The sequence below is a fragment of the Tenacibaculum sp. Ill genome (assembly GCF_051938915.1).
GTDB lineage: Bacteria > Bacteroidota > Bacteroidia > Flavobacteriales > Flavobacteriaceae > Polaribacter > Polaribacter larymnensis.
The window spans coordinates 120,343-178,013 of record NZ_JBPSCW010000002.1 but is presented as its reverse complement, the minus strand read 5'-3'; the positions used below and the strand labels follow the sequence as shown (position 1 = coordinate 178,013).

Sequence of the window (57,671 nt, the reverse complement as noted above, 5' to 3'; positions counted from 1 at the left end):
ATATTTTATATATATTTGTATCTCAAACTTTTTTGAAAAATGTCTAAATCAGAAAGAACAAAGGCTTTTATAATAGAAACAGTAGCTCCTATTTTTAATAAGAATGGTTATGCAGCCATGAGTTTATCTAAAATTACTGAGGCTACAGGTTTGACTAAAGGAGCCATTTACGGACATTTTGAAAACAAAGAAGAGTTAGCCATAGAATCGTTTAAGTTTTCAGTAAGAAAAGTACTAAAAGATCTTAATGAAACTGTTAATAAGGGTGAGACACCTATAGAAATGTTATTTAATGTGGCACTTTTTTATGAAGGTTATTATGAATATAATAAGCAATTTGGCGGTTGCCCTATTTTAAACATCGGTGTAGATGCTAATAATCAAAATAAGGTAATTGCTCAACTGGTTCAATCGTATAATCACAGAATTTTAGAACAGTTTTCTATACTCATTGAAAAAGCAAAAGAAGCCAATGAGATTAAAAACTCAATAGATAGTATGTTATATGCTAAACGCTTTTTTTACATGATTGAAGGAGCGGTATATATGACACATATAATGAAAGATGACAGTTACTTAAAGGATGTATCTACAGTATTACAACAAATTATAAAACAAGAATTACAGAAATAACTATTTTTTTAATCAAAAATATACCGTTTGGTATATTTTAAACTTAATACCATGGAAATACCAAAAATTTTAGAAAGTAAAACAAAAATCAGATTTCAAGATTGTGACCCTTTTAATCATTTAAATAATGCATCCTATTTCAATTATCTTATCAATGCTAGAGAAGATCAATTAATAGCTAATTATAATTTGGATATCTACCAACACGGAAAAGAGCGAGGAAAGAGCTGGGTGGTAGGTTCACATCAAATAGCTTATTTAAAACCAGCAACCTTAATGGAAACAGTAACGATAGATTCTCAGTTAATTCATTATGGAGAAAGAAATTTGTTAGTTGAAATACGCATGTGGAATGAAGATAAGACAGAATTGAAAGCAATACTTTGGAGCTCTTTTGTGTATTTTGATTTGATAAAATTATCAACAGCAAAACACTCAGAAGATTTATTAGAGTTGTTTGAAAATGCTGTTCTACCAATAGAACAAACTAGTTTTGAAGAAAGAACAAAAAGTTTTCGATATCAAAAAGTGTCATAATAAAAAAGACCTGCAAAATGCAGGTCTTTTTTTATTTATTGCAAAAGCTAAAATTATTTAGCTTCAGCATATCTTCTTTCTACCTCGTTCCAGTTGATTACTTTAAAGAAAGCTTCAATGTAATCAGGACGACGGTTTTGGTAGTTTAAGTAATAAGCGTGTTCCCAAACGTCTAATCCTAAAATAGGAGTTCCGCCACAAGTAACACCTGGCATTAATGGGTTGTCTTGGTTAGGAGTAGAGCAAACTTCTACTTTTCCTCCTTTGTGTACACATAACCAAGCCCATCCTGAACCAAATTGTGTAGCAGCTGCTTTAGAAAAAGCATCGATAAACGCTTCTTTTGAACCAAATTCAGCTTCGATAGCATCTTTTAATTCTCCAGATAAATAACCTCTATCTTCTGGGTTCATTACTGTCCAGAATAAAGAGTGATTGTAAAAACCACCACCATTGTTACGAACACCAGCGTTGTTCATGTCTAAGTTAGTTAAAATATCTTCGATAGATTTTCCTTCTAAATCAGTACCTTCAATAGCAGCATTTAATTTAGTAGTATATCCGTTGTGGTGCTTGCTATGGTGAATTTCCATAGTTCTAGCATCTATATGTGGTTCTAAAGCGTCGTAAGCGTATCCTAATTCTGGTAAGTTAAAAGCCATAATTATTTGTTTTTTAATAGATTAATTTTTTCGTTTTTCCGAATGTAAATTTAACCCAAAAAAATAAGGCAAACAACTGTTTGCCTTATGGATAATTTATTTGAGTATAAATAATAACTATTCTTTAGTATACTGGTTTATCATCAGATGAAAATTCAGTCATAAACTCTTCTGCTTTTTCAACCATTTGTATACTTCCACAATAAAAAGGTACACGTTGGTGTAACTCTGTTGGTTTAATATCTAAAATACGAGTAAACCCATCAGAAGCTTTACCACCTGCTTGCTCACAAATAAACGCCATAGGATTACATTCGTATAATAAACGTAACTTTCCTTTTGGTGTTATAGCAGTAGCAGGATAAATATATACACCACCTTTTATCATATTTCTATGAAAATCTGAAACTAACGAGCCAATATAACGTGCTGTATACGGACGGTTATCTGCTTCGTTTAATTCTTTACAGTGAATTAAGAAACGTTTCATTCCTTCTTGGAAATGTGTAAAATACCCTTCACTTACTGAGTAAATTCTGCCAATTTCAGGGTAACTCATGTTTGGGTGCGATAAGTAAAAAGTACCAATAGCAGGATTTAACGTAAATCCATTCACTCCATTACCAGTAGTAAAAACTAACATAGTTGAGGTACCATAAGCTACATAACCTGCAGCTACTTGCTCGCTACCCTTTTGTAAAAAGTCTTCTTTAGTTACAGGGGTTCCAACAGGAGAAATTCTTCTGTAAATAGAAAAAATAGTTCCTACAGAAACATTTACATCAATGTTAGATGATCCGTCTAAAGGATCCATTAACAACACATATTTATTTTCGTTGGCTTTGTTTTGACCTTCAACCACAACAAAGTCGTCTTCTTCTTCACTAGCAATACCACAAACAATTTCACGATTAATCAATGTTTGCTTAAATAAATCGTTCGCTAAAACATCTAGTTTTTGTTGTGCTTCACCTTGTACATTAATGTCACCAGCAGCTCCAGTAATATCAACCAATCCAGCTTTTCTAATTTCGTGGTTTACTACTTTAGCAGCTAAACGGATAGAATTTATTAAGCGAGATAATTCACCAGAAGAATATTTAAAGTCTTTTTGTTTGCTGATGATAAACTCACCCAGCGTCATATGCTTGTTACTCATGTCAAATTTTTGTGTTGTGCGTACAAAGATGCCAACTTTTATTTAGTATTTTAAAATTTTCAACAAAAAAATATGATGTGTTTTAATTTTTCATTTGTTTTATCAGAAAGTTTTAAGAGAAGTATCTTTACCAAAAAAAGTAAGAAATGAGTTTTATTATCAGACCAGGAGAGCAAAAAGATGCTCAAGCTATATTAGATTTAATCGTCGAATTAGCTGTTTTTGAGAAGGAACCCAACGCGGTTAAAATTACGGTAGAAGACATTGTTAAAGATGGTTTTTCTGAAAAACCGAAGTTTAAAACCTTTGTAGCTGAAGAAGATAATAAGATTATAGGTATGGCGTTGTTTTATGAACGTTATTCTACATGGAAAGGAAAAGCAATTCACTTAGAAGATTTAATGGTAACGCAATCTAAAAGAGGTATTGGGGCAGGAAAAGCATTGTATAGTGCTGTTATGAATTATGCACATAAAAACAATTGTAAAAGAGTGGCGTGGGAAGTATTAGATTGGAATACAGGGGCTGTTGATTTTTACAAAAGTACAGGCGCAACGGTATATGATGAGTGGAGAGTATGTCATATGAATGAACAAAGCTTAGAACAATTTTGTAATGAGAATATTTAAGTTTGGAGGAGCATCGGTAAAAGATGCGAATGGAGTAAAAAATGTTGCAAAAGTATTGCAACATGAAGGTACAGAAAATACGTTGGTTGTAATTTCTGCCATGGGAAAAATGACCAACGCTTTTGAGCAGGTGGTTAATGATTATTTCTATAAAAAAGAAAGTCTTAAAGATTCTTTGAGTTTTGTAGAAGGCTTTCATCAAAATATGTTGAACAATTTGTTCAGCACAAACCATGAAGTATATAATAAAGTAAATCATTTATTTGGTGAATTGAGTGGTTTCATGGCTCGAAACACTTCTAAAGATTATAATTATGTGTATGATCAAATGGTTGGTTTTGGAGAGTTTTTATCTACTACTATTGTAAGTGCTTATTTGTCTGAAATAGGAGTAGAGAACCAATGGTTAGATGTAAGAGAGTACATAAAAACCGATGGTACTTATCGAGACGCTAAAATAGATTGGGAGCAAACTGAGCAACAAATCAAAGAAAAAGTTGATGTATCTAAGCTAAATATTACACAAGGATTTTTAGGAGGATTTGGTACAGAAATAACAACGTTAGGAAGAGAAGGTTCCGATTATACCGCAGGTATTTTTGCTTATTGTTTGGATGCTGATAGTGTTACTATTTGGAAAGATGTTCAAGGAGTATTAAATGCTGATCCTAGAGTATTTTCAGAAACAGCTTTGTTACAAGAAATTTCGTATACCGAAGCTATTGAAATGGCATTTTACGGAGCCTCAGTAATTCACCCAAAAACAATTCAGCCATTAGAACAAAAAAACATTCCGTTATATGTGCGTTCGTTTGAAGATGTTACAAAATTAGGAACATGTGTTGGGAGAGGGAAAAAAATAACACCAGAAGTTCCTTGTTTTATCGTAAAGAAAAATCAAATTTTAGTAGCAATTTCAGCAAAAGATTTCTCTTTTATGGTAGAAGATAATATTAGTGATGTTTTTAAGAAGTTACACGACTATAATTTAAAAGTAAACTTAATTCAAAATTCAGCGATTAGTTTTTCTGTTTGTATAGAGGATAAGTACAATAATTTTGAGAATTTTTACAATGATTTAAAAGGCGCTTATAAAATTAGAGCTTATAAGGATACTACTTTATACACAATTCGTCATTTTAATGATGAAGCGATAAAAACAATAAGAAAGCGAGGAAAATCAATCATTCGTCAAATAAATACTGAAACTGCACAGTTAGTGATTCAAGAAAACATGTAAAGCTTGCAAAAAATCGATTATATTTGCAGTTATGTCAATTGATAACTATGTATGGGATTAGTAACACCTAAAGAAGTTGCAAAAGCAATAGGAGCCGACAAGTTCGGCGTTTTCGGAACGTTTTCAGGTTGGTTGCTGATGAAAGTTTTGCGAATTTCTACCGCCAATGAAATTTATAACAAGCACAAGCACAAAAAAGATTTACCTTTTTTAAATGGTTTGCTTGATGAGTTTCAAATAGAGTTTGAAATTCCTGAAGAAGATTTAAAACGTATTCCTAAAGAAGGACCTTTTATAACAATTTCTAACCATCCGCTTGGAGGGATAGATGGTATTTTATTATTAAAACTCTTATTAGAGCATAGAACTGATTACAAGATTATAGCAAACTTTTTATTGCATAGAATAGAGCCTTTAAAGCCTTATGTAATGCCAGTAAATCCTTTTGAGAATCATAAGGATGCTAAATCGAGTGTAGCAGGAATTAAAAATGCCTTATTACATTTAAGAGAAGGAAAGCCGTTAGGGCTTTTTCCAGCAGGTGAAGTATCTACGTATCGCGATGGAAAGTTAATGGTAGATAAAGAATGGGAGCAAGGAGCTGTACGCTTGATAAAAAAAGCGAAAGTACCTGTTATTCCTATTTACTTTCACGCTAAAAATAGTCAGCTGTTTTACACATTGTCTAAGATTAGTGATACGCTAAGAACAGCAAAGCTTCCGTCAGAATTATTATCTCAGAAAAACAGAGTTATTAAAGTAAGAATTGGTAAGCCTATATCAGTTAAAGATCAAGATTCATTTACTGAAATACCTGATTTTTACCAGTTTTTACGTAGAAAAACTTACATGTTGGCGAATCCGTATGAGAAAGCATCTCCGAAAATATTGTCAACACACAATTTAAAAATTCCGAAGAAAGCCAAAAAAATCACTTCTCAAAAATCACCAGATTTATTTGTAAAAGAAGTTGACGCTTTACGAGAAAAAGGAAGTAGATTATTACAAAGTAAGAACTATGAGGTGTTTTTTGCTAGTGCAAAAGAAATACCAAATATTTTACATGAAATAGGTCGTTTACGCGAAATTACCTTTAGAGAAGTAGGAGAAGGGACAAATAAACCTATTGATTTAGATAGGTTTGATAAATATTATCACCACTTATTTTTATGGGATGACCAACAAAACAGATTGGTTGGAGCCTATAGAATGGGCTTAGGAAAAGATATTTTTAAGAAACACGGAATAAATGGTTTTTATATTCAAACATTATTTAGAATAGAGCCAGAATTATACCCTATGATGGAAAAAACCATTGAAATGGGACGTGCCTTTATTATTAAAGAATATCAACAAAAACCAATGCCATTATTTTTATTGTGGAAAGGGATTGTACATGTTACATTACGTTACCCAGAACATAAATATTTAATGGGAGGAGTAAGCATAAGTAATCAGTTTTCTGAATTCTCAAAATCGTTAATGATTGAGTTTATGAAATCTCATTATTACGATCCGTATGTGGCACAATACATTCGTCCGAAGAAAGAATTTAAAGTAAAATTAAAAGATGCTGATAAAGACTTTGTGTTTGATGCTACTGAGGCAGACATGCAAAAGTTTGATAAAATTATTGACGAGCTTGAGCCAGGAGAATTACGTATTCCGGTATTAATTAAAAAGTATGTGAAGCAAAATGCACGTTTGGTTGCGTTTAACGTAGATCCTAAGTTTAATAACGCAATTGATGGGTTAATGTATATTAAGGTAGCAGATATACCAGAAAGCACCGTAAAACCTGTTATGGAAGAATTTCAAGAAGAATTAGAACGTCGCGCAGCAGAGAATTTAAATAAGTAGAAGCCAAGTTAAATATAGCATAAACTAAAAAAGCATCGTACTACTCAGTACGATGCTTTTTTAGTTTGTATTGCTTATAGGTTATTTGAATAACCTAAATATATCGTTTCCGTTGGCAAATAATAATAAGGCAATTAATAAGATAAATCCTGTAATTTGAGCATATTCTAAGAACTTATCACCTGGTTTTTTACCCGTAATCATTTCCCATAAGGTAAATACAACATGACCACCATCTAAAGCAGGGATTGGTAATAAATTCATAAATCCTAACATAATTGATAAGAATGCTGTAATGTTCCAGAATGTTTCCCAGCTAAATTCTGAAGGAAATATACTTCCGATAGAAATAAATCCACCTAAACCTTTGTAAGCACCTGTACTAGGATTTAAAATCTTTTTCATTTGCTTAATATAGTTGGTTAAGGTTGTCCAAGCTTTTTGAGTACCAGCAGGTATAGCTTCTCCAAAAGAATAGGTTCTCTCAGCTAAATTATAGTAACCTAACTTTTCTAAGTCTGTTAAAGGTAAGTTTGTAGCATAAATTCCTAATTTTCCTTCATCAGAAACCTTAGCAGGAATAGTTATGTTTTGATTACCTCGTTTAACAGTAACATTTATTTCTTGCCCTTTTTTACTTTCTAAAACTACTTGAACCTGATCAAAATAAGGAGTAGAAATACCATTAATAGCAGTTATGATGTCTTTCTTTTGTAATTCACTTTTTATATTTGGAGAATCTTCAGGGATTTGCCCAATAACAAAAGGTTGTCTGTACATTATAAAAGCTCCAGCATCCTTACCTCTATCTACTAATTTTGAAATAAAATCGGTTGGTATTTCTTTTTCAAGAACAGTTCCGTTTCTTTCAACAGTGTAATTAGTACCGTTAATAAACTCTAACGGAAGTTCTCTAAATTTCTCAATTTTTTGTCCGTCAATTGTTAAGATTTTATCTCCAGTTTCTAAACCTAAATCTTTTCCTAATTGATCTTGAACCCAAACACCATCTTTTAAACTTTCATTAGGTAAGTATTTCTCACCATAAGCCCACATTAAACAGATGTAAATTAAAATACCTAACACAAAATTAACAATAACTCCACCTAGCATAATAATTAAACGTTGCCATGCAGGTTTAGAACGAAACTCCCATGGTTGCGCAGGTTTTTGCATTTGTTCGGTATCCATACTCTCATCAATCATTCCTGCAATTTTAACATAACCACCTAACGGAATCCAACCAATACCATAAACTGTTTCACCAACTTTCTTTTTAAATAAAGAGAATTTATAATCGAAAAACAGGTAGAATTTTTCTACACGGGTTTTGAATAATTTTGCTGGAATAAAGTGTCCTAACTCGTGTAAAACGATTAAGAGCGATAAGCTTAAAATAAATTGTGATGCTTTTATTAAAATTTCCATAAATGGTGTTCGTCTAAATTTAAAATCTGACAAATGTACGTTTTTCAGTACAGTTCTAAAAGTTTGTGTAACAGTTGCGCATTTGTTTTAACAAAGTTTTTAGTATAGTGGTTTATAAACGCTGTTTTTAGTCGTATTTTTGCAGAAAATTTTAGTACTGTGGATTTTAAATTCTTTAAAAAGTCAAAAAGCACCTTAATTTTTATTTTAGTTTTCTGTGCTATTGGTGTACCTGTTTTTTATCACTTAGTAAAGGTTGACAAAAAGTTGCCTATTTATAACCCTGCTGATATTAATCCAAAATTGGTTGATGCTTCTGTGAGAAATAGAACAAAAAACCATAGAGTAGGAGATTTTACCTTAATTAACCAGAATGGAGATACTATTACGAATGCTGATTATAAAGGAAAGATATATATAGCTGATTTCTTTTTTACCCGTTGTCAAACTATTTGTATTGCGATGGCGTATAATATGAGTGAGCTGCAAGAACATTATAAAAATGATGACGATATTATGTTTTTATCACACTCCGTAACTCCAGTAATGGATAGCGTACCACAATTACGAAAGTATGCTGATGAAAAAGGTGTGATTGATGGAAAATGGAATGTAACTACAGGAAAAAAGAAACATATTTACAACTTAGCACGAAAGCACTATTTTGCTGTGTTGGATGAAGGTGATGGGGGCGAGAATGATTGGGTTCATACTGAAAATTTTGTGTTAATTGACAAAGAGGGGCGTATTAGAGGTTCGTATGATGGAACCAAAAAGGAAAACATGCAGAAAATTATTGATGATATTACACTGCTTAAAGAAGAGTATAAAAAATAATCAATTAAGACGGTCAATAAAAAAGACACGTATGAGTTTAAAAAAAGACCTTGATGTTTTTACAAAAACATCAAGGTCTTTTAGTTAAAACGTTTAGATAAGTTTGTCTTAAGAATATGAATACTCGTTAATTTACTTGTAAAACAGTAGCTTTATCATATTCTGAAATACGCCCAATTAGCCAAACAAAAGGCTCTATTTGACCTTTTAAAGTACAAAAACCATTTGAAATAGTACTTAATAAGTCTTGAATATTAAAAGACTCTAAAGCGTCTATAGCAGCTTTTTCACTTATAAGTAGAGAACAAGTAGGTAGTTCATAAGTAGAGTTATGATTAAGAGTAACCTTGTTATCTTTTATTAAGATAGATATAGTGTCAGGATTTTCATTGCTTTTTAACTCTATAGCTAAGTTAGGTGTGTTTTCATTGATTACTGTTTTTAAGTAGTATGAAAAACTTTTAGCCCAATTTTCTAATTCAGAAAAAGAAACAGTTGTGTTTCTTTTATCTTTTTGTTGCTCTTTAAGTAAAACGTCAACTTCTCGTTCCGCTTTAATCAGAGCAGCCAATGTTTTATCTACATCTTCACGGGTATGTGCGGCGGAGCAAATTAATCGTAATCGTCCTCTTCCACTTTCAACAATAGGATAAGTAACTGCAGATGTTTGAATACCTAGTTTGTATAGTTTTTGTACAATAGCGTAAAGCTTATCTTTATCTGCAAAATGAGGCGTAACAATAGGACCATCACCAGTGCCTAAATCGTATCCAGCTTCTTCAAATTTTTGACGCATGTAGTAAGTCGTATCCCATAATCTCTGACGTAGCGCATCATCTTTTCTAAGTCTTCTTAATGCTGTTAATGCTGCTGCCATATCAGCGGGACTAATAGAAGCTTGAAAAATATAGGCTCTCGAAGATGATTTTAATAAGTCGATATGTTCTTTACTGGCAGCTACCACACCACCAATACTTCCTAAGGCTTTGCTTAACGTTGTCATGATAAAATCTGCTTCTTCGGTTATTCCCTGTGCTGCACATATTCCTGCACCACCTTTACCATAAAAACCAAAAGAATGAGCCTCATCTACTAAAGTGAGGGCATTATATTTTTTAGCCGTTTTAACAATTTTTGCTACTGGAGCTGCTCCTTCACCCATGCTATACACTCCTTCTAAAACCACTAAAATAGTACGATACGGAGATACTTCAGCCTGTAAAATATCTTCTAAATCTTCAGGATCATTATGTTTGAAAGTTCGAACTTTGGCTCCACAAAGTCTAGCACCATCTACAATAGAAGCATGACAGAGTTGATCTATAAGAACCATGTCGTTTCTTCCTAAAAGTCCAGCCACAGCACCTACATTAGCAGTATAACCTGTAGGAAACAAGCAAGCACTGGGCTTTCCTACCAAGTCCGCAAACTCTTCTTCAAATTCAAGATGCTGGCGCGTCATACCTGAGGCTGCAGCAGATGTTCCCATACCTGTTCCATACTTTTCTAAAGAAATAGCAGCTTCTTTTATTACTTCAGGATCACGATTTAATCCTAGGTACAGGTTTGTTGTCCAAATAATTGCTTCTTGTGTTTCGTCATTATAAGCGTCTCCTACTAATCCTTTGGTAGCACTTCCAGTAAGCAACACTTTACTGTATGGATTTCTACGTGTACCGTTTACCATTTGCAATACTTCTTGTACTAGTTTGCTTTTATCGTTTACTGACCATGCAGAAACCTTAGCTGCTTGAAAAGTGGGATGACTGGACTGAATATGAGTTTGAAAACTTGTAAGTGTATCTGTTTTTAATTTTAAGTTCTTGTTTTCTTTGGTGTTTTCTTTTGAGCCAATTATATGATTAATTAAGGCATTGGGCGTAGGGTTTTCAAAGATATCATACGCACTAATATCTAGCTGTAACATGTTACTTAACCTACTACTGAGCTCTAGTGTGGTTAACGAATCTATTCCAAGGTTGTCAAATGAATCATCAGGCAATACATTTGCTGAGTTGTTCATGGTAAGAAGTTTAGCTACTTCATTTTGAATGGTTTGTAATAGGTGTTCTTTATAATCATTTGAAAAAGTGTGTTGCTTTGGAGGTTTTTGATAGTGTTGAGAATTTTTGGTTGCTAATTCAGAAGATAGCTCGATAGTAAGATTAGCTAGTTTTTTTCTGTCAAGCTTATCATTAGGAAGCAAAGGAAGCTCATCTATTTGTTTAACAATTTGTGGAACCATGTATTTGGGTAATAATTGATGCACGTGGGATATTACATCAGTAGTCTTTACTTCTTTTCCATGAGTATTAACTACGTAAGCAACTAATATTTTTTGTCCTATATTTCCTTCAGAAATCGCTACAGCGGCAGCATCAACGGATTCAATTTCCTCAATAACTGTTTCTATTTCTTCAAGTTCAATTCGGTGTCCCCTTATTTTAACTTGTTGATCGGCACGACCAACAAACTCTATTTCATTATTAGGAGTCCAACGACATAAATCACCTGTTTTATATAAACGAATACTTGTATTTTGGTTGTTAAACTTTACATTGATAAACCTTTTTTTTGTTAGTTCTTCATCAAATAAATAGCCATGGGATACTTTATTTCCTGAAAGGTGTAATTCTCCCACTTCTCCATTGGGAACAATTTGAAGATTTTCATCTAAAATATAAGCACGCGAACCAGGTACAGAAGTACCAATAGTAATAAGCTCATCTTCTTTATGTATTCTAGCTATGGTAGCATATACAGTATCTTCTGTAGGTCCATAAGCATTGAAAATTTTCAAATTAGGTTTTTGTTGGTATACTTGTTTTACTAAAGAGCGCTTAAGAGCTTCACCTCCAAACACTAAACACTGTAAGTTTTTAGGCAATTTTTTTGATGAGATAATGGCTTGTACTGCTGAGGGAACCATTACAATCATTGTAATAATATCAACGGAAGGAAGAGAAGTAAGCTCTAGCGCATTTTTAGCTAGTATAACAGTCCCTCCTAATGATAGCGTACCAAAAATTTCCATGACAGAGGTGTCAAAACAAACAGAAGCTGCAGCGAGTGTGCCTTTTAAATCGTCTTCAGTAAATAGTTGTTTCATGGAATTTACCAGAGGAATTAGGTTTTGATGTTCAATAGCAACACCTTTGGGTCGTCCAGTAGATCCTGAGGTATAAATCACATAAGCTAATTCATTTGGTGACGCGTGAATTTTTGTGTCTGTATGGTTGCCTATTTTATCAATCCAAATTAATTCTTGAACTTTTTTACATAGGTTTGCACTAATATCAGAGTCGACAAAAACTGCAGAAGTACGAGAATGTTCTAACATATATTCTATGCGATCTTTTGGGTATGCAGGGTCTAATGGTATATACGTGCACCCAGCTTGCATAATACCTATTAGAGTTGCTACCAATTCCCACGAACGGTTCATGCAGACTCCAATTAAAGCTCCAGATTTTATTCCTTTACTTTTGAGTTCTCCTGCTACCTCATTACTACGCTTAATTAAAGTAGCATAATCTATATGAGTAGTTCCGTCTATAATAGCGTCTCGTTGAGGATGAGCTATCATTTGTTTGTTAATTAGCTCACATATTGTTGTAGAGCTATCATTGTTGTTGAGTAAAGCCATTGTAATTAATTGGTTTAATTATGTGAATTAATTTTACAGGCCCTTCATTTTGTTGTTATATCTAGGTTAACAAATACTTTTATCCAGTAGTAAATATACTATGTTTTTGATAGCTCTTTAGGTCATTATTGTGTTTAACTCATAAAAAGAAAGTTAAAGTGTTTGTTTAAAGCTATTGTGAAAACAATTTTTTACTGTTGGTTTTTTTACACATGTAAGATATGAGTGGATATAAAAAAAGACCTTGATGTTTTGTAAAAACATCAAGGTCTTTTAGTTAAAACGTCTTGAAGAATTTTTTACTTCTTATTTCCGTCCTCATCAAAATTCTTATTTATTTCTTGTTCAGTTTTAACAACAGATACCGCTAGTGACAATAACATAATTGCCATAGGTTGCCATGTTAATTCTTTTGATATAAAAGCTAATACCAAAGCTGCAACTAATGAAATTGCTGAGTATTTCATAAATTCTTTGGTAAAAAAAGCATTGGCAAATTGCCATATAGTATCATTCTTCATAGTTTTATTCGTACGATACCCATAAATGGCATTAATCTTTTTAGGTGGGAAAAAGTGAAAAATAACACTGAATAAAAAAAGCAATCCGTTTATAGAAAGCACGTAATAAAAAGGATTCATGGTTTAATTTTTAATAGAATTTATAATTCCTTTTAACAAGGTGTTTACGTCTGCATTTTTGGTAAGTCCGGTACGAACAACTACCAAATCTTGACTAGGCAAAATAAATACATTTTGACCTTTATATCCATTAAAAGAAAACATATTTTTTGGTGCATCAGGATATCTACCACCAGCATTTAGCCATATTTGTGCACCATACCAACCATTTGAAGTAGGAGTAGGGGTTGTAGCATAGCTTACCCAATCTTTATCAAACAAATGTTCTCCGTTCCATTCACCATTATGTAGGTATAATAAGCCTAGTTTAGCCCAATCTCTTGCAGTTGCCCAAGCGTAAGAAGAACCTACGAAGTGATTGCTCATGTCGGTTTCAACAATCATAGAGTTCATGCCTATTTTATCAATCAAAGCACTATACCAAAAATCAAGATACTCTTGGTGTGTGTCGAATCTTGTTCGTAAAATACCAGATAACAAATTAGAAGTTCCCGAAGAATAATTCCAAGTTTCATTGGGTTTTCCTACTAAAGGTTTGTTCACTTGAACTTTGGTCATATCCTTTTCTAAAAAAAGCATCTTGGTAGCATCAGAAATACTATTGTAATCTTCGTTCCATTCTAAACCAGAATTCATTTGTAATAAATTATGAATTGTAATGTTTTTACGGTCATCGTTTTTCCATTCAGAAAACAAGTTATTTTCTTGAACATCAACTTTTCCTTGACATTTTAAAATTCCGAACAAAGTACCCGTAATACTTTTGGTCATAGACCAACCTAGTTGCTTCGATTCTTTGGTAAAACCAGTATCATATTTTTCAGCAATAATTTTATTTTTATATATCACTACTACCGAACGTGTTTGATTTCTATCATTAAAAATAGTATCAATAGTTTCATTTAGTTTTGTATAATCAATGTTAGCGAAAATAGTATCTTTATGATCAGCGTTTCCATATGGAAATGGAGTAGTATTATTAGGAGTAGAGCGTTTTGGAGTGAGTTGAGGTTTGGTGATGTCAAAATCATCTGTAACTAAAACAGCACCAAGTCCTTCTCTGTATACAGCCTTTCTTTTTAGCAATCCGTACACTGAACCTGTAGCAGATTTTTCTTCTGTATTAATTTCATCAGAAGTAATATTTATAGGAGAAAAGTTATTGTCATTAGCATCGGTAAACTCTAAACTTCTTTTGGCTAGAAATACTGATGAAGCTGTATTTTTAGCGGAGTATCCTGCAAGAATATTTAGCTTCGGATAGTTGTAAAAAATAGTAATTGCAAGGGCAATTAAAATAAGAAAAAGGATTCTTTTAAAATTTTTCATGTGAGAGGTTTCTAGCAAATGTAAGAATTTAATTGTTTGATGTTTGTATTTGAAACGCAAGCCCTACCTTTGTGCTAAATTTGATATTTTACATGTTTAGTATAGATAAAATTCGAGCTGATTTTCCTATTTTAAATAGAGAAGTACATGGGAAAAAATTAGTGTATTTAGATAACGGAGCAACTTCGCAAACACCTCAGGTAGTAATTGATGCTATTGTTGATTATTATTCTAATTATAATGCAAATATTCATAGAGGTGTACATACATTAAGTCAGGAAGCAACTAATAAGTATGAGGAAGCCAGAATTAAGATTCAAAAACATTTCAATGCGAAGCATTCTTATGAAATTATTTTAACCTCAGGAACAACACATGGAGTTAATATTGTAGCATCTGGTTTCGCATCAATTTTACAAGAAGGAGATGAAATAATTGTTTCTGCCTTAGAGCATCATTCTAACATCGTGCCTTGGCAAATGTTATGTGAAAAAACAGGAGCTATTTTAAAGGTAATTCCAATGGGTGAAGATGGTTCTTTACGCATGGATTTATACCATGAATTATTGAATCCAAAAACAAAATTAGTTTTTTGTAACCACGTGTCGAATGCATTAGGAACAATTAATCCAATAAAAGAAATTATTCATGCTGCACACAAATTTGGTGCTTATGTGTTGATTGATGGTGCACAAGCAGTACCGCATATAAAACCAGATGTTCAAGCATTAGATGCTGATTTTTATGTAGCTTCAGCTCATAAAATGTGTGGGCCAACAGGTGTTGGAATGTTATATGGAAAAGAAGAATTGTTACAGTTATTACCGCCATACCAAGGAGGAGGAGAAATGATTGAAACTGTAACTTTTGAAAAAACTACTTACGCTGGATTGCCTCATAAATTCGAAGCTGGGACACCTAATATTTGTGGAGGAATAGCTTTTGGAGTTGCTATTGATTATATGAATTCAGTTGGTTTTGATTCTATTGAAAAACAAGAAAATGAATTGTTATCATATGCAACGCAAGAGTTAGAAAAAATAGATGGATTGAAAATTTATGGTACTTCTAATAAAACATCAGTAATATCTTTTAATTTAGAAGGAATTCATCCGTATGATGTTGGTGCAATTTTAGATAAACTAGGAGTAGCGGTTCGTACAGGACACCATTGTGCACAACCTATTATGGACTTTTATTGTATCTCAGGTACAGTGCGCGCTTCTTTTTCTTTTTATAATACTAAAGAAGAAGTTGATGTATTGGTAAGTGCTGTTAAGAAAGCACAGATGATGTTAAGTTAAAAGGAACTTAATTTAGATAAGAATAAAAAAAGCCTCCAAGTGGAGGCTTTTTTTATATATAATAGTTTTTTATTAATCTCTCGACATAAATATTTGTAATACATACCAGAATAATAGCATCAAAGAAGCAAATAACCCTAGTGCAGCAGGAATGTAATCATCTGTAGAAAATTTATGAACTAAGTTAGAAGTTTGATATAAGATAGAACCAGCTGCTAACACACACATTCCAACAGAAAACCATAACCCTAAATTAAACCCAAATAAAGCACCAGCAATAATCAATCCTATTGCAATAAAGAATCCAACTGACAATCCAGCTCTTATAAAAGAAAAATCTTTTTTGGTAATAAAAACGATTGATGAAATTCCAATAAACAACGATAGTGTAACAATCCCTGCTTGTTTTATAACATCAAAGTTGTTAGTGTACGCTATTGCAATATAAATCAGCGGAATAAAAATAAACGCTTCAGCAAAGATATACCCTGAATATGCTAAGTATTGTAAGTTTTTATCAGAGGTTTTTAAAGCAGTACTTTCTGCATAATTGGTAATTAACATAAAACCACCTAACAGTAATAACCATTTGTAGCCTTGCGTCATAGATAATGCAAATTCAACAATAGTAGCACTTTGTAAAAATAAATATTCAAACAAAACAAACAATAACACACCACCAGCAACATGTGCGTAAGTTTTTTTGTAAAATGCAATTCTATCAGCTTCTGATACCTGTGCAACAAGCACTTTTGAGTTAAATGAGTTTTCCATAATTAATTTTTTAATAGAGTGTAAAGATATGTTTTTTAGACTACTTTAAAACAGTCTATTTGTGTTGTATAAAAAATGATTTTTTGACTTTAAAATTATCGTATTGACGATTTAATTTGTTTAAAATTGACGTTTTTTTATTCTTTTTGTTAAATTTTAACATTTCGGTAATATTAAAAAATGGAAGGTCGCAAGTGATAAAACCTAAGAAATTAACTTTTCTTTAACTTTTTCTTAGCATTAAAAAAAAATTATATATTGCACATCGTTAAAAAACCCTTCAAATAATTGTCAAAGTAGTAGGTATTTAACAATTTAATTGTTGAAACTTTCTCTTTTGAGTTTTTTAACGAGTTTATTGCCTTTAAGGCAGTTTTTTCAATAACTAATTTTTTTAATTTTTCACAACATGAAAAGAATTTTTTTAACACTAGCTGTAGCAGCCTCAGTTTTAGTAGGATGTCAGGAAAACTCTAAAGATGAAGCTTTAGACCCTCAACAATCAATTGATATGAGTGACTTCTATGTAGAAACTGAAGAAGTTTCTCACAAAGGAGGATCTGAGCAATGTCACTCAATGAGAGTTTTAAACAGACAAGTAAAAGAAAACCCAGGATTATACAAGAAAATGTATAATATTGAGTATGCTACAAGAAAGTTAACAACAGCGAAAGGTAAACCAGGAGGTGGAGATACTGGTGGAGGAGATGTAGATGTATTACCAATCGAAGACGGTTTAGGAACTATTAATATTCCTGTATACGTACACGTTGTTTTACCAAATGCAAATAGTGTTTCTGATAGTCAAATCCAAGCACAAATGAATGTGTTAAATGATGACTTTAGTAATCCAAATACAAATCAACTTCCTTCAGGAGCTTCTGATTTTATCAATGATGCTACTGATACAGGAATTCAATTTACATTAGCAGGTACTTTTAGACATAATGACTCTAAGTCTTCTTGGGGAACTAACGATGCTGTAAAAGCTGCTTACCCTCCAATTACTCCATCAACTCACTTAAACATTTGGGTGTGTGAAATAGGAGGAGGTATCTTAGGATATGCTCAATTCCCAGGAGGAAACTCTTCTACTGATGGTGTAGTGTTATTAGCAGGAAGTTTACCAGGTGGTTCTTCTGCTCCATACAACATGGGTAGAACTGCAACTCACGAAGTTGGTCACTATTTAAATTTACGTCACATTTGGGGAGACGGAAGATGTCGTCAAGACGATTTCGTAGCTGATACTCCATCTTCTGATGCTTCAAACTACGGATGTCCAACTTTCCCAGATGTTAGCTGTAAATCTGCTGATATGACAATGAACTATATGGACTATACAAACGATGCTTGTATGTATATGTTTACAGATGGTCAACGTAACAGAATGAGAGCTTTATTTGCTTCTGGAGGAGCTAGAGCTTCTATGTTAAACTAGAAAACCAATAGTCTTTTTTAAGACGTTCTCAATAATTATTACAATTATTATAAAGCCAAGAGATTTGAATCTCTTGGCTTTTTTATTTAGAAAATAACTAAGCTCTTAATGTTAAAAAGGAGGTTAAGTTGTTGTTTATCAGGTGTTTTTCCTGTTTTTATTTGTTTTTGTTATTTGTAAATTGGATAGCTATAAAATGAAAATTTTAACTAACTCTTTAAAACTTAAAAAATGAAAAAACTTTTTCTAGGGCTTGTAGTAATAGCAAGCTTGTTAACAAGCTGTCAAGATGAAACTAATGATAAACAAGAAATATCACAGGAAGTAGCTGTAGATATGAGTGACTTTTATGTAAAAACTGATGAGGTCGCATCGAAAGGAACTGTATCTAGTAAATGTTATTCCATGAAGGTTTTAAATCGACAAGTAAATGAAACTCCAGGATTGTATAAGAAAATGTATGACATAGAATACGCCACAAGAAAGTTTTTAAACAGTAAAAAACCTGATGGAACACCAGGAGGTGGAAACGGAGGAAATAATGGAGGAGGTGATGGAGACGTTGATGTTGAACCAATAGATGATGGTTTAAGTATTGATATCCCTGTATACTTTCATATTGTACTTCCAAATGCTAGTGCGGTTACAAACTCACAAGTACAATCACAAATGAATGTCATTAATAGTGATTTTACAAGTCCAAACACAAATCAATTACCATCAGGAGCCACTGATTTTATTAATGACGCTACTAATACTGAAATAACTTTTACGCTAGCAGGTACTTTTAGGTATGATGACTCTAGGTCTTCATGGGGAACAAATGATGCAGTAAAGCAAGCTTATCCACCAATTACTCCAGAAACTCATTTAAATATATGGGTATGTAATATTGGAGGTGGAATTTTAGGATATGCTCAATTTCCAGGAGGAAACTCAGCTACGGATGGAGTAGTTTTATTATATTCTAGTTTACCAGGAGGTTCTGCAGCACCTTATAATGAAGGAAGAACTTTAACTCATGAAATAGGACATTATTTAAACTTACGTCATATTTGGGGTGATGGTAGATGTCGTCAAGACGATTTTGTAGAAGATACACCAGCTTCTGATGGACCTAATTATGGTTGTCCTTCATACCCAACAGTTAATTGTAAGTCTGCGGATATGACAATGAACTATATGGATTATACAGACGATGCTTGTATGTATATGTTTACAGACGGTCAACGAAATAGAATGAGAGCAATCTTTCAACCAGGAGGAGCTAGAGCTTCTATGTTAAATTAGAAAACCAAAGTCTTTTTTCAATATTCCCAATAATTATTTTAATTATTATTAAACCAAGAGATTTGCATCTCTTGGTTTTTTTTACTTTTATGGAGATAAATAATAATTCATTGTCTTGAAGAATATTAAATTTCCAACTCCACATACTATCTTATTATTAATAGCAGGATTAGTTGCTATTTTAACGTGGTTTATACCAGCAGGCAAGTTCGATACCTTACAGTATCAAGAAAACAGCAATTCTTTTGCTTACATACATTTAGAGGATAAAAAGACAATGCTTGCAAGTCAAGAAACATTAGAAGACTTAGGTATTAAAATCCCATTAGAAAAGTTTACTAATGGAGATATAGGAAAACCAATTAGTGTACCAGGAACATACACACAGTTAGATCCAAAACCACAAGGTTTTTTAGACTTTTTTAAATCTCCTATAAAAGGAATTATTCAATCTTCTGATATAATTTTATTTGTTTTGATTTTAGGGGGAATTATAGGAATAATGAACTTCACAGGCGCTTTTGATGCTGGAATAGCTTGGTTAGCAAAAACATTAAAAGGAAAAGAGTACTGGCTCATATTTGTAGTAACAACCTTAATAGCCGTAGGAGGAACAACTTTTGGATTAGCAGAAGAAACCATTGCCTTTTATCCGATATTAATTCCAATATTTTTAGCAGCAAAATATGACGCCATTGTAGCTTTAGCGTGTGTGTATATTGGATCATCTATAGGTACAATGTGTTCAACAGTAAATCCGTTTAGTGTTATAATAGCTTCAGATGCAGCAGGAATTAATTGGACAACAGGTTTTACAGGAAGGCTGTTAATGTTAATTGGAGGAATTGTAATATGTGTCATTTACATTTTACGTTATGCAAATAAAGTTCAAAAAGATCCAACAAAATCTATTATTTACGACCAAAAAGAGATGATTGAAAATCTTTTTGGGAGTTCAACTTCAAATACGCACAGTTTAACAGGTAGGTTAAGAGTAATACTAACCATTTTTGCGATGTGCTTTGTAATCATGATTTATGGAGTTTCTCGCTTAGGTTGGTGGTTTGAAGAAATGACTGTTGTGTTTTTAATAGGGGCTATTTTAATAGGTTTTTTAGCTAGAATGAAAGAAGAAAACTTTGTAAATACTTTTATTAAAGGAGCAGGAGATTTATTAGGAGTAGCTTTTATTATTGGTATTGCTCGTGGAGTTTCTGTATTAATGGAGCAAGGTTTAATTAGCGATACTATTTTACAACATGCAAGTGAGTTTACTACTGGGATGCCTAAAGGAATTTTTACCAATGTAATGTTGTTTATTTATTCAGGTTTATCCTTTTTTATTCCAAGTTCATCAGGTATGGCAGTACTAACAATGCCTATCATGTCACCTTTAGCCGATACCGTTGGAGTAGGTAGGGAGGTGATTGTAAACACATATCAATATGGAATGGGGTTATTTGCTTTTATCAATCCGACAGGCTTAATTTTAGCGTCGTTAGCAATTGTTAAAGTAGGATATGATAGATGGTTGAAGTTTGTAATTCCGTTAGTGATTATTTTAACAGTTTTTACAATGTTAGTTTTAACCGCTCAAGTATACCTGTAAATAATGAAACAAATTTATGTACTGTTTTTCTTATCTCTTTTCTTCGGATGCAAGACAGAAACTAAAACAACTAATATGCAAAAGAAAATAGTAATTGCCCATAGAGGTGCCTCAGGATATTTACCAGAACACACTATGGAAGCTAAAGCCATGGCGTATACTATGAGCCCTGATTATATAGAACAAGATCTAGTATTAAGTAAAGATAATGTTCCTGTAGTGATTCATGATATTTATTTAGATGATGTTACTGATGTGGCTGAAAAATTTCCAGAAAGAAAACGAGAAGACGAACGTTTTTATGTAATTGATTTTACATTTGATGAGTTACAACAATTGAGTGTAACTGAGCGATTCAATCCAAAAACAGGAGTACAAGTGTATCCGAATCGATTCCCAAAGGGAAAAGGAAACTTTAAGTTACATTCTTTACAAGAGGAAATAGAGTTAATTCAAGGATTGAATGCTTCCACAGGAAAAAATATTGGAATTTATCCCGAAATTAAAAACCCAGAATTTCATCATCAAAATGGAAAAGACATTGCCAAAACTACGCTGAACATTCTTTCAGAATACGGTTATATAACCAAGAAAGATAAATGTATGTTTCAGTGTTTTGATGCTAAAGAACTAGAGCGAGTGCGTACTGCATTACAATCGGAATTGTTTTTAGTGCAGTTAATTGAGTTCCCTGAGGAAACCAAACTGCTTAAACATTTTGCAGCCTATGCTGATGGGTTAGGACCTTGGTACAAGCAAATTTTAGATAAGAAAGAAGGAACTCAGTGGAAGTTTACAACATTGGTTGAAGAAGCTCATAAACTAGGCTTAAAAGTACATCCATATACCTTTAGATCAGATCAACTAGATGAGTTTACTTCTTTTGAAGAAATGATGCAAGTATTGATTTTCGAAGCAAATGTTGACGGCGGTTTTACCGATTTTCCTGATAAAATGGTACAATATTTAACTAAACAGTAACCTCAATTAGTTTGTTTCTATATACAGAAAGCAGTTTTGATTTAGATATAAAACCAACATAAACTCCATTTTTAACAACAGGTAAGTTCCATGCGCCACTTTCTTTAAATTTTTGCATTACCTTTTCAGTATCGTCATCATAAAAAATAATGGCGGGAGCTATTTTCATAATATCCCTTACTGTAGTTGTTTCGTAAAGATCTTGATTAAACATCATGGGACGAATATCATCTAATAAAACAATTCCTCTAAACTTGTTTTCACTATCAACCACAGGAAAAATATTTCTTTTTGATTTAGAAACAGCTTGTTTTAGCATTTCTCCCAAAGTCATCTCAGGATGAATTTTAATAAAGTTCTTTTCAATAATTTTACTAATCTTCATCATCATCATTACATTTTTGTCCTTATTGTGTGTAATAAGTTCACCACGTTTAGCTAGTTCGATAGTGTAAATTGAGTTAGAAACAAAATACTTAGTAATAGCATAAGAAACGGCAGAAACAAGCATTAGCGGAACAAATAAATCATAACCTCCAGTAATTTCAGCAATTAAGAAAATAGCCGTTAAAGGAGCATGTAAAACCCCTGCCATTAAGCCTGTCATTCCAATTAACGTAAAGTTAGTTTCTGAGACATCAAATCCAAATTGGTTAATAATTTTAGCAGTAACATTTCCTAAAGCGCTTCCCATAACAAGCGTAGGGATAAAAATTCCACCAACTCCACCAGCAGCAAAAGTTGTCGTCATGGCAATTACTTTAAAAACACCAATAATTAACAGAAAAATAATAACCATCCAAACATTTTCAAAATCAATATTGTAATGAATACTTCTAAGGGCTTCACTAGCATTTTCAGATAATAGGTTGTTGATAATTCCATAACCTTCACCAAATAAAGGAGGAATTAAAAACAGCATTATACCAATAGCAATTCCACCAAAGACTAGCCGTTTAAAAGGATTGTATTTTTTGAAAAAATTAATAATTCTAAAATAAATTTTAGAAAAATATACAGAAGAGAACCCTGTAAAAATAGCCAAAGCAATATAAAAGATGAGGTCGTTAATTTCAAAAGCATCTTGAAGTTGTACACTAAATAGTACATCCTTTCCTAAAAAGAAATAAGAAGTAATTACAGCAGAAACAGATGCTAATAATAACGGAACTAACGATGCAAAAGCAAGGTCTAAACTAAAAATTTCTACTGCAAAAATAATAGCAGCAATAGGAGCTTTGAACATTGAAGACATAGCCCCAGCAGTAGCACAACCAATTAATAACATACGAGTTCTCATGTTCATATGAAATAACTGCGCTACTCCAGAACCTAAAGCGGCACCGGTACTTACAGCAGGACCTTGTAGTCCTACTGAACCTCCAAAACCAACAGTTATGGGAGCTGTAATTAAAGAAGCATAAATCTTATAACGCTCTATAATTCCATTTTTTTTAGAAATGGATTGTAGGGTGGTGGAAATACCATGACCAATATCTTTTTTGATGAGGTATTTTTTAATGTAATACACTAAAAACAGCCCTAAAATAGGGAAGATGAAGTATAAAGAATGATGATAGTCCTTAATAAGACCATCTTCTAAAATCCTATGAAAGTAGAAAGTAAGGTTTTTAAGAATTAAGGTACCAATACCTGCTAAAAACCCAACTAAAACGCTTAAAACATATACAAACTGTCGTTCAGAGATATGTTTATATCTCCAAATTAATACTTTTTTATAAGCTTCCTTAGATGTAGGCATTGTTTTCTAGACTCTTAGTTGATTTTTGAAAAGCTAGTTAATAATACTTAAAGATACTATCCTCTTTTGATTTATTAAATAAGAAGAAATATTTTTATTAAACGATTAATCGGACACCACCAAGCTCTTCAACTTTATAAGGAAATTTATTACTTGGAGCTCCTATAAACATAAAATTAATAGGAATGTTCCATTTTTCAGAAAGTTCCTTAATAAGTTCAGGACTAAACTTTCCTTGAACAACTTGAAAGTTTACTTTAATCTTTGGGTACTCTCTATCTAAAAAAGTAATCTCATTAGGCAAGTTTTCAGGAATTGTGTCTCCTTCATCAAGAGCTAATACAATTTTTATCTTTTTAGTGTGTTCATTTTTAATAATGTATAGCATAACTTTATTAAGAGTAGCTATATTATCTCCTTTGGTAAAAAAGACGAACTCTTGATCGTTTATTTTGTTAATGGTCTTGGTTATTTTTCTATCCATACTTGAAACGAGTCGTCTCAAAGGATTAAAAATAGCATAAATTATTTGGAGTACTAGTTTTAATAAAACAGTACGATTTAGCATAATTATGATAAAAATTATGGTTGGAATAAAATAATTTAAAAAGACTGAAGTATTGCTAGGTAAACCATCTTTTGGCTCCATTAAAATATTACCAGCTAAAGCACATAAAACAGCAATTATAGCTAATAAAACAGAAGCCCAGGTTGCCTTTTCAGGTCTAGGAAGCTGATTTCTGCGTATCTTTAACAAGATGTTTCCTATCGCAAATAATGCCATTACCGATAAAAAAGAAATAGTATATACACCAGCTAATAAGCCAACATTTCCATTAGTTATTAGTAATACAGAAACAGCGAGGATAAAGAATAAAATAATAATTCGGTAAGAGCTACCTCTTTTATTCTTTTTTAAAAAGAATTGAGGCATAATTCGGTCTAATGTCATACGTTCCAGCAATCCAGTAACACCAACAAAACTCGTTAAAACGGCTCCACTTAATACTAAAAAAGCATCTATAGCTATAACGGCAGCAACCCAATCACCTCCAACATATTCTCCCATTTGAACTAATAAAGTATTTTGGTAATCAGCACTCTGTAAAACAGGGATTGCGAAAAGAGATAATGCAAAAACAGCCATTAGAGGGTTAATGATACTTACAATTACCCACATGTTTTTTAACGTTTTTGGAAACACACCTTTCTGTTGTTCTTCAACAAAGTTTGCAGAACTTTCAAAACCAGAAACTCCCAACATTGAAGCTGCAAAACCAAAAAATATAGCATACCAAATACTGTTTTCTGATTGATGACCCCAGTTGCTAAAAAGAATGTCAATTCCATTTTGAGACAAATAAATGATGATAAAAAGGGCAAGAACGACTAATGATAGTAGATGAAATAAAAAAATTCCGACAGCTACTTTAGCGGATTCCGTTATACCTCCAATAGTTAATAAAGCAAAAAACAACAATAGACCAACAGTTGATATAATAATGGGCATTGAAGGAATTAAGTGATGCAGGTAATGAATTGCTTCATTGGCAGAAATAACAGCTGTAGCCATATAAGAAAGTATGGTAAGTGTTGCAGCAAAAGAAGCCATTAACTTACTGGTAGTATTAAGTAAAGCATTGTATGCGCCACCATTTAAAGGCATAGCACCAACTACTTCTCCATAAATTTTCCGAAATAAAAATAATACTACTGATACGATTAATAATGTTATCCATGCGTATTGACCAGCAAACGCAATAGCTAATGCTGATACATATAAAACAGAAGAGCTAATATCGTTACCACAAATAGCAGTTGATTCTAGCTCATTAAGCTTTTTAGAAATAGCTTGTTTCATGATATGTTATTGATTTGTTTTCGTGAAGTTTTTACCTTTTCAAGACGTACATTAAAGGTAATAAAAAACCCTGCAAATTTTGCAGGATTTTTTATTTTTTAAGACTTAATATCTGTTTCATTGTTTGAAGAAACAAATATTTAAAGGTAAAATACATTAAACTTTTGTTGTTGTAATACGTGTTAAAAAGTATGAGGAAAATAGAAACAGAATAAAAAAATTAGTAACATTGCGCCTTGAAATAAAAAATTAAATTCTATGTTATCAAAAGAAAAAGAAATCCGTTTTACTAATGAAGGTACAGTGGAGCTTATTGTTAAAGAGTATAATGAGGTAATAGTATATCAGTATGCTGGATTTTGGGAGCGTTTTCTAGCTAGGTTTTTAGATACGTTAATCATTATTATACCTCAGTTATGTATCCCTTTGGTGCCTGCTTGGTTATATTGGTCGTTACAACAAAGTAGTGAAAAAGAAAGAACAGTTGGTCAGGGAGTAGCTCAAATAAAGCTAATGAGTATTGATGGTAATAAAGTAACTTTTGGTCAGGCAACAGGAAGGTTTTTTGGTAATTTTTTAAATGTTATCACTTTTTTTGTAGGGTATTTATTATTCTTTACGGGTGAAAAAAAGCAATGTTTACACGACATGCTTTCAGGAACAATTGTAGTAAAGGAAATCGGGAGAAAAAAGATAAACGAATAATATAAATCAAAAACCCATGGCATTGCCATGGGTTTTTGATTTATATAAAGTTATTACTTTTATTCTTTTACATCTAACTTGATGCTTAATTCTTGTAGTTGTTCATCGTCTATAGTTGCAGGTGCATCAATCATTACATCGCGTCCTGAATTGTTTTTAGGAAAGGCAATAAAATCTCTAATTGTTTCTTGACCTCCTAAAATAGCTACCAATCTATCTAAACCAAAAGCTAAACCTCCGTGTGGTGGTGCTCCGTATTCAAAAGCATCCATTAAGAATCCGAACTGAGCTTTCGCTTCTTCTTCGGTAAATCCTAAATGCTTAAACATGATAGCTTGTGTTTCTTTATCATGAATTCTAATAGAACCTCCACCAATTTCGTTTCCGTTTAAAACTAAATCGTAAGCGTTTGCTTTAACAACTCCTGGGTCAGTGTCTAATAATGCTAATTGACCTGGCTTAGGAGAAGTAAATGGATGGTGCATTGCGTGGTAATGACCCGTTTCTTCATCTAATTCTAATAAAGGGAAATCGATTACCCATAACGGAGCAAACTCATCAGGTTTACGTAAACCTAAACGCTCAGCCATTTCCATACGTAAAGCGCTTAATTGTGCGCGAACTTTGTTAGTGTTTCCTGAAAGCACACAAATTAAATCTCCTGCCTTCGCACCTGTAGCTTCAGCCCATTTAGCTAAATCTTCTTGATCGTAAAATTTATCTACTGAAGATTTAAAGCTTCCGTCTTCGTTACACTTTACATATACCATTCCTAAAGCTCCTACCTGAGGACGCTTTACCCAATCGATTAATTTATCAATTTCTTTACGAGTATATGAAGCTCCTCCTGGTACTGCAATACCCACTACTAATTCTGCTGAATTGAATACTTTGAAATCTTTATGTTGTGCAACTTCGTTTAATTCACCAAACTCCATCCCGAAACGAATATCTGGTTTATCGTTACCATACTTACGCATTGCCTCATCAAACGTAATTCTTGGGAATTCCGCTACTTCAACTCCGTTGATTTCTTTTAGTAAATGACGCGTCATTCCTTCGAAAATCTCTAAAATATCTTCTTGCTCAACAAACGCCATTTCACAGTCTATCTGTGTAAATTCTGGTTGACGGTCGGCACGTAAATCTTCATCTCTAAAACACTTTACAATCTGGAAGTATTTATCCATTCCACCTACCATTAACAACTGCTTAAAGGTTTGTGGTGATTGTGGTAAGGCATAAAACTGACCCGCATTCATACGCGAAGGCACCAAGAAATCACGTGCTCCTTCTGGAGTAGATTTGATTAAATATGGAGTTTCTACATCAATAAATCCTTTGTCAGATAAATATTTGCGAACTTCCATTGATACTTTATGACGGAAAACCAAGCTGTTTTTTACTGGGTTACGACGGATATCTAAATAACGATACTTCATACGTAAATCTTCACCACCATCAGTTTCATCTTCAATAGTAAAAGGTGGTAACTTAGCTTCGTTTAAAATTTCCAAGTTCGATACTAAAACTTCTACATCACCTGTTGGAATATTGGCGTTTTTAGATTGACGCTCAATAACTTTACCAGTTACTTGTACTACAAACTCACGTCCTAAGGTCTTTGCTTTATCCATTAACTCTTTAGAAGTACGTTCTTCGTCGAAAATTAATTGTGTAATTCCGTAACGATCACGTAAATCTACCCAAATCATAAAACCTTTGTCACGTGATTTTTGTACCCAACCAGAAAGGGTAACTTCAGTATTGATGTGCGATGCTCTTAATTCACCACAAGTATGCGTTCTGTACATTTCTTGAAATTTTTGCTGTGCAAATTTAACTATAAATGTTAGTTTGTAAAAAATTACTACGAGTTAGTTTTTATGAGTTTTAATCTTTTGTTTTGTAGCGTAAAACCTTTTTAAAATGACACTAGATAGATTTAAAGAAACGATACAAAGTACACCAGAAAAAGTTAAGTTTTCTGATACTATATCAGTGATTGAAAACGTATATAATTTTACACCCACTGCCTTTAAAAATGGAAATTTATACAATGAAGCTGAAAAAAATCAAGGTTCATGTAAAGTGTTTTCGTTTGCTATACAACAGGGGTTCAGTAAAGAAGAAACCTTGGCTTGTTTTGGACAGTATTATTTTGAAGATGTTTTAAAAAATCCTGAAGGAACAGATCATCAAAACATTAGAAATTTTATAAAAACTGGTTTTGAAGGCCTATTTTTTGAAGGAGAGGCGCTAAAAAAACGTTAAGGATTCTCTAGAGAATTAGTCTACTTCTTCTATCTCAAATAAATGCTCCACAGTAGTATTAAAAACCTAAGATTACTTTTTATAAAGTAATAAGGGCTTTATTATTTATTGATTTTTTTGTAAATTATAGGGTAATGTGTGATTATGAAGAATTCGGCGATGTTTTTAGTGTTGTTTGTCACTATTTTTTTATTGGTGCTAACTGCTTTGGTCTATACTAATATAGGCTTTAGCTGGGTGTTTACACTTACAGTTATAGGTCAGTTACTAGTAGTGTTAATGGTTTACAAAGTATTAAAAGACAATTACACCACCGATAAAACCTTTGAAGATTTTTATGAAGATTATCCGATAGGGAGAGAGTAAAGCCACCAGAGCCTGATAATAAATCATAAACTATAAAGCAGATAATAGATTAATTAACTTTTCATTATCAAATACTATTAATAAAATTATAGCTACTATGATGGGTAGGACTACATAAAATACAATCAGTTTTATTGATTTATGAATATATTTTCCAGTAAACTTAGGAAGTATGTTAAAGTTATTGTTCATTATTATAATCCTATTTAACTTTCTATTAACCCAAAGCTACAAATCATTTCTTCTAAAGTGGTTAAATAAAGTTTGTTCATTGTTTTTTGTTACTAATTATTTTTAACAATATTAATATTGAGGGTTAAATAATAAAAGGACAGTTTAACTTATTGGTAAATAGGTGTTTGTGTGTTTGGTTATTTATAAATAAAGGGCTTGAATAAAACTAACAGGACATAAAAGGGTTAATTCATATAAATTACTGTATTACAGGTTTTTGTCTTGGTTTTTAAGGTGGGTTTATTCACTTTGATTTGGAAAAAGAAGCTAATTATGATTGAATTTCTGGTTTTTTAGAAAAGTTAAAACGGCATCTTTTCTGAAAATTTTTATTTTGTCCTTTTCAATAAGTAAAAGAACTAAAAATAAAAACTATAAAAAGTGTACTTTTAAAGCCACAAAATCCCGTTATGCTAAAAAAAATCTATCTATTACCTATCATTCTATTACTTATAAGTTGTAAGAAAGAAAATGTTGTTCCAGTTTTAAACACCTCTAATTATTTCGATGTTTTAAATGAAGAATTTACGGGTGATTTAGCTTATGAAACAACTTCTTTTGTAGAAAAATATTGGCGTGTTGTTGGTAATACTGGCTTTAATAAAAGTGTATATAAAATTGCTGAAGAATTAGAAAAATCAGGTTTCGTTAAAGAAGATAGTGCTACGAGTAATGATATTTTAACCTACAGGATAGAAAAAAGACCCTTAAAAAATCCTACTTGGGAATCTGTAAATGCTTCTGTAAAGATAAAAGGAGAAGATCTACCTCTTTTACAGCACAGCACAAATAGGAATATGATTGCTTTAAACTCTTACAGTACACCTAAAGAAGGGGTTAATGCAGAGGTCGTTTATATTAAAGACTTAAAAAAGTTAAAGGATTTAGATGTAAAAGGGAAGATTGTTTTTGCTGAAACAAGTCCTCATAGAATATTTAATCAAGCTGTTGTAAAAGGTGGTGCTTTGGGTTTGGTTACCTATAGCAATCCGAAATATTTACAACCTCAGAAAAATACGACTTCTATTCAGTTTAGAACTATTCCGTTAAATGAAGAAGTTAAATCTTGGGCAATTGCGATGTCTTACAAGGCTAAAGAAAAATTAAAAGAGGAATTGTTAAAAGGAAAAGTTTTTCTAAATGTAAGTGTTGAAACGAATATCTATCCATCAGAAGAGTTAACAATTGTTGCAGATATTAAAGGAAATAAATATCCTAAAGAGCGATTAGTTTTTAGTGCTCACATACAAGAACCTGGAGCAAATGACAATGCTACAGGTGTAGGTGTTGCTTTAGAAATGGCTACACTTACAGCTGAGCTTATCAAAAATAACATATTTGTACCCAATAGAACCTTAACCTTTTTATGGGGAGATGAAATTATTTCAACAAACAGGTATGTGAAAGAAGATAGTATAAGAGCAAAAGATATTAAATGGGGAATTTCTCTAGACATGGTAGGGGAAAACACCAAAAAAACAGGAGGTACTTTTTTAATTGAAAAAATGCCTGATCCTAGTGCAATTTGGACAAGAGGAAAAGACAAACATACCGAGTGGGGAGGAAGAAAAATGAAACTTGAAGAAATGACTCCACACTATCTAAATGATTTTTTAATTGATAAATTTAAAGAACAAGGAAAAAGAGCGAATTGGATAGTGAACACAAATCCGTTTGAAGGTGGTAGTGACCATGTACCTTTTTTAAAGAGAAACATTCCTAGTGTTTTATTCTGGCATTTTACCGATCAATTTTATCATACCGATAACGATCGAATAGATAAAGTGTCTCAAAAAACGCTTAGAAATGTTGGGATAGCTTCATTAGCTTCTGCTTATACTTTATTAAATGCGGATAGTACTACAGCAAAATCAATACTCCAAAATATTGAAAAAGCAGCTTTGTCAAGACTTCAAGAAGAAAAGAAACAAAGTGAAGTAGCATTAAAAAAAGGGGATTCCCTATCAACACAACTATCAATTATTTCAGCATGGAAAGATTGGTATATCAACTCAACCCAAACAACGTTAGATGTTGTAAAAGATTCAGCAAAGCATCAAGATTATATCAAAGAAACATCTAAAAAAATAGATTCTGCCTCTTCTAAAATTATAGAAGAGCTAAAACTTATTAGAAAGAATTAGTCTTTAACTTTTGAAAATACTTTTTGGCTTCTTTTTTTACTTTAGGAGCTAAAATTAATGTTGAAATTACTGTTGGTATTGCCATTAGGGCATAGGCGCTATCAATTAAGTTAATTACAAAGTCTAGCTTTATAATAGAAGCAACAGCAATTGTAAAAATATAAATGTAGTTGTAATTCTTTCCTATTTTAGTGTTGGTCAAGAAGCTTAAACAACTCAACCCGTAAAAAGAGTAAGTAAATAACGTTGAAAAAGCAAAAATCAATACGCAAATAGTTAAAACAACACTCCCAATATTATGAGGAAGTACAGCATCAAACGCAGCTAAAGTCATAGAAATTCCATTACCTTCAAAACCTTTCCAAACTCCCGAAGCCAAAATAGCTAGTGCGGTCAAAGAACAAACTAACAAGGTGTCAATAGCTGGGCCTAACATAGCAACCAATCCTTCACGAATAGGTTCTTTTGTTTTAGCTGTTCCATGCATCATAGGTGCAGTACCCAAACCAGCTTCATTAGAAAATGCAGCACGTTTTACTCCCGTAATTATCAATGCTCCTAAAGCACCACCCAAAACAGATTTTCCCGAAAAAGCATCTTCAAAAATTAAAGAAAAAATTGCAGGAACTTGTTCTAAACGTAACATCAAAATTGTTAAAACGGTGAGAAGATATACTACAACCATTACAGGAACTAGTTTTCCTGCAACACTACCAATGCGTTTTATTCCACCAAAAATCACCATGGCCACAATAATAGCAGTGGAGATACCTAATAATAATTTAGCTGTAAAGTGATTGGTTTCGTGTACTTGAAAAACATCTACCAGTGTTTGCGTGAGTTGGTTTGCTTGAAAAGCAGGCAACGTCCCTATCAACCCAGCAGCAGAGAAAAATAAAGCTAAAGGTTTCCACTTTTTTCCTAGTCCTTCAGTAATAACATACATTGGCCCACCTTTTACATTTCCGTTTTCATCAGTTCCACGATACATTACCGATAGGCTACAGGTAAAAAATTTGGTAGCCATACCTACAAAGGCACTTACCCACATCCAAAAAATAGCACCAGGGCCTCCAGTTGCAATAGCAATAGCAACTCCACTTATATTTCCCATACCCACTGTAGCTGCAATGGCAGAAGATAAAGCTTCGTAATGCGATAAATCTCCAGGAGAATCAGCTTTGTCATATTTTCCTCTTAAAATAGCAATGGCATGACCTATATATCTAAAAGGAATTAAACCTGAATAGACAAATAGGTATAAACCGCCACCTATGAGTAGTATTAATAATGGAATTCCCCATACCCAAGAAGAAAATTGAGTAACTAAGTCTTGAATGTTTGCAAACATAAAGTGATATTTTAAGCGAAAGTACTAAAAGTGAGTATAAACAAAAGAACGATAGCTGTGAATTAACAACTATCGTTCTTTTGTGTTTTTTATATATGTTATGTTTATTTACAAACGATTCCTCTTTTTTCTAAGAATTCAATATCTTTTAAAAAGCCTTTTTGAATAGTCTCGGCTTGAAAAATAAAGGTTTTGTCATGTAGTTTGTTGTTTTCAAAGAAAGTTACCTGAAAACGATTGTCTAAATCAAATAACTCAGGTTGCATTAACTCAAACTTTTGATAACTATTTGCGGGAAGTTTATCTATTTTTCTTCGAAAAACAGACGTAGTTTTAGTGTCTGAGAATCCTTGAGAAACAATAACTACCATTTCTAAATCGACATCTTTCTTGTTAAGAATGTATACATTCCAATCCTCTTTGTTATCGATTTCATTTGTTTCTAAAACAACGGCTATTTCTACACCGGTTACTTTAGGGATTTCAATATCTTTTTTCATTGAATACTTCTTTAAAAGGAAAGACGAAAGTTTAGTGCTTTCGTCTTTTATTTTGTTTGAATTTATCTTAAAATTAAATTACAGATTTAAACTGCTCTAAGAAACGCTTGTCATTTTCGTAGAACATACGAATATCTGGAATTTGGTATAACAACATTGCAATACGCTCAATACCCATTCCGAAGGCATATCCACTATACTTAGTTGGGTCGATATTACAGTTTTTTAATACATTAGGATCTACCATACCACATCCCATAATCTCTAACCAACCAGTTCCTTTGGTGATTCTGTAATCAGTTTCAGTTTCTAAGCCCCAATAAATATCCACTTCAGCACTAGGCTCAGTGAATGGGAAATATGACGGACGTAAACGTATTTTAGATTTACCAAACATTTCTTTGGTAAAGTATAATAAGGTTTGTTTTAAGTCAGCAAAAGAAACATCAGTATCAATGTATAATCCTTCTACTTGGTGGAAAATACAGTGTGCACGTGCAGAAATATCTTCGTTTCTAAACACACGCCCTGGAGAAATTGTACGAATTGGAGGTTCGTTGTTTTCCATATAGCGTACTTGTACCGATGAGGTATGCGTTCTTAGTAATGTGTCAGGATTCTTTTCAATAAAGAAAGTATCCTGCATATCACGTGCTGGGTGATATTCTGGTAAGTTTAAGGCAGTAAAGTTATGCCAATCATCTTCAATTTCTGGTCCTTCAGAAACAGTAAAACCAATACGGTTAAATACTTCGATAATTTGATTTTTCACTAATGAAATTGGGTGGCGTGAACCTAAGTTAATTGGCTCTGATGGACGTGTTAAGTCACCATAAACACCTTTTTCTTCAACAGCATTTTCTATAGCCTCTTTTAAAGTCTTTACTTTTTCTTCAGCAGAATTTTTAAGTAAATTAATGGTTTGCCCAAATTCTTTCTTTTGGTCGTTAGGTACATTTTTAAACTCAGCAAATAAATCTTTTAAAATTCCTTTGCTTCCTAAATACTTAATTCTAAATGTTTCTATTTCTTCTTTTGAAGTGGCGTTAAAAGCATTTACCTCTCCAATCAATTCTTTTACCTTGTCTAACATAATCTTTCCAAAAGTTAAGGTGCAAATTTACGTTTTTTTGTGTAAAAAAAAGGACTTTTGGTTGTGTTTGCAAAAACACCAATAAAATAAGGGAAATAAACAGAAAAATAGAAATTAACGAATAGTAAAATAATTATATTTGCATAGTAAAATTGTTAATATTATAAAATAACAGAACAACAACTAAGTTTATGGAATCTAAGATACAAGCATTTATGGATTACGTAAAAGAGCGTAATACATATGAACCAGAGTTTTTGCAAGCTGTACATGAAGTAGCAGAAACAGTAATTCCGTTTATAGAAAATAATCCAAAATATCAAGGTAAGAAATTACTTGAGCGTATGGTTGAACCTGAACGTACTATTATGTTTAGAGTACCTTGGGTTGACGATAGCGGAGAAACTCAAGTAAACAGAGGATATAGAGTTGAGTTTAACTCAGCAATTGGTCCTTATAAAGGAGGGTTACGTTTTCACCCTTCAGTAAACTTATCAATCTTAAAATTTTTAGGATTTGAGCAAGTTTTCAAAAACTCATTAACAACATTACCTATGGGTGGTGGTAAAGGAGGATCTGACTTTAACCCTAAAGGAAAGTCTGATCGTGAAGTTATGGCGTTTTGTCAATCTTTTATGACAGAATTAGCACGTCATATTGGTCCTGATACTGATGTTCCTGCTGGAGATATTGGTGTTGGTGGTCGTGAAATTGGTTACATGTTTGGTCAATACAAACGTTTACGTAACGAGTTTACTGGAGTATTAACTGGTAAAGGAGCTTCTTGGGGAGGTTCATTAATTCGTCCTGAAGCTACAGGTTATGGAGACGTGTACTTTGCTGAAAACATGTTAAAAACTAAAGGAGATTCTTTCGAAGGTAAAACTGTAGTTGTTTCTGGTTCTGGTAACGTAGCTCAGTATGCTACTGAAAAAGCAACTCAATTAGGAGCTAAAGTTGTAACTTTATCTGATTCATCAGGTTATATCTATGATGAAGATGGTATTGATGCTGAGAAATTAGCTTTTGTACAAGAGTTAAAGAATGTAAAACGTGGAAGAATCCATGAATATGTAGAGAAATACCCATCAGCAAAATTCTTTAAAGGAGAAAGACCTTGGGGAACTAAGTGTGATGTAGCTTTACCATGTGCAACTCAAAATGAGTTAAATGGAGAAGAAGCAAAAGCATTAGTTGATAATGGATGTATTTGTGTTGCTGAAGGAGCAAACATGCCTTCTACTCCAGAGGCTATTGAAGTATTTCACAATGCAAAAATCTTATTTGCACCAGGTAAAGCTTCAAATGCAGGAGGAGTAGCAACATCTGGATTAGAAATGTCTCAAAACTCATTACGTTTATCTTGGACTCGTGAAGAAGTAGATAGTAAGTTACACTCTATTATGAATAATATTCACGAAGCTTGTGTAAAATATGGTACACAAGAAGGTGGATATGTCGATTATGTAAAAGGAGCAAATATTGCTGGTTTTGTTAAGGTTGCTGATGCAATGCTTGATCAAGGAGCAGTATAATCTACAGAACAATAAATAAAATTAAAGCCTCATAGAATTCTATGAGGCTTTTTTATTAGGGGATAATCGGATAGTAATTATTTACTACTACTTTTTTCTATGGTTAAAGGCATCTTGTAGATATGGTTCTTTACCGTTAATTCCTTGTTTATAAGTTTATAATTTAATCTACTTTTTACATAGTGACAAACTTGTTCTGTATCACAGTTAACGTTTATAATAACGATCTCGCCGTTTTTGTTTATTAAAAACTCTACAGTAGTTTTTACTTCCTTGTCAAGAACAAAATTAGGGTTACCTAATAGTTCAACTATTTTTGATCTAATCTGCTCTTTTGCAGGGTTCTCGTTTGTTGAAAATACTGATGTACTCATTAAAGTAATGAACATTAATACAAATAACTTTTTCATTTTTTAAGTTTTAGGGTTTGTTTTTAAGTTTGTTTGTTAAAAATTAGCAATATAAAAGTATTGTAAATGAGTTTTTTAAGGTGTTATTTTTAATTAATAAAATATTGTTTTAAAGTAAAGTATATGAGCGTTTTATAACTGTTTTACATATAATTAATATTAAAGATATTTCTATTTTTTACTTTCCTTTTTTGACGAATTTTAAATAAATCAGTGGTTTTTATTAAAATCGATAAATTTATTTTCAAGCTCTATATAATTCGTTAATCACTAAGGTTAGTTTTATGTTATAAGATCCATACATTTTTGTACTTTCGAGAAGTAAACAAATCTTAAATGACATCAAATAGAAGAAGAAATAGGTACACAGTTGCTTTTTATAATGTCGAAAATTTATTTGACACTGTTGATAATCCAAACACCTATGATAATGATTATACACCAAACGGTAAATTAAGATGGGGAAGGAAGAAATACAATCATAAACTTAGAAAAATAACATCTGTTATTAGTCAGTTAGGAAGTAATCAATCTGCTCATCCACCAGTTATTGTTGGTTTGGTAGAAGTTGAAAATGCCAAAGTTGTTAAAGACTTAGTAAAGCATGAAAATCTATCAAAGTTTAATTACGACTATGTTCATTACGATTCACCTGATGAAAGAGGTATTGATGTTGCTTTGATGTATAATAAAGATTTCTTTGAAGTGATATTTTCTGAAACACACCCACTTTTACTAACAGATGATGAGGGTGAAGTAGATTATACGCGTGATTTGTTAGTAGTTAAGGGAGTTTTTAATGATGAAATAGTACATGTTTTAATTAATCATTGGCCTTCACGAAGAGAAGGAGAAACAGAAACCGAAAAAAACAGAATTAAGGCAGCTCAATTGACTCGTAGTGTTATGGATAAGATTAAAGAAGAAGAAAATGCACCGAAATTCATTGTTATGGGAGATTTTAATGATAACCCAATAAATAAAAGTATTGAAGAGTATTTAATGTGTGAAGATTTGTATAATCCAATGAAGTCTTTGTATGAAAAAGGGATAGGAACCACAACCCATTATAAGAATTGGCATTTATTTGATCAAATTATATTTTCAAGAGATTTTTTTGATATGGAAAAAAGTAAGCACAGTTTTTTACATGCTAAGGTTTTTAATAGAGATTGGTTAAAAATATATAAAGGAAAATATGAAGGAAGTCCATTTAGAACTTTTATAGGGCCTTTTTATAAAGGTGGTTTTTCAGACCATTTCCCTGTCTATATTACTCTAGAAAAAGAGGTATAAAAAAATCCTGGGAAATTTTTTCTCAGGATTTATATTTTAAATAAAATCGATTGTTATTCAACAGTAACCGACTTTGCTAAGTTTCTTGGTTGATCTACATTTTTACCTAACATAACAGCTATATGGTATGATAATAATTGAAACGGTATTGTTGTTAGTAAAGGAGAAAAAGCTTCTTCTGTATCTGGAATTTCAATTATATGGTCAGCTATTTCCTTAACTGTTTCATCGCCTTCAGTAACAATTGCAACTATTTTTCCGCTGCGAGACTTAATTTCTTGAATATTACTTACTACTTTCTCGTAATGTCCTCTACTTGTTGCAATAACAAAGACAGGCATATTTTCATCAATTAAGGCAATAGGTCCGTGCTTCATTTCAGCTGCAGGATAGCCTTCAGCGTGGATATAAGAGATTTCTTTTAATTTTAAAGCTCCCTCTAATGCAACAGGAAAATTAAAACCTCTACCTAGATATAAACAGTTTTTAGCGTCTTTATAAACGGCTGCAATTTCTTTAACTTGGGCATCAATTTTTAATAAACTTTCTACCTGAGCAGGAATTTGCTGCATCGTTTGTAAATAAGTATTCACAGCTGATGTAGATAAAGTTCCTTTGGCTTGGGCTAGTTTTAAAGCAATTAATGAAAGTACTGTTATTTGTGTTGTAAATGCTTTAGTTGATGCTACACCAATTTCAGGTCCAGCATGGGTATAAGCACCTGCATGTGTTTCTCTAGCGATAGAAGAACCAACAACGTTACATACACCAAAAACAAAAGCTCCTTTAGATTTAGCTAATTTAATAGCTGCTAAAGTATCAGCTGTTTCTCCAGACTGAGAAATGGCAATTACCACATCTTTTGGAGTAATAATAGGGTTGCGGTATCTAAACTCTGAAGCATACTCAACCTCAACTGGAATACGAGCCATGTCTTCAAAAAGATATTCTCCTACTAATCCAGCGTGCCAAGAAGTACCACATGCTACAATAATAATTCTGTCAGCGTTTAAGAACTTAGACATATTATCATCTACCCCTGCCATTTTAATAATTCCCTCGTTGGCAAGCATTCTACCTCTATAGGTATCTATAATAGCTTTTGGTTGTTCGTAAATTTCTTTTAACATAAAGTGGTCATAACCACCTTTCTCTATTTGTTCAAGACTTAATTGTAATTTTTGAATGTTCGCATCAATTTCTTTATCATTCTCAATTTTACGAACTTTAATTCCTTTATCTTTTTTTATAATAGCTAATTCACCATCTTCAAGGTAAATAGCATCTTTTGTGTATTCAATAAAAGGAGAAGCATCAGAGGCAACAAAAAACTCTTCATTGTTCTTTCCAACTCCAATAGCAATAGGACTACCTAATCGAGCTACGACTAATTCATTAGGCTTTGTTTTGTCAAAAACAGCAATTGCATAAGCTCCAATAACATTAGTTAAAGCTAATTGAACAGCTTTTCCTAGTTTACAGCCTTCACTTTTTTTAACTTCTTCAATAAGGTTTACTAAAACTTCTGTATCAGTATCACTTTTGAATTCATAACCTCTTGAGGTTAATTCTTTCTTAATAGTGTCGTAGTTTTCTATAATTCCATTATGAACAATTACGAGGTTACCTGACTGAGAAAAATGAGGATGAGAGTTTACGTCATTAGGAACACCATGAGTTGCCCAACGAGTATGACCAATTCCAATATTTCCTTTTTTCCTTATCTCTTCTCTGTTTGTAATTACTTCTAAGTCAGAAACCTTTCCTTTTGTTTTTGATAAGTGCATTGTTTCACCGTCATACATCATGATTCCAGCACTATCATAACCTCTATACTCTAAACGCTTAAGCCCATTAATTACAATTGGGTAAGCTTCTCTATGTCCAATATATCCTGTGATTCCACACATAACAACTTGTTATTTTTCTTTTGAATATGATATTTTTAAAACGGCTCTTTTGGTTCCATTAGCGGCTTCATCACCATTAAGTAATGTTACAGCCCTTGGGTTCCAGTTATAAGATTTTACAGAAGTTGCTAAAACATTATTGTTAACAGGCGTATCTGTAGGATTATATGCTTTTAAAACTAAAGGATCAGCAGTTGTGTTTTCTTCTCCCGACAACAGTTTTGAAATATAATCAGTAATTCTAAATGTATATTTTTCAGGATTGTCATCTTCAGTTTTCTCTAAAAGACCTCCAAAAGAAGTAGGGTCAACATAAGCATCTGTTAAGTGAGTTGGTGAAATGCCACCTGTTTCATTTTTCTTATTTTGATATAAGAATAATTGTTGAGGAATAACATCAGCATCATTATTAATTGCTTGATTTATATAAAAAGTAAGAGAAGCATCATTAATTAACCAATTATTAGTTTTCAACTCTTGAACTTTAGTTTCGTCTAAAATCTTAACTCTAGCCATACTTCCAGCTGTTCCTTGAATAACAAAATTATTGGCTGGAGCAGAAGTTGTAGCAGGAGACATTTTGTAATTACTATTTCTTATACCAGAAAGAGGAAAAGAGTACTTTCTTTGAAGAGTGTCCTTTACTGTAGTACCATCTACTTCAGATATAGTGTAGTGAAAATCTACAGATGGAGTAGGTGAAGAAGCTAGGTTTAATGGAACAAGAGATCCGTCACTTCCAGTTGCAACTATTTTAATCCCTCTAAAATAATCATCAAAAACTTCTTTAGATGCAAACTCTCCGCTATGAAATTTATCCCAAAATAAAGTTTTCATTTTAGCCATATCTAAAGGAATTGCTAAAAATGGAACTTTAAGTTTTTGTGAGTTTATGGCTCTAACAGTATCTTTATAAGTAGTAGAACTTGCTAATGAAGAAGATCTATCAATTCTATCAAAAATAAATGTAGTGTCCGTAGCTTTAGGCTTTAATTCATAAATACCACCTTCGCTTAACACATTATTACCTGCGTATTCTTTATCAGAAAAGAAAGTATTTCTTTTAGATGGATCACTAGGGTCTAAAGTGTTTAAGTATGTTTCATTTTGGAATACCTGAATATTGGTTGCAATATCAGGATTACCTAAAATAGAATCTAATTTAAAACTTGTAACTCCATCTGTTGTGCCTGTAGAAGTAGCTTGGTATGGAATTTTTAAAATAACCTTATCAAGATTGAATACAGTTGTGTCAGTATCTTTATTGTTTAAGTTTGAGATATAACCAAGTTGAGAAATGATTGAAGCTTCAATTTTTTCTGCATTGGGGTTATTATATACTCCAAGCCAATAATCACTAATACTAGCGTTAATATTGTCGGCTTGTACACTTTCTATATCTATAGGTGTTATTTCAACATCCAATAATATTTCTCCTGTTTCAAACTTATCGTTGTTAACAACGTTTGTTCCAACCTCACTAAAATCTTTTTCACAAGATGTAATAGCTGCCAAACATAGCAAGCTAATACCAAGTACACCAATTTTTCTAATCATTACTCGCTTAATTCTAAAACGTTTTCTTTATAAAATTCTAAATATGCTTCAGTTAAAGTTTCCTCTGATTGGAAATCTAGAACCTTTACATTGCTTTCTTCAATGAAAGTTTCAATTTCTTCAGGTAAAACCTCGCTACCTTTTATAATAGCATCTGAATTTTCAATAGCGCTCTTTAAAATGTTAGTATGACTTGGTGTTTCTATTGTAGCTACTTTAGAATCTTCAATTTTATCAAAGCGAACTTTGTTAGCCAATTCTTTACCCAAATCCTCAATATCACTATTGTAAAGCGAAGTTACAATCTTGCTCTCAGCAAACAATGGTTCCTCTTTATAAAATTCTCTTAAATATAATGGAAGTAACGAAGCCATCCATCCGTGAACATGAATAATATCAGGAGCCCAGTTTAGCTTCTTAACAGTTTCAACAACACCTTTGGCGAAGAAAATCATACGTTCATCATTGTCATCAAATAGTTTGTCATCTTCGTCAGAATATACAGCTTTACGCTTAAAATATTCGTCATTGTCAATAAAATAAACTTGCATCCTTTCTTTAGGTATAGAGGCAACTTTAATTATTAGCGGCATATCCATGTCGTTGATAATTAAGTTCATACCCGATAGGCGAATAACTTCATGTAACTGATGCCTTCGCTCGTTAATAACCCCAAAGCGAGGCATAAATATACGGGTTTGAATTCCTTTAGAATGTGCATTTTTAGCAACGTTAAATGCGGTAGACGATAATTCTGTTTCGGGTAAATATGGTGTTACCTCTGATGAAACATATAAAATTCTCTTATCCTTCATTAAATCGGTCTCTTTTATTGAAGGTGCAAAAATACGAAATTTAATGCAAAAATCGTGTTAAATTGCTAATTTTGCATGCATTTCAATAAAATAACAATGAAAATTTTCACAAGTAAATCCGAAATAAAAGAGTTTTTATCCGCTCTAAAAATGGATAAAAAATCAATCGGATTTGTCCCAACTATGGGAGCACTACACCAAGGGCATTTATCGCTTATTAAGAGAGCGAAAAAAAAGAAGGATATTGCTGTAGTTAGTATTTTTGTAAACCCTACACAGTTTGATAACAAAGAAGATTTAGACAAATACCCTAAAACGTACGAAAGTGATGTAGCGCTGTTGGAATCTGTAGATTGTGATGTGTTATTCTTTCCTTCAGTAGAAGAAATATACGCCGAAAATGTAACTTCTGAAGAGTTTGATTTTGATGGGTTAGAACATCAAATGGAAGGGAGATTTAGAGATGGTCATTTTGATGGTGTTGGAACAATAGTAAAAACTTTATTTGAAATTGTAGAGCCAGATACTGCGTATTTTGGCAAAAAAGATTTTCAGCAATTACAAATTATTAAAAAGTTAGTCGAAAAATATAATTTACCAGTAAAAATTAAAGGAAGACCAATTTTTAGAGAAGATGATGGGTTAGCTATGAGCTCTCGAAATACGAGATTAACAAAAGAACACCGTGAATCTGCACCATTTATTTATAAAACATTAAAAAAAGCAAAAAAGAAATTTGGAGCAAAAAGTCCAGAAGATTTAACCAAATGGGTAGAAAAGCAATTCAAAAAACATCTATTACTTGAATTGGAATATTTTACCATTGCAGATGAGGAAACATTACAAACTGCAAAAGAGATTAAAGAAAATAAACAGTATCGTGCTTTTATTGCTGTTTTTGCAGGAGACATTCGCTTAATAGATAATATTCGTTTAAAGAATAATTAAAAAGTTAATGTTTAGGCTTAAGAATGAGCTTTGTAATAATGTTAAAATCATCAAAAAACAACTTAGTATTCATTAAAAAACAACTATTTTTGCAGCATGTTAGTACAAGTAGTAAAATCTAAAATACACCGTGTTAAAGTTACAAACGCGGATTTAAATTATATAGGAAGTATAACCATTGATGAAGATTTAATGGATGCTGCTGGAATTATTGAAGGAGAACGTGTTCAGATTGTGAATAACAATAATGGAGAGCGTTTAGAAACATATGCAATTCCAGGACCAAGAAAAAGTGGTGAAATTACTTTAAATGGAGCAGCAGCCCGTAGAGTTCAAAAAGGAGATGTACTTATCTTAATTGTATATGCTTTTATGGAGTTAGAAGAAGCCAAAAAGTTTAAACCACAATTAGTATTTCCTAACGAAGAAAACAACTTGCTAGAATAGTTTGAGTTTATCAGTCAAAAAAATTACAAAGATACTATTACCTCTCATTTTGGGAGGTTTTTTAGTTTGGTATTCATTATCAAAAATTTCAATTGAAACCTTAGTTCAATATTTTAAAGATGCTAATTACGGTTGGATAGCTTTAGGATTGTTCTTTGGGGTGTTAAGTCATCTATCTCGTGCTTATCGCTGGAAGTTTTTACTTGAGCCGATGGGCTATAAACCAGATTTTGGTAATAGTACCATGGCGGTTTTAGTAGCATATTTAGTGAATTATGCAGTGCCAAGAGCAGGGGAAGTTTCTCGAGCAGCAGTGATGACTAACTATGAAAATATTCCGTTTGAAAAAGGTTTCGGAACCATCGTTGCCGAACGAATGGCAGATTTGTTAATGATGTTGAGTATTATAGCTATTACACTTTTTGTACAATTCGATTTTATTTTTGAATTATTAACTAAAAACTTTGATCCGATAAAAATTGGAATTCTTTTAGGAGGTTTGGTGCTGGTATTTGTGATTTTTACACGTTTTGTAAAAAAGGCACAATCAGGAATCGGACTAAAAATCAAAAATTTTGTAGCAGGACTTGTTGAGGGAGTTACCAGTATTTTGAAGATGAAGCACAAATGGGCATTCATTTTTCATACCGTATTTATCTGGGTAATGTATGTGTTAATGTTTTGGGCGACAATACCAGCAATTGAAGGGTTACATGTTCCTTTAGGAGGTGTTTTAATTGGTTTTATTGCCGGAGGATTTGCTATTGCTGCTACTAACGGGGGAATAGGGTTGTATCCTGTAGCTGTAGCTGGAGCTCTAGCTTTATTCGGAATCGCAGAAGAACCCGCAACTGCTTTTGGTTGGATTATGTGGACTGCTCAAACGGCTATGATTATTGTCTTTGGAGGGTTGGCGTTTTTGTTCTTACCCATCTACAATAAAAACAAATAGTTTTCTTTTCTTTGTAAGTAAATCTTACAAATAGAATGGCAAAAACCAAAACGACTTTTTTCTGTCAAAACTGTGGAGCACAACATGCACAATGGGTAGGGCAATGTGGCTCTTGTAAACAATGGAACACTATTGTTGAGGAAGTGATTCAAAAAGAAGAAAAAAGAAATTGGAAATCGCCATCAAGCTCACAAAAGAGAGTTGCGAAACCTTTACGAGTTGAAGATATTCAACTGAATCCAGAAGAACGTTTTGGAACTAAAAATCAAGAGTTAGACACTGTTTTGGGTGGTGGATTGGTGAAAGGAGCTGTTGTGTTACTGGGAGGAGAGCCTGGAATTGGTAAATCAACCTTATTGTTACAAATCGCCTTACAAATTCCACAAAAAGTACTCTATGTTTCTGGGGAAGAAAGTCAGTCGCAGATAAAAATGCGTGCTGAACGTATAGAGGGTAAAAATCCTAACTGTTTAATTCTTACCGAAACTAATACCCAACAGATTTTTAAAAATATAGAAGAAGTACAGCCTGATGTATTGGTAATAGATTCTATTCAAACCTTACATACGGATACTATTGAAGCTTCTCCCGGAAGTATTTCTCAAATTAGAGAAACTTCTGCAGAACTCATCAAATTTGCGAAAGAAACTGCGACTCCAGTATTATTAATTGGACATATTAATAAAGAAGGACATATTGCAGGACCAAAGATTTTAGAACACATGGTAGATGTGGTGTTACAATTTGAAGGAGACAGAAATCACACCTATAGAATTTTACGCTCACAAAAAAATCGTTTTGGTTCTACGGCTGAATTAGGGATTTACGAAATGTTATCAGACGGATTACGAGAAGTATCCAATCCTTCAGAAATTTTAATCTCTAAAAAAGACGCCGATTTAAGTGGTACTGCTATTGCGTCAACGTTGGAAGGAATTCGTCCGTTGATGATAGAGATTCAAGCCTTAGTTTCTACAGCTGTTTACGGAACGCCACAACGAACAACAACAGGTTATAATTTGAAACGATTGCACATGATTTTAGCGGTGTTAGAAAAACGTGCGGGTTTCAAATTAGGAGCAAAAGATGTCTTTTTAAATGTTACGGGGGGAATTCATGTAGATGATCCCGCGATAGACTTAGCAGTTGTAGCAGCGATTTTATCATCAAATCAAGATTTGGCAATCAATCCCGATGTGTGTTTTGCTGCTGAAGTTGGTTTAGCTGGTGAAATTAGACCAGTTTCCAAGATAGATCAACGTATTACCGAGGCTGAAAAGTTAGGATATAAAACGTTTGTAACCTCAAAATACAATAAGATTACGAGCAAAAATCATTCAATAAAACTGATTTTAGTGAGTAAGATTGAAGAAGCTTTTGCTACGTTGTTTGCTTAGATTAGTTTTCTTCCTTTTTCTTTCCAAAAAGTCTGTTGAAAAAACCTTTAATTCCTTTCTCTCTGTATGGAGGACAGTCGATTGACGAAGAAATTTCATCAGGGATATCAAAAGAGGTTAAATATTTTTCTCTTAATTCAGGATTATTTTCTATTTCTTTTAAAATATTGGCAACGATGGGTAATGCTAATGAAGAACCTGAACCATTTCCGCTAGTAAAATGTATGTCATTTTTAGAAGTTCCTACCCAGGTCCCGAGAACAATATTTGGTGTATATGCCATAAACCAAGCATTGGTGTAGTTTTGAGCGGTACCCGTCTTACTTGCTAGTGGACTTTTAATTTTATAAGTACTTCTTATTTTAGAACCCGTTCCTTGTTCTACTGCTTGTTGTAAAATAGTAGTTAACGTTTGTGTACTTTCTTCTTTAAATACTCTTTCTGTCTTTTGCTTTTCACTTTCGTAAATGATATTCCCTTCTTTATCGGTAATCTTGCTAATCATATACAAGTCGTTCATTTCACCATTATTAGCAAATGAACCGTAGGCTCTTGTAGCTTCAAATAGGGATAAATCTAACGTTCCTAAAGCAATAGAAGGAGCGTCGTCAGTAATTTCTGGGAACAGTAATTTTTCACAAGTGTCGATTAGCCATTCTTTTTCTAGTTTAAAATAAAGGTTGACAGTAGGAATATTCATGGATTTAATCAATGCATACCACATGGCAACTTTTTTATCAGGAGTAGTGCTATGGTCGGCATTTTGTGGGTTCCAGTTATCGTATTCAGGATAGGTTTTTTCCTCATTTTCAAAATAATCACACGGAGAAATTCCATTTTCCAACGCTGTAGCATACAAAAGCGGTTTAAAAGCTGAGGCTATTTGACGGTGTGATAATACCATATCAAAAGGAAGCGTATTAAAGTTATTTCCGCCAACCCAACTGATTACTGCACCATTCTTCGGATTCGTAACTAATACAGATGCATTCAGCATTTTATTATAATACCAAAGACTATCAATTTTGTTACCGGTAATGGTTTTTGTACTGTCCCAATCAAAGAGTTGAATAGTTCTCTTTTGCTTATCTTTTTCTGTGAATTGCTGCTTTTTTAACCATCTATTTTTTAACCTGTTTGAAGCTAATTCTTTGTCTAATTGTTGTTGTTTGACGATGAGCTGTTCTTTAGCAGACTTTTCTGCAATTTTCTGAATATCGTAATTCAGCGTTGTGTGAATTTTTAACCCGTCGGTTTCTAAGTTATAGTTGCTGTTAGAAGCTTCGTTGCTCTTTTTTATGAGTTCAGCAGCTTTTTTCTTTACCTGATAGGTAAAATAACCCGCTGTTGTATTTATATCAAGGTTATGATAGTTGAGTGTAATAGGTAGTTTTTGTAAGCTATCGGTAACTTCATTGCTTAAATACGCTTCGTTGTTCATTAATTGAAGCACTGTGTTACGACGTTTTTTAGCATTTTCTGGATTTAATCTCGGATTGTAATAAGTGTTGGCTTTTAGCATGCCCACTAATACAGCTGATTCTTCAATGTTTAATTCGTTAACAGATTTATTAAAAAATCGATTAGAGGCCGATTCTACTCCGAAATTATTTTCTCCAAAAGGAACCGAATTCAAATACAACAACAATATTTCATCTTTGCTATATAGGTTTTCCATTCGACTAGCAATGATGAGTTCCTTTATTTTATTGATAGGCATGCTCAAAAAACCATGATATTGTCTTCCGTAGAGGTTTTTAATTAATTGTTGTGTAATAGTACTACCACCACCACCTGAGGCATCTTGTAGTAAAATACTTCTAAAGAAAACGCGGGCATAACTTTGACCATCGTATCCGTTGTGTGAATAGAATCGTTTATCTTCTGTAGCTATTAAAGCTTCTTTTAAATGATTTGGAATTTGCTCTAGTTGAACATTAGTTCTGTTCTCAGCAAATATTTTTCCGATAATTACCTCGTCTGATGAATAGATTAAAGAAGCTTCTTCATTAATAACAGATGTTAACTCTTCTTTGTTTGGTAATTTACCAAACACCTCAAAATACACTAAGGAGAATAATAGTACTACTAAAAGAATTCCAAACAGGATGAAGCCTGTAGTATATTTTAACAAAAGAGTTAATTTCTTATTTTCTTTAAGTTGAAGTTGTATTTCTTTCAATATTTTCATTGTACAAAATAACGAATATCAATTGGTAAAATTGTAAGGGTTTTACTATTAGATTAATATCAATTAACTAAAATGTATGATGTTATTAGTAAAATTATTTATACAGCTTCAAATACCTTTTTTAAAAATAAATGCTTTTCATTGAAATCAAGATCAATTTCAGCTACTAGCCATATATCGTTTATTGTTTTGTCTTCATGATGCTCTTTACCTTTCCAATAGAGACCATCATGTATTGCAGAACATTTAATTCTTAATGAATCTGCTTTTTCATGATTATAAATATATGTTTTTGGAAACCATCCTGATATTGACAAGGAGTTATTATTTGATTGTTTAACCCCCATGGTACAACCATATTTATCAGATAATTTTAATGATTTTTTAGGCTCTAGTTCAATATCTGTAGGTTTTAAGTTAACTATTTTATCTGTTGATTTTAAAAAATACCATGTTACATCAACTAATTCTTTACATCTATTAATGTTTGGAGGTTCAGCATCTTCATGTTCAATTTTATTTCTTATTTCCATAAGAGTTTTTATTAAATATGGTCTAGCTAAACCATACTTTTCTAGTAGCTCCAAGTAACCTTTAGGACAATCATAAAACTTTACAGATTTAAGATTATAAGTTTTCTCTATTAGTTTTAACCGTTGATTTAATGCTCTTTTTAAATTAGAGAGAGCATCTGATAACTCAAAACTTGAAGAATAATCAGTGATTAATGACTCAGAATGATTAAGTAATTCATATGCTCTTTTAACTGGTTTTGGGTCACAAACAGATTGACCAGAAATACTCCAGTCCCAGTCAAGTATTTTTTTAGAAATAAAATTAATCTTCGTCATATTTTAGTTTAAAAATTTACATTTTCAATTGTTAAGATATCTGCTGTAGTTTGAATGATTAAATTTAGCTAGTAGCTAAGGTAATTTTTTAAAGGTTATAGTCAAAAAACTTATATAACAAAAAAACCTCGCTTTAGCGAGGTTCAGAACTAAAGTAGTTTTTGTCTAACAACATCCACCACCATCATAATGATAGGTAGATTCTGAGAAAAATATATCGTCTCTTCCTAGCGCTTTTAAAGCGGCTGCTGTTTTATCGCAAATTGCCAAAGGTTGATTTTTTAATAAGGTGTGTCCTGCGCCATCATCAAAATAGTCCTCATCACCAAAGTAAATGGCAGCTTTTCCTGTAAACACACAAGGTCCGTCAGCAGGCATCGGATCTTTAATCGCTGCTACTTCAATCGACTCGATATAAATCAATTCATCGGTAGGATAATTTTTAGGATCTAAAATTCGATACGGTTTACGAGCCCTTATTTCAATGGTTCCAAAACCAGCATCAGTCAACATTTTAACATATTCAGCAATTGGTAAACTACCACTTAAACATAAGGCACGCAAACGTTCGTCGTTACGTAAGGTTTCGTTCATTGGTTGCTCACAGGTAGGATCGCTCATTACCAAACGTCCGTGAGGCTTCAATACACGGTACATTTCAGCAATGGCTTTCTTTAGTTCTTCAGCTTTAAAAATGTTGAATAAACAGTTTTGAGCAGCCACATCAATCGAATTATCTTCTACAGGCAAGTGTAACGCATCTCCTTTTCGTAAATCAACAAACTCACTTTTAAACCAATCGTTTTGTGCTTCTGCTTCAACAAAATTCTTTTCAGAAGCTTCTAGCATTTCATCTACCACATCAATTCCAATTACACCACTTTTTTGACGTGAGAAATATGCAAATTGTAATAATTCCATTCCGCCACCAACACCTACATATAATATTTTAGGATTGTTGGTTAAATCGCGAGCATGCACGGTAGAACCACACCCGTAGTTCATTTCTTGCATAATTTTAGGAATTTTTAATCCAGGTAATTCCCAAATAGGGTTTGTTGTACAGCATAAACCAACATCTGGAGTTAAGGCTGCTTCTTTATATACATCTTTGGTGGTTTCTAAGTAACTCATATTTTCAGTATTCAGTATTCAGTATTCAGTTAACAGTATGCTATTTTAGTGCATACTGAGGACTGTTTACTGCTAAACTATTTTTATCAATTCTTTAAAAAGCGTAATCATTTTCGGTTCTGCTTTTCCAGCAACTTTAATGATTTCGGTAATATCTACAGGTTGTAAGTTTTTTGGGTCACACTCATCAGTTAATACCGAAACGGCTACACACGGAATGTTGAGTTGTTTTGCTACAATTACTTCAGGCACGGTACTCATTCCTACCGCATCTACTTCTAAAATTTGTAACATTCTATATTCAGCTCTAGTTTCCAATTGCGGACCTACGACACTTGCATATACACCTTCTTTCAGGTCTATGTCGTTAGTTTTGGCAATAGCTTTCATTTGAGTGTTCAATTTTTTTGAATACGGTTCTAACATATCAGCAAAAATATTCCCAAACTCGTTTGCTCCTTTAAAGGCTAGGGGAGAACCTCCTTGTAAATTCAAGTGATCTTCCAATAGCATTAGATCTCCTTTTTTATAAGAAAGGTTGATAGCACCTGCAGCATTAGAAACTAACAAAGTTCTAATACCTAATGCGTGCATGGTTCTAATACCATAGGTTACTTCCCATAAATTATATCCTTCATACATATGAAAACGCCCAGACATAACCACTACTTTTTTACCCGATAAGGTTCCGTAAATTAACTTTCCAGAGTGAAATTCTACAGTTGCTTGTGGAAAGTGTGGAATATCAGCATACGGTACTTCTTGTTCTACAGTAATTTCGTCTACTAATTTTCCTAAACCTGTTCCTAAAACAATTCCTATTTCTGGGTTGGTAATTCCTTTATGTTGAAGAAATTCTTGTGTTTCTTGTAGTTGTTGTTTTTTTTGCATTTTATATTGTGTTTGTCATTGCGAGCCTTTCGACTGTCGCTCAAGATAGACTAAAGCAAAGCAATCTTTAAGTTATGACTTCGAGATAGACAGATTACTTCGGTCGTATACTCCCTCGTAATGACGGTTAGTTTAAAAATTGATTGAATACTGGGTTATTTTTGATGTCGTCAAAAACATCTACATCATTTAAGGTTTCTAACAAATGTACTGATTCGTTTTGTAAATCGTTCAACATATCTTTTCTAACAGTTGAGGTTCCCCAGTCTTTATTTTGAAAAATGTTAGCATGTAGTTTTTTTATGCCTAATAGGTAATAACCGCCATCTTCAGCAGGACCCATAACAACATCGTTTGAGTTGAGTTTTTCAAAAGTTTTATTGATGTGTTCGGAAGTTAAATCGGGCAAATCGCTACCAATAATCACTACTTTTTCATATCCAGTAGAAAATGCTTGTTGAAAGGCATTGTGCATTCGTATACCTAAATCGTTTCCATCTTGTAGGTGCTTTTGATATACTGAAGCATCCCAAATATCATTTTCACGAACTTTTACTGAGTAGTACACAGCTTTGTCACAAGATAAATTTTGGGTGACTTGTTTTGTGTGTTCTAATAAGAATTTATAAATATCTAATGCAGCTTCGTCTCCAATTGTTTTAGCTAAACGTGTTTTTACTTTACCTAATTCAGGATTTCTGGTAAAGATTAATAATAAGTTTTTACTCATAAATCTTTTCTCCTTTATGTAACCATTTGCTCCATTCTTTATTGAAGGCATGGATTTTTTCTGTAGGATTGTTTTGTAGATTAACGGTTATGTTTCCTTGGTTTTTCCATTCAAAAATGCCACCATATAGGTTAAAAATGTTGGTAAAACCTTCTTTCTGTAACTTTTCGGCAATGTCTTCTGAACGAATTCCTAAAGAGCAATACACCACAATTTTGGTGTTTTTGTTCTTCGGAAGTTTTACTAAGGTATTTTCTAAGTTGAAAAAATCATAGCCAACACACATCGCGTTTTTAAGATGACTAACTTCAAATTCTTTGGGTTCTCTAGCATCTAATAAAACAACTTCCTTTTCTTTTTGTAGTTCACTAATAGATATATAGGGAACACTTTCAGTATTATATTTTTTCAATAATTGATGTAGGTTCTTTTGAGAAAAAGAATTTACGGATATTAAAAAGATGAGAAAGATGAGGTTCTTCATGTTTAAAGATATTCAATGGTGTTTGATGAAATCTATAGAGAATTAAAGTGATTACATCTCGATACAATTTTTCTTCCAAAATATCAGAAAAATCACTCGATGTGACACTATTTTACATTACTACATTTTTTTATTAATTCATTAAACTATGCTACTGTACCTTGACAACTACTTCCTGCACCAGCGGTACAACCATAACAGTGTTGATTGATAATAATATTCCTGTTTTGTAACAATGCTTCGTTATATTCAGAAATGTGCTGTGATTTGCTTGCTACTTTCAGATTTAACATTTGATTGAAATCGCAATCATATAAATATCCGTCCCAACTTACCGATAGTGTATTGGTACACATTACATTTTCTACAGCCATTGGATTATAGGCTTCTACTAATGAATACATATAGTCTTCATAATTTTCAGAAGCAATTAAGTAATCTAAAAATCGACTGATAGGTAAATTAGTAATAGCAAATAAACTGTTGAATGAGATTCCGAAATCTTCATCTAAGGCTTTTTTAAAATCGTTTTCTAAGGCAACCTGATCTCCTGGTAAGAAAGCTCCTGACGGATTGTAGACTAAATCTAGTTGTAAACCAGTTCCTTCAATTCCATAACCCACAGCATTTAGCATTTTTAAAGCTTCTATTGATTTATCAAAAACACCATCACCACGTTGTTTGTCAGTTTTTCCACGAGTCCAATGTGGCATAGAAGAAACCACATGTACGTTATGTTTTTTGAAGAATTCAGGTAAGTCGTGATATTTTTTATTCGCTCTGATGATTGTTAAGTTAGAGCGCACAATAAAATCTTTAATTCCTGCTTTAGATGCTTCTTCTACAAACCATCGAAAATTTGGATTCATTTCTGGTGCGCCACCCGTTAAATCTAACGTGTGTGCTCCTGTTTTTCGAATCACTTCTAAACATTGCTCCATAGTTTCTTTGGTCATGATTTCTTTTCGATCAGGACCTGCATCTACATGACAATGTGCACAAACTTGATTACACATGTATCCTAAATTAATTTGAAGAATTTCTAATTTTTTAGGACGTAATGGAAACTGATTGGTTTCTTTTATTTTTTTGGCAAACGTAGGTAGTTCGCCATCAGCAAAAACTCCGTTTGATAAGATTTCAAGCTGGCGTTGCGTGTTTGCTAAATCGTTGTTTCTAGATTTTAAAGATTTTTTCATTATCCTTCCTGTAAAGCTGAACTTATTTCAGCTGCTCATTTCTATTGTTTTAATAATGAGATCCCATCAAAAGTTAGGATAAGCGATTCACACAATTTTGATTTTCAAAATTGGTTCTCTGCTTACATTTCTAATTTATTGACTTTGTTCATCATTTGAACTCCGTGTACTAAGGTTGCTCCGCTTTTAATGGCAGCTCCTACATGAATTGCTTCCATCATTTCGTCTTTGGTAATTCCGCGTTGTAATCCGTCTTTAGTATAAGCATCAATACAATAAGGACATTGTTCAGTATGTGCAACAGCTAAAGCAATTAAGCTTTTTTCACGTGCGGTTAAAGCACCTTCTTCAAAAACTTTTCCGTAATAATCAAAGAATTTGTTTCCTAATTCTTCGCTCCATTCTGTTATTTTACCAAACTTACGTAAGTCGGCAGGGTCGTAATATGTTTTAGACATGTTTTTTATTTTTAGTAAACTACCTCGGAGCAAGTACACGAGGTATTTATTAATACTGACTTTAATTTCGAGGCAAGCTTCTAGGGTGTTTTACCCTTTGGCGGTGCCAATAAAAAGTAAAAATACCAAATTGTAGAGATACTACCTTCCATTTAAAGACCAGTTATATTCTAAATAGCCAATCTTAGCTTTTTTATTGATTTTTACATTTGAATATTGATTAAGGAAGTCTATTAAACTACCTTTTTTAGTAAAGTCTCCATTGAACCATTCGAATATTTTAGAGAGCTGCACCTTGTTTTCAGAAATTTTATTCCTAGAAGGGTCATTCACAAAATTTTGCATTAATACTCTTGTTTTTGTCTCGTAATTATTTTCTGTAAAAGCATAGTTTGCCAATTTAGGGCAAGACTTTGAGGCACAGTTTACAGCGACATGAATTTTAGGGTCGTTATATTTTTTGCGAAGTATTTCGTGTTCTATTTGATTTAGGGTATATGTTGTACCGCCAACTTTAGCAAAAGGGATATTCCAAGCATCTTTTCCTTTCTTTTTTATGTTCATGATGCTTTTTAATGGGTAGTTGTCTAAAATCAATTGAATAGTATAAGCATTATAAGCGTTAGCCCAAAAGGCTTTGATTTTAGTAGTTGACCAAGATTTTTGAGGTTTTGTTACAGCTAAATAATTTAAATAGGTTTGAAGTTGTGCTTCGTCTGCTTTAAAACCTTTATAATTTACATTTCCATTGGAGTCTACATGTTTTTTTAAAAGTGTATCAAAAACACTAGTTTGTGCAGGAGAGTGTAAGAAAAAAGTAAGACTACAAAGTAAAAATATCTTTCGCATAATTTCGATTTTGAAGTTTAGACGTGCGTTTGAAAGATACATTACAAAGAATATTTCTAAAAATTTAGATACAAAAAAGCCTTAACATTTATTTGTTAAGGCTTTAAAATTAGTGTTTCCCCTGAAGTTTTATGTTGAAGTACCATTCATGTTTTATCCATGTATTCCAGTTTTTCAGATTATTATTCAAAGATATGTTAGACTGACCAGAGTAGCCTTGACCAAAACAAAATCCATTTCCACTATCAATATATGCAGAAGAACCTGTATCTACACCTAAGTTAGCTCCATCAATCAAGTACCATGTGAATATATATTCAGTATTTGCTTCAAAAAATAGTTGTAAATCAGAAAGATCAAAATCAACCCATCCACCAAGAAATGTTGAGTCTAATTCTGTTATAGTAGAGGAAATTATTTCACCTCTTGTGTTTCTAATGTCTAAATTTAGTTTAACTGTCTCATTGTGTGGTGCTCCAGTTTCATGGTGTTTAAAACCGCTTTCTAGTTTAATACTAAAAGAAGACAACTCTGTGTCGTTTTGGAATAATACACTTTGACCAGTTCCTACGTTTCTATCGTATGGTGATATGTCTGGAGCGTTAGTTCTGCTATCTCCACCAAACCATTTACTAGCATTTGATTGATTACAGGTGTTTGAAAAAGAATTGCTAATATGTTCTAGAGTTACAGTGTAAGTTTTTTCAACTCCATTTTCTGCCTTAACTGTAAAGTTAACAGGGGAAGAGTAATCTGTAATATCGATTGGTAGAGGAGAAATTGAAGCCTTTTCTGATATGTTTACTTCGGTTGTTAGGTTGGAGAGGTTTAAAAAAGTAGGAAGTTTTTTTGTTATTTTGTTTTCTATATTATCAATACTTGCCTCTAATGTTTGATCAGTTGTTTTAATTTTAAAAGAAATGATATCGTTTTTTTTGCTTAATTCTCTTCTAATATCAATATTATAGGTTTTAGTAGTGCTATTTTCTGCAGTTACAATAAAAGTTAAAAGTTTGTCGATTTTTGTGATTGATTTTGGATCGGGGCTTATAGTAGCGTTGTCTGAAATAGTTATTTCTAGTTCAATATCACTTAATTCTATATAACTAGGTGTAAAGCCTGTAATAGAGTTTTCTAAAATTTCAAATTCTTGGGTGAAAGAATCTTTTCTAATAAAAAAACTAATGATTTCTTTTTCATCACTTAGTTCTCTTTTAATATCAATATTATAGGTTTTAGTAGCGCCATTTTCTGCAGTAACAACAAAAGTTAGTGGTTTGTCGATTCTTGTGATTGATTTTGGGTCTGGGCTTATGGTAGCTTTTTCTGAAATAGTTATTTCTAATTCAAAACCATCTAGCTCTATGTGGTTGGGAATTAGGCCTAGAATAGAGTTTTCTGAAATTTCAAAATCTTTGATAAAACTTCCTTTTTTCAAAGAAAAACTTAGTATTTCATTTTCGCTATTTGAAGTGTAATTATTTATTAGTATGTATTCTTTGTTACAAGATAAAGTAACTATTAAGGTTGTTATAAGAAGCAATAGTGTTGTATTCCTTTTCATTATTTTTTTAATTTAAGAGCTAAGATAGATACAAATTCTATAAAACAAAAAAAGCCTTAACAAATAAATGTTAAGGCTTTTGTACTGAAGGCGGGACTTGAACCCGCACGGGCATTACGGCCCATTGGATTTTAAGTCCAACGTGTCTACCAATTCCACCACTTCAGCGTATGTGCTTTGTTAATGACTACTTTTAAAATGAAACCTCACTCATACAAGTGAGGTTTCTTGGTACTGAAGGCGGGACTTGAACCCGCACGAGCATTACGGCTCATTGGATTTTAAGTCCAACGTGTCTACCAATTCCACCACTTCAGCATATTCTCTTTAAAAAGGATTGAGCGAAAGACGGGATTTGAACCCGCGACCCTCACCTTGGCAAGGTGATGCTCTACCCCTGAGCTACTTTCGCGTAGTCATTTCTTATTTTAATGAACGTGCATTACTGCGAATGCGGGTGCAAATATAACACCATTTTTTTAATTACAAAGCAGTTTTTAATTTTTTTCAATTTTAATTCCAATAAAAATTTATTGTGGTTCAATAAGAATGGAATATCTTTGCAGAAATTTTTTAAAATTAGAAGTGGATTCTGTTTCATCTGTACATACTAAAACTTCCATAAAATCAATAGTTAAAGACTTTAAACAGTTAACGAAAGTTGGGTTGTCAATTAGTGTGGTCTTTACTTCTATTACAGGATATTTATTAGGAGCAGAATCGATTAATTATGCTACAATAGTTTTATTAGCTTTAGGAGGTTACTTAATGGTTGGGGCATCAAATGCTTTTAATCAAGTAATAGAAAAGGATATTGACGCTGTAATGCAACGCACAAAAAATCGTCCGTTACCTTCAGGAAGAATGTCTACAACTACAGCATTAATTATTGCTACTATTTTTACTATTGCTGGTATAGCTATATTATATGCGATTAATCCGAAATGTGCTTTGTTTGGAGCAATTTCTATCTTTTTATATACAAGTGCTTACACACCTTTAAAAGCAGTAACGCCTTTAGCTGTTTTTGTAGGGGCTATTCCTGGAGCTATTCCTTTTATGTTAGGTTGGGTAGCTGCAACAGGTAAATTTGGTATTGAAGCAGGATTCTTATTTATGATCCAATTTTTTTGGCAATTTCCACATTTTTGGGCAATAGGTTGGTTACAGTTTGAAGAGTATAATAAAGCAGGTTTACACATGCTTCCTATGGATAAAAAAGACAAAGGAGCAGTAGTGCAAATTATTTTCTATACCTGTATTATGATTTTAATGTCGATAGCACCTGTGTTAAAAGTAACTGGGAACTTTTATATATATCCATTAACTGCAGTTGTTATTTTATTATTAGGGTTGTTGATGCTTTACTATGGAATAGTATTATATAAAACACAAAAAAATACCGATGCTCGTAAATTAATGTTAGCGAGTGTCTTTTATATTACAATAGTGCCCATTATATATGTGGTAGATAAATTTTTACACTAATGAGTGAACAATCATTGAAAGAAGAATTAAAAGTAGCTAAACGTAAATCGGCTAAACCAATGTTATGGATTTCCATGATTAGCATGGTGATGTTTTTTGCAGGGTTAACAAGTGCTTATGTAGTTAGTATGAACCGTGAAGATTGGGTAACGTTTGATTTACCTCAAGCATTTTATATTAGTACTGTATTAATAGTATTAAGTAGTATTACGTTATTTTTCTCTCAAAAGTTATTAAAAAAGGATAATATACAAGCTTCATTTACTTTATTACTG

The 57,671-nt window shown here is 32.6% G+C and carries 51 protein-coding genes and 3 tRNA genes (1 of these 54 running past the window's edge); 23 read left to right on the top strand and 31 right to left on the bottom strand.

All coding sequences use genetic code 11. The features are described 5' to 3' along the window. Nucleotides 1–39 precede the first annotated feature (39 nt). Both ACTPNM_RS00850 and ACTPNM_RS00845 read left to right on the top strand, forming a co-directional pair. On the top strand, nt 40–633 hold the full coding sequence (locus ACTPNM_RS00850; protein WP_159488915.1) for a TetR/AcrR family transcriptional regulator: 594 nt from the start codon (nt 40–42) through the stop codon (nt 631–633). Between the two features lie 51 nt (nt 634–684). Further along, the gene (locus ACTPNM_RS00845) at nt 685–1,170 is read left to right on the top strand and encodes an acyl-CoA thioesterase (protein ID WP_125066472.1); all 486 of its coding nucleotides are present in this window, start codon (nt 685–687) and stop codon (nt 1,168–1,170) included. Nucleotides 1,171–1,223: 53 nt separating this feature from the next. On the opposite strand, the gene ACTPNM_RS00840 is transcribed toward ACTPNM_RS00845, so the two are convergent. Both ACTPNM_RS00840 and fbp read right to left on the bottom strand, forming a co-directional pair. Continuing rightward, nucleotides 1,224–1,832 carry a superoxide dismutase gene (locus ACTPNM_RS00840; protein WP_159488917.1) on the bottom strand — a complete coding sequence of 203 codons (609 nt, stop codon included), beginning with the start codon at nt 1,830–1,832 and terminating at the stop codon, nt 1,224–1,226. Nucleotides 1,833–1,956: 124 nt separating this feature from the next. Continuing rightward, a complete protein-coding gene (fbp, locus tag ACTPNM_RS00835) occupies nt 1,957–2,991 on the bottom strand; it encodes a class 1 fructose-bisphosphatase (RefSeq protein ID WP_159610753.1) in 1,035 nt (344 codons plus the stop codon). 146 nt (nt 2,992–3,137) lie between these two features. On the opposite strand from fbp, the gene ACTPNM_RS00830 reads away from it, so the two are divergent. From ACTPNM_RS00830 to ACTPNM_RS00820, 3 genes are read left to right on the top strand one after another with little or no spacing between them, the layout of a single operon-like run. Then, nucleotides 3,138–3,620: an N-acetyltransferase family protein gene (locus tag ACTPNM_RS00830; RefSeq protein ID WP_440120211.1), complete on the top strand. Its 483-nt coding sequence runs from the start codon at nt 3,138–3,140 to the stop codon at nt 3,618–3,620. Further along, a complete protein-coding gene (locus ACTPNM_RS00825; protein WP_440120210.1) occupies nt 3,607–4,860 on the top strand; it encodes an aspartate kinase in 1,254 nt (417 codons plus the stop codon). The genes ACTPNM_RS00830 and ACTPNM_RS00825 overlap by 14 nt, the downstream gene beginning before the upstream one ends. 51 nt (nt 4,861–4,911) lie before the next feature. Beyond that, nucleotides 4,912–6,720, top strand: a complete 1,809-nt coding sequence (locus ACTPNM_RS00820; RefSeq protein WP_440120209.1) for a GNAT family N-acyltransferase — start codon at nt 4,912–4,914, stop codon at nt 6,718–6,720. Between the two features lie 81 nt (nt 6,721–6,801). Here ACTPNM_RS00820 and rseP read toward each other — a convergent pair whose 3' ends face one another. Continuing rightward, nucleotides 6,802–8,148, bottom strand: a complete 1,347-nt coding sequence (gene rseP / locus ACTPNM_RS00815; RefSeq protein WP_440120208.1) for an RIP metalloprotease RseP — start codon at nt 8,146–8,148, stop codon at nt 6,802–6,804. A gap of 159 nt (nt 8,149–8,307) precedes the next feature. On the opposite strand from rseP, the gene ACTPNM_RS00810 reads away from it, so the two are divergent. Beyond that, nucleotides 8,308–8,985 (top strand): SCO family protein, encoded by a 678-nt coding sequence (locus ACTPNM_RS00810; protein WP_274638718.1) that lies wholly within the window; start codon nt 8,308–8,310, stop codon nt 8,983–8,985. A 127-nt stretch (nt 8,986–9,112) separates the two neighbouring features. Here the strand turns inward: ACTPNM_RS00810 and ACTPNM_RS00805 are convergent, their stop codons facing one another. The 3 genes from ACTPNM_RS00805 to ACTPNM_RS00795 form a co-directional block, all read right to left on the bottom strand. Next, on the bottom strand, nt 9,113–12,631 hold the full coding sequence (locus tag ACTPNM_RS00805; protein ID WP_440120207.1) for an amino acid adenylation domain-containing protein: 3,519 nt from the start codon (nt 12,629–12,631) through the stop codon (nt 9,113–9,115). 299 nt (nt 12,632–12,930) lie between these two features. Next, nucleotides 12,931–13,272, bottom strand: coding sequence for an SdpI family protein (locus ACTPNM_RS00800; RefSeq protein ID WP_440120206.1), 342 nt, complete (start codon nt 13,270–13,272; stop codon nt 12,931–12,933). A 3-nt stretch (nt 13,273–13,275) separates the two neighbouring features. Continuing rightward, complete coding sequence (locus tag ACTPNM_RS00795; RefSeq protein WP_440120205.1) at nt 13,276–14,601, bottom strand: serine hydrolase domain-containing protein; 1,326 nt, start codon at nt 14,599–14,601, stop codon at nt 13,276–13,278. Nucleotides 14,602–14,693: 92 nt separating this feature from the next. Here ACTPNM_RS00795 and ACTPNM_RS00790 point away from each other — a divergent pair, with 92 nt between their 5' ends. Further along, complete coding sequence (locus ACTPNM_RS00790) at nt 14,694–15,905, top strand: aminotransferase class V-fold PLP-dependent enzyme (RefSeq protein ID WP_440120204.1); 1,212 nt, start codon at nt 14,694–14,696, stop codon at nt 15,903–15,905. 72 nt (nt 15,906–15,977) lie between these two features. Here ACTPNM_RS00790 and ACTPNM_RS00785 read toward each other — a convergent pair whose 3' ends face one another. Continuing rightward, nucleotides 15,978–16,679, bottom strand: a complete 702-nt coding sequence (locus ACTPNM_RS00785; RefSeq protein WP_440120203.1) for a Bax inhibitor-1/YccA family protein — start codon at nt 16,677–16,679, stop codon at nt 15,978–15,980. Nucleotides 16,680–17,088: 409 nt separating this feature from the next. Between ACTPNM_RS00785 and ACTPNM_RS00780 the strand changes: the two genes are divergently transcribed. The 4 genes from ACTPNM_RS00780 to glpQ all read left to right on the top strand — a co-directional run bounded on the left by ACTPNM_RS00780 (nt 17,089) and on the right by glpQ (nt 22,000). After that, nucleotides 17,089–18,120 carry a zinc metalloprotease gene (locus tag ACTPNM_RS00780; protein WP_440120202.1) on the top strand — a complete coding sequence of 344 codons (1,032 nt, stop codon included), beginning with the start codon at nt 17,089–17,091 and terminating at the stop codon, nt 18,118–18,120. A 231-nt stretch (nt 18,121–18,351) separates the two neighbouring features. Further along, entirely contained in the window at nt 18,352–19,410 is a 1,059-nt protein-coding gene (locus tag ACTPNM_RS00775; RefSeq protein WP_274638712.1) for a zinc metalloprotease, read from the top strand. A gap of 115 nt (nt 19,411–19,525) precedes the next feature. Continuing rightward, nucleotides 19,526–21,019 carry a YfcC family protein gene (locus ACTPNM_RS00770; protein ID WP_440120201.1) on the top strand — a complete coding sequence of 498 codons (1,494 nt, stop codon included), beginning with the start codon at nt 19,526–19,528 and terminating at the stop codon, nt 21,017–21,019. Nucleotides 21,020–21,022: 3 nt separating this feature from the next. After that, the gene (gene glpQ, locus ACTPNM_RS00765; protein WP_440120200.1) at nt 21,023–22,000 is read left to right on the top strand and encodes a glycerophosphodiester phosphodiesterase; all 978 of its coding nucleotides are present in this window, start codon (nt 21,023–21,025) and stop codon (nt 21,998–22,000) included. Here glpQ and ACTPNM_RS00760 read toward each other — a convergent pair. Continuing rightward, complete coding sequence (locus ACTPNM_RS00760) at nt 21,990–23,762, bottom strand: chloride channel protein (RefSeq protein ID WP_440120199.1); 1,773 nt, start codon at nt 23,760–23,762, stop codon at nt 21,990–21,992. The genes glpQ and ACTPNM_RS00760 overlap by 11 nt on opposite strands. Before the next feature lie 97 nt (nt 23,763–23,859). Then, nucleotides 23,860–25,623, bottom strand: coding sequence for an APC family permease (locus ACTPNM_RS00755; protein WP_440120198.1), 1,764 nt, complete (start codon nt 25,621–25,623; stop codon nt 23,860–23,862). A 258-nt stretch (nt 25,624–25,881) separates the two neighbouring features. Here ACTPNM_RS00755 and ACTPNM_RS00750 point away from each other — a divergent pair, with 258 nt between their 5' ends. Then, nucleotides 25,882–26,328 (top strand): RDD family protein, encoded by a 447-nt coding sequence (locus ACTPNM_RS00750; protein ID WP_274638703.1) that lies wholly within the window; start codon nt 25,882–25,884, stop codon nt 26,326–26,328. A 59-nt stretch (nt 26,329–26,387) separates the two neighbouring features. Here the strand turns inward: ACTPNM_RS00750 and aspS are convergent, their stop codons facing one another. Then, nucleotides 26,388–28,142, bottom strand: a complete 1,755-nt coding sequence (aspS, locus tag ACTPNM_RS00745) for an aspartate--tRNA ligase (RefSeq protein ID WP_440120197.1) — start codon at nt 28,140–28,142, stop codon at nt 26,388–26,390. A 115-nt stretch (nt 28,143–28,257) separates the two neighbouring features. On the opposite strand from aspS, the gene ACTPNM_RS00740 reads away from it, so the two are divergent. Together ACTPNM_RS00740 and ACTPNM_RS00735 are read left to right on the top strand one after the other, a co-directional pair. Beyond that, nucleotides 28,258–28,602, top strand: a complete 345-nt coding sequence (locus tag ACTPNM_RS00740; RefSeq protein WP_440120196.1) for a HopJ type III effector protein — start codon at nt 28,258–28,260, stop codon at nt 28,600–28,602. Nucleotides 28,603–28,746: 144 nt separating this feature from the next. Then, on the top strand, nt 28,747–28,968 hold the full coding sequence (locus ACTPNM_RS00735; RefSeq protein ID WP_440120195.1) for a hypothetical protein: 222 nt from the start codon (nt 28,747–28,749) through the stop codon (nt 28,966–28,968). Nucleotides 28,969–28,998: 30 nt separating this feature from the next. Here ACTPNM_RS00735 and ACTPNM_RS00730 read toward each other — a convergent pair whose 3' ends face one another. Then, nucleotides 28,999–29,160 carry a hypothetical protein gene (locus ACTPNM_RS00730; protein ID WP_440120194.1) on the bottom strand — a complete coding sequence of 54 codons (162 nt, stop codon included), beginning with the start codon at nt 29,158–29,160 and terminating at the stop codon, nt 28,999–29,001. A gap of 452 nt (nt 29,161–29,612) precedes the next feature. Between ACTPNM_RS00730 and ACTPNM_RS00725 the strand changes: the two genes are divergently transcribed. Next, nucleotides 29,613–31,346 (top strand): M28 family peptidase, encoded by a 1,734-nt coding sequence (locus ACTPNM_RS00725; protein ID WP_440120193.1) that lies wholly within the window; start codon nt 29,613–29,615, stop codon nt 31,344–31,346. On the opposite strand, the gene ACTPNM_RS00720 is transcribed toward ACTPNM_RS00725, so the two are convergent. The 3 genes from ACTPNM_RS00720 to pheS all read right to left on the bottom strand — a co-directional run bounded on the left by ACTPNM_RS00720 (nt 31,333) and on the right by pheS (nt 34,290). After that, a complete protein-coding gene (locus ACTPNM_RS00720; protein ID WP_440120192.1) occupies nt 31,333–32,697 on the bottom strand; it encodes an alanine/glycine:cation symporter family protein in 1,365 nt (454 codons plus the stop codon). The genes ACTPNM_RS00725 and ACTPNM_RS00720 overlap by 14 nt on opposite strands. 104 nt (nt 32,698–32,801) lie before the next feature. Beyond that, nucleotides 32,802–33,197, bottom strand: coding sequence for a hypothetical protein (locus ACTPNM_RS00715; protein WP_440120191.1), 396 nt, complete (start codon nt 33,195–33,197; stop codon nt 32,802–32,804). A 73-nt stretch (nt 33,198–33,270) separates the two neighbouring features. Beyond that, entirely contained in the window at nt 33,271–34,290 is a 1,020-nt protein-coding gene (gene pheS, locus ACTPNM_RS00710) for a phenylalanine--tRNA ligase subunit alpha (RefSeq protein ID WP_440120190.1), read from the bottom strand. Nucleotides 34,291–34,481: 191 nt separating this feature from the next. Here pheS and gdhA point away from each other — a divergent pair, with 191 nt between their 5' ends. Next, on the top strand, nt 34,482–35,825 hold the full coding sequence (gene gdhA, locus ACTPNM_RS00705; RefSeq protein WP_274638694.1) for an NADP-specific glutamate dehydrogenase: 1,344 nt from the start codon (nt 34,482–34,484) through the stop codon (nt 35,823–35,825). A 77-nt stretch (nt 35,826–35,902) separates the two neighbouring features. Here the strand turns inward: gdhA and ACTPNM_RS00700 are convergent, their stop codons facing one another. Next, nucleotides 35,903–36,235, bottom strand: coding sequence for a hypothetical protein (locus tag ACTPNM_RS00700; RefSeq protein ID WP_440120189.1), 333 nt, complete (start codon nt 36,233–36,235; stop codon nt 35,903–35,905). A 336-nt stretch (nt 36,236–36,571) separates the two neighbouring features. Between ACTPNM_RS00700 and ACTPNM_RS00695 the strand changes: the two genes are divergently transcribed. After that, nucleotides 36,572–37,531, top strand: a complete 960-nt coding sequence (locus ACTPNM_RS00695; RefSeq protein WP_440120188.1) for an endonuclease/exonuclease/phosphatase family protein — start codon at nt 36,572–36,574, stop codon at nt 37,529–37,531. A gap of 53 nt (nt 37,532–37,584) precedes the next feature. On the opposite strand, the gene glmS is transcribed toward ACTPNM_RS00695, so the two are convergent. Genes glmS through ACTPNM_RS00680 form a run of 3 tightly spaced genes read right to left on the bottom strand, consistent with a single transcriptional unit; the run spans nt 37,585 to nt 41,813 of the window. Continuing rightward, a complete protein-coding gene (glmS, locus tag ACTPNM_RS00690; RefSeq protein ID WP_440120187.1) occupies nt 37,585–39,441 on the bottom strand; it encodes a glutamine--fructose-6-phosphate transaminase (isomerizing) in 1,857 nt (618 codons plus the stop codon). A 9-nt stretch (nt 39,442–39,450) separates the two neighbouring features. Then, entirely contained in the window at nt 39,451–40,998 is a 1,548-nt protein-coding gene (locus ACTPNM_RS00685) for a DUF4270 family protein (RefSeq protein ID WP_440120186.1), read from the bottom strand. Continuing rightward, on the bottom strand, nt 40,998–41,813 hold the full coding sequence (locus tag ACTPNM_RS00680; RefSeq protein ID WP_121146590.1) for a glycogen/starch synthase: 816 nt from the start codon (nt 41,811–41,813) through the stop codon (nt 40,998–41,000). The genes ACTPNM_RS00685 and ACTPNM_RS00680 overlap by 1 nt, the downstream gene beginning before the upstream one ends. A gap of 96 nt (nt 41,814–41,909) precedes the next feature. Here ACTPNM_RS00680 and panC point away from each other — a divergent pair, with 96 nt between their 5' ends. The 4 genes from panC to radA all read left to right on the top strand — a co-directional run bounded on the left by panC (nt 41,910) and on the right by radA (nt 45,557). Then, on the top strand, nt 41,910–42,761 hold the full coding sequence (gene panC / locus ACTPNM_RS00675) for a pantoate--beta-alanine ligase (RefSeq protein WP_440120185.1): 852 nt from the start codon (nt 41,910–41,912) through the stop codon (nt 42,759–42,761). A 96-nt stretch (nt 42,762–42,857) separates the two neighbouring features. Next, nucleotides 42,858–43,208 (top strand): aspartate 1-decarboxylase, encoded by a 351-nt coding sequence (panD, locus tag ACTPNM_RS00670; RefSeq protein WP_028891458.1) that lies wholly within the window; start codon nt 42,858–42,860, stop codon nt 43,206–43,208. Between the two features lies 1 nt (nt 43,209). Next, nucleotides 43,210–44,160, top strand: coding sequence for a lysylphosphatidylglycerol synthase transmembrane domain-containing protein (locus ACTPNM_RS00665; protein ID WP_440120184.1), 951 nt, complete (start codon nt 43,210–43,212; stop codon nt 44,158–44,160). 35 nt (nt 44,161–44,195) lie between these two features. After that, complete coding sequence (gene radA / locus ACTPNM_RS00660; RefSeq protein ID WP_440120183.1) at nt 44,196–45,557, top strand: DNA repair protein RadA; 1,362 nt, start codon at nt 44,196–44,198, stop codon at nt 45,555–45,557. A 1-nt stretch (nt 45,558) separates the two neighbouring features. Here the strand turns inward: radA and ACTPNM_RS00655 are convergent, their stop codons facing one another. The 13 genes from ACTPNM_RS00655 to ACTPNM_RS00595 form a co-directional block, all read right to left on the bottom strand. After that, nucleotides 45,559–47,748, bottom strand: a complete 2,190-nt coding sequence (locus tag ACTPNM_RS00655) for a transglycosylase domain-containing protein (RefSeq protein ID WP_440120182.1) — start codon at nt 47,746–47,748, stop codon at nt 45,559–45,561. A 98-nt stretch (nt 47,749–47,846) separates the two neighbouring features. Further along, entirely contained in the window at nt 47,847–48,599 is a 753-nt protein-coding gene (locus ACTPNM_RS00650; protein WP_440120181.1) for a hypothetical protein, read from the bottom strand. Between the two features lie 165 nt (nt 48,600–48,764). Then, nucleotides 48,765–49,733, bottom strand: coding sequence for an arsenosugar biosynthesis arsenite methyltransferase ArsM (gene arsM / locus ACTPNM_RS00645; protein ID WP_440120180.1), 969 nt, complete (start codon nt 49,731–49,733; stop codon nt 48,765–48,767). Between the two features lie 72 nt (nt 49,734–49,805). After that, nucleotides 49,806–50,624 carry a purine-nucleoside phosphorylase gene (locus ACTPNM_RS00640; protein WP_440120179.1) on the bottom strand — a complete coding sequence of 273 codons (819 nt, stop codon included), beginning with the start codon at nt 50,622–50,624 and terminating at the stop codon, nt 49,806–49,808. A gap of 127 nt (nt 50,625–50,751) precedes the next feature. Further along, the gene (locus ACTPNM_RS00635) at nt 50,752–51,354 is read right to left on the bottom strand and encodes a TIGR04282 family arsenosugar biosynthesis glycosyltransferase (RefSeq protein ID WP_440120178.1); all 603 of its coding nucleotides are present in this window, start codon (nt 51,352–51,354) and stop codon (nt 50,752–50,754) included. After that, on the bottom strand, nt 51,347–51,838 hold the full coding sequence (locus tag ACTPNM_RS00630) for a rhodanese-like domain-containing protein (RefSeq protein ID WP_440120177.1): 492 nt from the start codon (nt 51,836–51,838) through the stop codon (nt 51,347–51,349). The genes ACTPNM_RS00635 and ACTPNM_RS00630 overlap by 8 nt, the downstream gene beginning before the upstream one ends. Before the next feature lie 146 nt (nt 51,839–51,984). Beyond that, entirely contained in the window at nt 51,985–53,040 is a 1,056-nt protein-coding gene (gene arsS, locus ACTPNM_RS00625; protein WP_415270150.1) for an arsenosugar biosynthesis radical SAM (seleno)protein ArsS, read from the bottom strand. Nucleotides 53,041–53,159: 119 nt separating this feature from the next. Then, nucleotides 53,160–53,495: an arsenosugar biosynthesis-associated peroxidase-like protein gene (locus tag ACTPNM_RS00620; RefSeq protein ID WP_099215110.1), complete on the bottom strand. Its 336-nt coding sequence runs from the start codon at nt 53,493–53,495 to the stop codon at nt 53,160–53,162. A gap of 141 nt (nt 53,496–53,636) precedes the next feature. Next, a complete protein-coding gene (locus tag ACTPNM_RS00615) occupies nt 53,637–54,344 on the bottom strand; it encodes a DUF547 domain-containing protein (RefSeq protein WP_440120176.1) in 708 nt (235 codons plus the stop codon). Between the two features lie 109 nt (nt 54,345–54,453). Beyond that, the gene (locus tag ACTPNM_RS00610; protein WP_440120175.1) at nt 54,454–55,908 is read right to left on the bottom strand and encodes a DUF5018 domain-containing protein; all 1,455 of its coding nucleotides are present in this window, start codon (nt 55,906–55,908) and stop codon (nt 54,454–54,456) included. Nucleotides 55,909–55,990: 82 nt separating this feature from the next. Further along, nucleotides 55,991–56,076 (bottom strand) — tRNA-Leu (locus ACTPNM_RS00605). Between the two features lie 61 nt (nt 56,077–56,137). Continuing rightward, a tRNA-Leu gene (locus ACTPNM_RS00600) sits at nt 56,138–56,226 on the bottom strand. A 22-nt stretch (nt 56,227–56,248) separates the two neighbouring features. Then, nucleotides 56,249–56,320 (bottom strand) — tRNA-Gly (locus tag ACTPNM_RS00595). A 137-nt stretch (nt 56,321–56,457) separates the two neighbouring features. On the opposite strand from ACTPNM_RS00595, the gene cyoE reads away from it, so the two are divergent. Further along, the gene (cyoE, locus tag ACTPNM_RS00590) at nt 56,458–57,396 is read left to right on the top strand and encodes a heme o synthase (protein WP_440120174.1); all 939 of its coding nucleotides are present in this window, start codon (nt 56,458–56,460) and stop codon (nt 57,394–57,396) included. Continuing rightward, on the top strand, nt 57,396–57,671 hold the 5' end (the start) of the coding sequence (locus ACTPNM_RS00585) for a cytochrome c oxidase subunit 3 (RefSeq protein ID WP_330487897.1). 309 nt of this gene lie beyond the right edge of the window; only the first 276 of its 585 coding nucleotides appear in the window; its start codon is at nt 57,396–57,398; its stop codon lies off the right edge, out of view. Before cyoE ends, ACTPNM_RS00585 begins: the two co-directional genes overlap by 1 nt.

Bases quoted from the DNA above. Each gene is read 5' to 3' on its own strand.
- ACTPNM_RS00800 (WP_440120206.1), bottom strand. From the start codon at position 13,272: ATGAATCCTTTTTATTACGTGCTTTCTATAAACGGATTGCTTTTTTTA.
- ACTPNM_RS00780 (WP_440120202.1), top strand. From the start codon at position 17,089: ATGAAAAGAATTTTTTTAACACTAGCTGTAGCAGCCTCAGTTTTAGTA.
- ACTPNM_RS00805 (WP_440120207.1), bottom strand. From the start codon at position 12,631: ATGGCTTTACTCAACAACAATGATAGCTCTACAACAATATGTGAGCTA.
- radA (WP_440120183.1), top strand. From the start codon at position 44,196: ATGGCAAAAACCAAAACGACTTTTTTCTGTCAAAACTGTGGAGCACAA.
- ACTPNM_RS00685 (WP_440120186.1), bottom strand. From the start codon at position 40,998: ATGATTAGAAAAATTGGTGTACTTGGTATTAGCTTGCTATGTTTGGCA.
- ACTPNM_RS00840 (WP_159488917.1), bottom strand. From the start codon at position 1,832: ATGGCTTTTAACTTACCAGAATTAGGATACGCTTACGACGCTTTAGAA.
- gdhA (WP_274638694.1), top strand. From the start codon at position 34,482: ATGGAATCTAAGATACAAGCATTTATGGATTACGTAAAAGAGCGTAAT.
- ACTPNM_RS00845 (WP_125066472.1), top strand. From the start codon at position 685: ATGGAAATACCAAAAATTTTAGAAAGTAAAACAAAAATCAGATTTCAA.
- ACTPNM_RS00620 (WP_099215110.1), bottom strand. From the start codon at position 53,495: ATGTCTAAAACATATTACGACCCTGCCGACTTACGTAAGTTTGGTAAA.
- ACTPNM_RS00655 (WP_440120182.1), bottom strand. From the start codon at position 47,748: ATGAAAATATTGAAAGAAATACAACTTCAACTTAAAGAAAATAAGAAA.
- ACTPNM_RS00760 (WP_440120199.1), bottom strand. From the start codon at position 23,762: ATGCCTACATCTAAGGAAGCTTATAAAAAAGTATTAATTTGGAGATAT.
- ACTPNM_RS00825 (WP_440120210.1), top strand. From the start codon at position 3,607: ATGAGAATATTTAAGTTTGGAGGAGCATCGGTAAAAGATGCGAATGGA.
- ACTPNM_RS00725 (WP_440120193.1), top strand. From the start codon at position 29,613: ATGCTAAAAAAAATCTATCTATTACCTATCATTCTATTACTTATAAGT.
- panD (WP_028891458.1), top strand. From the start codon at position 42,858: ATGTTAGTACAAGTAGTAAAATCTAAAATACACCGTGTTAAAGTTACA.
- ACTPNM_RS00720 (WP_440120192.1), bottom strand. From the start codon at position 32,697: ATGTTTGCAAACATTCAAGACTTAGTTACTCAATTTTCTTCTTGGGTA.
- ACTPNM_RS00740 (WP_440120196.1), top strand. From the start codon at position 28,258: ATGACACTAGATAGATTTAAAGAAACGATACAAAGTACACCAGAAAAA.
- ACTPNM_RS00695 (WP_440120188.1), top strand. From the start codon at position 36,572: ATGACATCAAATAGAAGAAGAAATAGGTACACAGTTGCTTTTTATAAT.
- pheS (WP_440120190.1), bottom strand. From the start codon at position 34,290: ATGTTAGACAAGGTAAAAGAATTGATTGGAGAGGTAAATGCTTTTAAC.
- ACTPNM_RS00735 (WP_440120195.1), top strand. From the start codon at position 28,747: ATGAAGAATTCGGCGATGTTTTTAGTGTTGTTTGTCACTATTTTTTTA.
- glpQ (WP_440120200.1), top strand. From the start codon at position 21,023: ATGAAACAAATTTATGTACTGTTTTTCTTATCTCTTTTCTTCGGATGC.
- panC (WP_440120185.1), top strand. From the start codon at position 41,910: ATGAAAATTTTCACAAGTAAATCCGAAATAAAAGAGTTTTTATCCGCT.
- ACTPNM_RS00680 (WP_121146590.1), bottom strand. From the start codon at position 41,813: ATGAAGGATAAGAGAATTTTATATGTTTCATCAGAGGTAACACCATAT.
- glmS (WP_440120187.1), bottom strand. From the start codon at position 39,441: ATGTGTGGAATCACAGGATATATTGGACATAGAGAAGCTTACCCAATT.
- rseP (WP_440120208.1), bottom strand. From the start codon at position 8,148: ATGGAAATTTTAATAAAAGCATCACAATTTATTTTAAGCTTATCGCTC.
- ACTPNM_RS00755 (WP_440120198.1), bottom strand. From the start codon at position 25,623: ATGAAACAAGCTATTTCTAAAAAGCTTAATGAGCTAGAATCAACTGCT.
- ACTPNM_RS00785 (WP_440120203.1), bottom strand. From the start codon at position 16,679: ATGGAAAACTCATTTAACTCAAAAGTGCTTGTTGCACAGGTATCAGAA.
- ACTPNM_RS00640 (WP_440120179.1), bottom strand. From the start codon at position 50,624: ATGCAAAAAAAACAACAACTACAAGAAACACAAGAATTTCTTCAACAT.
- ACTPNM_RS00615 (WP_440120176.1), bottom strand. From the start codon at position 54,344: ATGCGAAAGATATTTTTACTTTGTAGTCTTACTTTTTTCTTACACTCT.
- ACTPNM_RS00610 (WP_440120175.1), bottom strand. From the start codon at position 55,908: ATGAAAAGGAATACAACACTATTGCTTCTTATAACAACCTTAATAGTT.
- cyoE (WP_440120174.1), top strand. From the start codon at position 56,458: ATGGAATATCTTTGCAGAAATTTTTTAAAATTAGAAGTGGATTCTGTT.
- aspS (WP_440120197.1), bottom strand. From the start codon at position 28,142: ATGTACAGAACGCATACTTGTGGTGAATTAAGAGCATCGCACATCAAT.
- ACTPNM_RS00790 (WP_440120204.1), top strand. From the start codon at position 14,694: ATGTTTAGTATAGATAAAATTCGAGCTGATTTTCCTATTTTAAATAGA.
- ACTPNM_RS00700 (WP_440120189.1), bottom strand. From the start codon at position 36,235: ATGAAAAAGTTATTTGTATTAATGTTCATTACTTTAATGAGTACATCA.
- fbp (WP_159610753.1), bottom strand. From the start codon at position 2,991: ATGAGTAACAAGCATATGACGCTGGGTGAGTTTATCATCAGCAAACAA.
- ACTPNM_RS00830 (WP_440120211.1), top strand. From the start codon at position 3,138: ATGAGTTTTATTATCAGACCAGGAGAGCAAAAAGATGCTCAAGCTATA.
- ACTPNM_RS00635 (WP_440120178.1), bottom strand. From the start codon at position 51,354: ATGAGTAAAAACTTATTATTAATCTTTACCAGAAATCCTGAATTAGGT.
- ACTPNM_RS00795 (WP_440120205.1), bottom strand. From the start codon at position 14,601: ATGAAAAATTTTAAAAGAATCCTTTTTCTTATTTTAATTGCCCTTGCA.
- ACTPNM_RS00650 (WP_440120181.1), bottom strand. From the start codon at position 48,599: ATGACGAAGATTAATTTTATTTCTAAAAAAATACTTGACTGGGACTGG.
- ACTPNM_RS00730 (WP_440120194.1), bottom strand. From the start codon at position 29,160: ATGAACAATAACTTTAACATACTTCCTAAGTTTACTGGAAAATATATT.
- ACTPNM_RS00750 (WP_274638703.1), top strand. From the start codon at position 25,882: ATGTTATCAAAAGAAAAAGAAATCCGTTTTACTAATGAAGGTACAGTG.
- ACTPNM_RS00850 (WP_159488915.1), top strand. From the start codon at position 40: ATGTCTAAATCAGAAAGAACAAAGGCTTTTATAATAGAAACAGTAGCT.
- ACTPNM_RS00715 (WP_440120191.1), bottom strand. From the start codon at position 33,197: ATGAAAAAAGATATTGAAATCCCTAAAGTAACCGGTGTAGAAATAGCC.
- arsM (WP_440120180.1), bottom strand. From the start codon at position 49,733: ATGAGTTACTTAGAAACCACCAAAGATGTATATAAAGAAGCAGCCTTA.
- ACTPNM_RS00775 (WP_274638712.1), top strand. From the start codon at position 18,352: ATGAAAAAACTTTTTCTAGGGCTTGTAGTAATAGCAAGCTTGTTAACA.
- ACTPNM_RS00820 (WP_440120209.1), top strand. From the start codon at position 4,912: ATGGGATTAGTAACACCTAAAGAAGTTGCAAAAGCAATAGGAGCCGAC.
- ACTPNM_RS00630 (WP_440120177.1), bottom strand. From the start codon at position 51,838: ATGAAGAACCTCATCTTTCTCATCTTTTTAATATCCGTAAATTCTTTT.